The organism is Microcystis sp. 49638_E5, from assembly GCF_021300285.1.
In the GTDB taxonomy this organism is placed as follows: Bacteria; Cyanobacteriota; Cyanobacteriia; order Cyanobacteriales; family Microcystaceae; genus Microcystis; species Microcystis aeruginosa_C.
In genome coordinates, this window is the sequence record NZ_JAJTDH010000008.1 from 13375 (window position 1) to 71045 (window position 57671).

Annotated in this window: 44 protein-coding genes and 4 pseudogenes; 21 read left to right on the forward strand and 27 right to left on the reverse strand. The window is 42.9% G+C overall.

Going from position 1 to position 57671, the window contains the following annotated elements:
• Positions 1-603: 603 nt before the first annotated feature.
• From gvpC to LW728_RS03160, 4 genes and pseudogenes are all read right to left on the reverse strand, one after another.
• Entirely contained in the window at positions 604-1242 is a 639-nt protein-coding gene (gene gvpC, locus LW728_RS03145) for a gas vesicle protein GvpC (protein ID WP_002803850.1), read from the reverse strand.
• A 1575-nt stretch (positions 1243-2817) separates the two neighbouring features.
• Positions 2818-3104 (reverse strand): annotated as a pseudogene (locus LW728_RS03150) (ISNCY family transposase); the annotation flags it as partial.
• Positions 3105-3420: 316 nt separating this feature from the next.
• A pseudogene (locus LW728_RS03155) lies at positions 3421-4128 on the reverse strand (IS1/IS1595 family N-terminal zinc-binding domain-containing protein).
• Between the two features lie 460 nt (positions 4129-4588).
• Positions 4589-4876, reverse strand: coding sequence for a hypothetical protein (locus tag LW728_RS03160; protein WP_002803853.1), 288 nt, complete (start codon positions 4874-4876; stop codon positions 4589-4591).
• Between the two features lie 362 nt (positions 4877-5238).
• On the opposite strand from LW728_RS03160, the gene LW728_RS03165 reads away from it, so the two are divergent.
• Together LW728_RS03165 and LW728_RS03170 are read left to right on the forward strand one after the other, a co-directional pair.
• A complete protein-coding gene (locus LW728_RS03165) occupies positions 5239-6576 on the forward strand; it encodes a helix-hairpin-helix domain-containing protein (protein WP_002803855.1) in 1338 nt (445 codons plus the stop codon).
• Between the two features lie 114 nt (positions 6577-6690).
• On the forward strand, positions 6691-7725 hold the full coding sequence (locus LW728_RS03170) for a M42 family metallopeptidase (protein WP_287765145.1): 1035 nt from the start codon (positions 6691-6693) through the stop codon (positions 7723-7725).
• Here the strand turns inward: LW728_RS03170 and LW728_RS03175 are convergent.
• Together LW728_RS03175 and LW728_RS03180 are read right to left on the reverse strand one after the other, a co-directional pair.
• Positions 7722-8213: a hypothetical protein gene (locus LW728_RS03175; protein WP_002803860.1), complete on the reverse strand. Its 492-nt coding sequence runs from the start codon at positions 8211-8213 to the stop codon at positions 7722-7724. The two genes, LW728_RS03170 and LW728_RS03175, sit on opposite strands and share 4 nt — an antisense overlap.
• 153 nt (positions 8214-8366) lie before the next feature.
• Positions 8367-8615 (reverse strand): hypothetical protein, encoded by a 249-nt coding sequence (locus tag LW728_RS03180; RefSeq protein ID WP_002803863.1) that lies wholly within the window; start codon positions 8613-8615, stop codon positions 8367-8369.
• A 215-nt stretch (positions 8616-8830) separates the two neighbouring features.
• Between LW728_RS03180 and LW728_RS03185 the strand changes: the two are divergent.
• Both LW728_RS03185 and LW728_RS03190 read left to right on the forward strand, forming a co-directional pair.
• A pseudogene (locus LW728_RS03185) lies at positions 8831-10409 on the forward strand (hypothetical protein).
• A 35-nt stretch (positions 10410-10444) separates the two neighbouring features.
• On the forward strand, positions 10445-10597 hold the full coding sequence (locus tag LW728_RS03190; protein WP_287668865.1) for a hypothetical protein: 153 nt from the start codon (positions 10445-10447) through the stop codon (positions 10595-10597).
• A gap of 315 nt (positions 10598-10912) precedes the next feature.
• Here LW728_RS03190 and LW728_RS03195 read toward each other — a convergent pair whose 3' ends face one another.
• Complete coding sequence (locus tag LW728_RS03195; RefSeq protein WP_287765149.1) at positions 10913-11539, reverse strand: transposase; 627 nt, start codon at positions 11537-11539, stop codon at positions 10913-10915.
• A gap of 392 nt (positions 11540-11931) precedes the next feature.
• Complete coding sequence (locus LW728_RS03200) at positions 11932-13275, reverse strand: SUMF1/EgtB/PvdO family nonheme iron enzyme (RefSeq protein WP_287765151.1); 1344 nt, start codon at positions 13273-13275, stop codon at positions 11932-11934.
• A gap of 263 nt (positions 13276-13538) precedes the next feature.
• Between LW728_RS03200 and LW728_RS03205 the strand changes: the two genes are divergently transcribed.
• The 5 genes from LW728_RS03205 to LW728_RS03225 all read left to right on the forward strand — a co-directional run bounded on the left by LW728_RS03205 (position 13539) and on the right by LW728_RS03225 (position 21301).
• On the forward strand, positions 13539-14999 hold the full coding sequence (locus tag LW728_RS03205) for an efflux RND transporter periplasmic adaptor subunit (protein ID WP_287765153.1): 1461 nt from the start codon (positions 13539-13541) through the stop codon (positions 14997-14999).
• Between the two features lie 237 nt (positions 15000-15236).
• Entirely contained in the window at positions 15237-18302 is a 3066-nt protein-coding gene (locus tag LW728_RS03210; RefSeq protein WP_287765155.1) for an efflux RND transporter permease subunit, read from the forward strand.
• Between the two features lie 51 nt (positions 18303-18353).
• Positions 18354-19346 carry an aldo/keto reductase gene (locus LW728_RS03215; protein WP_287765157.1) on the forward strand — a complete coding sequence of 331 codons (993 nt, stop codon included), beginning with the start codon at positions 18354-18356 and terminating at the stop codon, positions 19344-19346.
• A 467-nt stretch (positions 19347-19813) separates the two neighbouring features.
• On the forward strand, positions 19814-20950 hold the full coding sequence (locus LW728_RS03220) for a chymotrypsin family serine protease (RefSeq protein ID WP_287765158.1): 1137 nt from the start codon (positions 19814-19816) through the stop codon (positions 20948-20950).
• A 123-nt stretch (positions 20951-21073) separates the two neighbouring features.
• Entirely contained in the window at positions 21074-21301 is a 228-nt protein-coding gene (locus LW728_RS03225; RefSeq protein WP_002803885.1) for a hypothetical protein, read from the forward strand.
• A gap of 37 nt (positions 21302-21338) precedes the next feature.
• On the opposite strand, the gene LW728_RS03230 is transcribed toward LW728_RS03225, so the two are convergent.
• The 4 genes from LW728_RS03230 to LW728_RS03245 are packed head-to-tail and all read right to left on the reverse strand — an operon-like array spanning position 21339 to position 23953.
• Complete coding sequence (locus tag LW728_RS03230) at positions 21339-22187, reverse strand: ADP-ribosylglycohydrolase family protein (protein WP_287665078.1); 849 nt, start codon at positions 22185-22187, stop codon at positions 21339-21341.
• A gap of 8 nt (positions 22188-22195) precedes the next feature.
• On the reverse strand, positions 22196-22957 hold the full coding sequence (locus LW728_RS03235; protein WP_287665081.1) for a helix-turn-helix domain-containing protein: 762 nt from the start codon (positions 22955-22957) through the stop codon (positions 22196-22198).
• 25 nt (positions 22958-22982) lie between these two features.
• Positions 22983-23729, reverse strand: a complete 747-nt coding sequence (locus tag LW728_RS03240; protein WP_002803891.1) for a pseudouridine synthase — start codon at positions 23727-23729, stop codon at positions 22983-22985.
• A gap of 44 nt (positions 23730-23773) precedes the next feature.
• A complete protein-coding gene (locus LW728_RS03245) occupies positions 23774-23953 on the reverse strand; it encodes a hypothetical protein (RefSeq protein ID WP_287688652.1) in 180 nt (59 codons plus the stop codon).
• 567 nt (positions 23954-24520) lie between these two features.
• Between LW728_RS03245 and LW728_RS03250 the strand changes: the two genes are divergently transcribed.
• From LW728_RS03250 to LW728_RS03275, 6 genes are all read left to right on the forward strand, one after another.
• The gene (locus tag LW728_RS03250; RefSeq protein WP_287765161.1) at positions 24521-28108 is read left to right on the forward strand and encodes a HEAT repeat domain-containing protein; all 3588 of its coding nucleotides are present in this window, start codon (positions 24521-24523) and stop codon (positions 28106-28108) included.
• A gap of 132 nt (positions 28109-28240) precedes the next feature.
• On the forward strand, positions 28241-28504 hold the full coding sequence (locus LW728_RS03255; protein ID WP_002750215.1) for a type II toxin-antitoxin system Phd/YefM family antitoxin: 264 nt from the start codon (positions 28241-28243) through the stop codon (positions 28502-28504).
• Positions 28504-28812, forward strand: a complete 309-nt coding sequence (locus LW728_RS03260; RefSeq protein WP_002750216.1) for a type II toxin-antitoxin system RelE family toxin — start codon at positions 28504-28506, stop codon at positions 28810-28812. The genes LW728_RS03255 and LW728_RS03260 overlap by 1 nt, the downstream gene beginning before the upstream one ends.
• Positions 28813-28860: 48 nt before the next feature.
• On the forward strand, positions 28861-29070 hold the full coding sequence (locus LW728_RS03265; RefSeq protein WP_287765165.1) for a hypothetical protein: 210 nt from the start codon (positions 28861-28863) through the stop codon (positions 29068-29070).
• 1 nt (position 29071) lies between these two features.
• Entirely contained in the window at positions 29072-29581 is a 510-nt protein-coding gene (locus tag LW728_RS03270) for a HEAT repeat domain-containing protein (protein WP_002803901.1), read from the forward strand.
• A 239-nt stretch (positions 29582-29820) separates the two neighbouring features.
• Positions 29821-30177: a hypothetical protein gene (locus LW728_RS03275; RefSeq protein WP_043998132.1), complete on the forward strand. Its 357-nt coding sequence runs from the start codon at positions 29821-29823 to the stop codon at positions 30175-30177.
• Positions 30178-30196: 19 nt separating this feature from the next.
• Here LW728_RS03275 and LW728_RS03280 read toward each other — a convergent pair whose 3' ends face one another.
• The 9 genes and pseudogenes from LW728_RS03280 to LW728_RS03320 all read right to left on the reverse strand — a co-directional run bounded on the left by LW728_RS03280 (position 30197) and on the right by LW728_RS03320 (position 43191).
• Complete coding sequence (locus LW728_RS03280; protein ID WP_080602295.1) at positions 30197-30304, reverse strand: putative toxin-antitoxin system toxin component, PIN family; 108 nt, start codon at positions 30302-30304, stop codon at positions 30197-30199.
• 156 nt (positions 30305-30460) lie between these two features.
• Positions 30461-33247, reverse strand: coding sequence for a cation-translocating P-type ATPase (locus LW728_RS03285; RefSeq protein ID WP_287765170.1), 2787 nt, complete (start codon positions 33245-33247; stop codon positions 30461-30463).
• Positions 33248-33544: 297 nt separating this feature from the next.
• A complete protein-coding gene (locus LW728_RS03290; RefSeq protein ID WP_287665103.1) occupies positions 33545-34651 on the reverse strand; it encodes a hybrid sensor histidine kinase/response regulator in 1107 nt (368 codons plus the stop codon).
• A 104-nt stretch (positions 34652-34755) separates the two neighbouring features.
• On the reverse strand, positions 34756-35193 hold the full coding sequence (locus tag LW728_RS03295) for a pentapeptide repeat-containing protein (RefSeq protein ID WP_002803909.1): 438 nt from the start codon (positions 35191-35193) through the stop codon (positions 34756-34758).
• Positions 35194-35307: 114 nt separating this feature from the next.
• Positions 35308-36780: a BCD family MFS transporter gene (locus LW728_RS03300; RefSeq protein ID WP_002803912.1), complete on the reverse strand. Its 1473-nt coding sequence runs from the start codon at positions 36778-36780 to the stop codon at positions 35308-35310.
• 70 nt (positions 36781-36850) lie between these two features.
• Positions 36851-37243, reverse strand: a pseudogene (locus LW728_RS03305) (DUF4351 domain-containing protein); the annotation flags it as partial.
• Positions 37244-39346: a hypothetical protein gene (locus LW728_RS03310; RefSeq protein WP_287765172.1), complete on the reverse strand. Its 2103-nt coding sequence runs from the start codon at positions 39344-39346 to the stop codon at positions 37244-37246.
• Positions 39347-39640: 294 nt separating this feature from the next.
• Positions 39641-40891 carry an RNA polymerase sigma factor RpoD gene (gene rpoD, locus LW728_RS03315; protein ID WP_409770802.1) on the reverse strand — a complete coding sequence of 417 codons (1251 nt, stop codon included), beginning with the start codon at positions 40889-40891 and terminating at the stop codon, positions 39641-39643.
• Between the two features lie 698 nt (positions 40892-41589).
• Positions 41590-43191, reverse strand: a complete 1602-nt coding sequence (locus tag LW728_RS03320; protein ID WP_287765175.1) for a 2-isopropylmalate synthase — start codon at positions 43189-43191, stop codon at positions 41590-41592.
• Positions 43192-43366: 175 nt separating this feature from the next.
• Between LW728_RS03320 and LW728_RS03325 the strand changes: the two genes are divergently transcribed.
• A complete protein-coding gene (locus tag LW728_RS03325; RefSeq protein ID WP_043998133.1) occupies positions 43367-43702 on the forward strand; it encodes a hypothetical protein in 336 nt (111 codons plus the stop codon).
• A 52-nt stretch (positions 43703-43754) separates the two neighbouring features.
• Positions 43755-45302 (forward strand): FAD-dependent oxidoreductase, encoded by a 1548-nt coding sequence (locus LW728_RS03330; protein ID WP_287765177.1) that lies wholly within the window; start codon positions 43755-43757, stop codon positions 45300-45302.
• Positions 45303-45529: 227 nt separating this feature from the next.
• On the opposite strand, the gene LW728_RS03335 is transcribed toward LW728_RS03330, so the two are convergent.
• Positions 45530-47038, reverse strand: coding sequence for a helicase C-terminal domain-containing protein (locus LW728_RS03335; protein WP_287665120.1), 1509 nt, complete (start codon positions 47036-47038; stop codon positions 45530-45532).
• A gap of 200 nt (positions 47039-47238) precedes the next feature.
• On the opposite strand from LW728_RS03335, the gene psb28 reads away from it, so the two are divergent.
• Positions 47239-47577 carry a photosystem II reaction center protein Psb28 gene (gene psb28, locus LW728_RS03340; protein WP_104396760.1) on the forward strand — a complete coding sequence of 113 codons (339 nt, stop codon included), beginning with the start codon at positions 47239-47241 and terminating at the stop codon, positions 47575-47577.
• 83 nt (positions 47578-47660) lie between these two features.
• Here the strand turns inward: psb28 and LW728_RS03345 are convergent, their stop codons facing one another.
• From LW728_RS03345 to LW728_RS03365, 5 genes are read right to left on the reverse strand one after another with little or no spacing between them, the layout of a single operon-like run.
• Positions 47661-48179, reverse strand: a complete 519-nt coding sequence (locus LW728_RS03345; protein ID WP_002803929.1) for an FKBP-type peptidyl-prolyl cis-trans isomerase — start codon at positions 48177-48179, stop codon at positions 47661-47663.
• A 6-nt stretch (positions 48180-48185) separates the two neighbouring features.
• Positions 48186-48509 (reverse strand): phasin family protein, encoded by a 324-nt coding sequence (locus tag LW728_RS03350; protein WP_002737682.1) that lies wholly within the window; start codon positions 48507-48509, stop codon positions 48186-48188.
• A gap of 14 nt (positions 48510-48523) precedes the next feature.
• Positions 48524-50347 (reverse strand): phosphodiester glycosidase family protein, encoded by a 1824-nt coding sequence (locus LW728_RS03355; RefSeq protein WP_287765180.1) that lies wholly within the window; start codon positions 50345-50347, stop codon positions 48524-48526.
• 10 nt (positions 50348-50357) lie between these two features.
• A complete protein-coding gene (locus LW728_RS03360) occupies positions 50358-50858 on the reverse strand; it encodes a type II toxin-antitoxin system VapC family toxin (protein ID WP_002803933.1) in 501 nt (166 codons plus the stop codon).
• A complete protein-coding gene (locus LW728_RS03365) occupies positions 50843-52390 on the reverse strand; it encodes a bifunctional pantoate--beta-alanine ligase/(d)CMP kinase (RefSeq protein WP_287765182.1) in 1548 nt (515 codons plus the stop codon). Before LW728_RS03365 ends, LW728_RS03360 begins: the two co-directional genes overlap by 16 nt.
• Positions 52391-53176: 786 nt before the next feature.
• Here LW728_RS03365 and LW728_RS03370 point away from each other — a divergent pair.
• The 3 genes from LW728_RS03370 to LW728_RS03380 all read left to right on the forward strand — a co-directional run bounded on the left by LW728_RS03370 (position 53177) and on the right by LW728_RS03380 (position 57656).
• A complete protein-coding gene (locus tag LW728_RS03370) occupies positions 53177-53482 on the forward strand; it encodes a CU044_2847 family protein (protein ID WP_002762380.1) in 306 nt (101 codons plus the stop codon).
• A 9-nt stretch (positions 53483-53491) separates the two neighbouring features.
• Positions 53492-54787, forward strand: coding sequence for a S1 family peptidase (locus LW728_RS03375; protein ID WP_287765184.1), 1296 nt, complete (start codon positions 53492-53494; stop codon positions 54785-54787).
• A gap of 271 nt (positions 54788-55058) precedes the next feature.
• Entirely contained in the window at positions 55059-57656 is a 2598-nt protein-coding gene (locus LW728_RS03380; RefSeq protein ID WP_287765186.1) for an AAA family ATPase, read from the forward strand.
• Positions 57657-57671 lie beyond the last annotated feature (15 nt).

Consider the following 57671-nt stretch of genomic DNA (forward strand, 5'->3'; position numbering starts at 1 on the left):
AAGCCGAGTTTTCAAGGTGCTGCGCCGTCCACTTGGTTTTCGAGACTGGCCTTTTAATTCTAACGTAAAGCCAACCTAGAACGGCGGGGTTTCAGACCCAAAATTTCCGATGAAGGTATTTTTAGGATATTCATTAGTCAAGGGTCTAAGGGTCGAAAATTATTGTCTAGATTACTTTTCAAGACTTAAACAATAACAATCTCCAAGCAGATGCAGTCCTTTTCACTTACCTCCTTTGTCAATATAGCGCTTTTCACGTTACTGAGGTATCGACAAGTTTTGCCAACAAAGGGTTTAAGCCTCTTGCCCATGCCTCATTCTGATGAAAACTGCTATAAAATACTACTAATGACAACATTAACTATAAACTAAGTGAAGTTTTATATACTTCTTAATTTACCAGAGACCTAGAGCGGACTAAATAGGAACCCAGCACTTCTAGGTTGAGTCTAGAAACTTAGAAAAACAGGACCAGCATAGTAGGTTGAAAACCAAAAGCTTATTGTTGTATTCTCAGATAGTCCTCTAGTTTAGCTAGGAAAAGGGACTAGAGGTTTTTTACTCTAGCCCTAGGGTTAAGTGGGTTGGAATTAACCTAGAGATTTATTTGCCAAAAACGTAGATAGACAAATCTTGACGAAATTGACGCAATTCGTCTTTTAGCTGTTTCGCTTCAGCTAAACGTCTTTCTTGAAATTGACTTAAATCATCCTTCACCTGTTTAGCTCGATCTAGATGAAGTTGGCGTAAGTCGTCCTCTAGCTGCTTCGCTGCCGCTAAACGCTGTTCTTGGAATTGACTTAAATCCTCTTTCAGCTGTTTAGCTCGATCTAGATGCTGTTGACGTAAGTCGTTCTCCAGCTGTTTTGCTGCTGCTAAACGTTGTTCTTGGAATTGACTTAAATCGTCCTTTAGCTGTTTGGCTCGGTCTAGACGCTGTTGACGTAAGTCATCATCTAACCGTTTCGCTTCAGCTAAACGTTGTTCTTGAAATTGACGTAAATCCTCTTTTTGCTTTTCCGCCTGAGCTAAACGCTGTTTTTGGGTAGCTGTTAAGAACAAGTGGCTTTCCTGTTGAACTTTTTGGAAAGATTGGCGCAAAGCAGTTGCCTGTTCTTGCGCTTGTTTTTGTCTTTCAGTTTTGACATCCAACAGAAAAGATTGTACTTCTCGCGAGAGTTTAGCTACTTCTTCAGCAATCGATAAACGATCCTGGCGGAACTGTTCCATGAGAGCAGGCATGGGGTTGTCCTCAATTACTAAATACTATGGAATGGATTTGACCCAATCACCCGTTAGAAAAACCTTCACGGAGACTGGGGGGAGAGACAGCAGATTTCGACTTTTCTTATCATCCCAAAGTTGAGGTAGGGGACTACCCCAGACTGAGGGGCGCAACATCCCACCCCCAAAATGGCTTTCTACTCAGAAAAATAGTCAGCCTTACATTCTGGCGATAGACAGTAAACCTAGCTACAAAGGTCAAAATCACGGTTACAAAAATAACTTGTATAGGCCTAGCTTTGTTTTTGCTATCCGTTGCCGTGCCAACCTTGTCAATCATAGACCATTGCGCCCCAAGAGAGGGGTAACTAGACTCAATAGGGATTTAAAGAAAAGCCGAGGATCTGGAAAACCCAGTCGGGTTTTCACTCAGCAGATAGGAGAATCTGGGATCAACCCTTAAGCAGGAACCGCTGCAGATTGAGTCAGACCAACAGCTTCAGCATATTTGAGGTAGGTTTCAACAGAAGCGATAACTACACGAGCTTCAATCGCTAATAATTCGATGCCCCTTTTTGTTGTTTGTATAGAAAGTGTACAGTGCTGATCCCAAAATTTATCTATCGAACTACCGCATCTCAGGGGGCGCATCTTCCACACCAAAAATGACTTTCTATTCCGAAAAATAGTTAGTCCCACACTCTGGTGGTAGGGGGTAAACCTAGCTACAAAGGACAAAATCACGTTTACAAAAATAATTTGTATGGATCTAGCTTTGTTTCGCTATCCGTTGCCGTGCCAAACTGTCGATTATAGACTATTGCGCCCCAAGAGAGAGGTAACTAAACTCAATAGGGATCAAAGAAAAGCTAAGAATCTGGAAAACCCAGTAGGGTTTTAACTCAGCAGATGGGAGAATCTGGAATCAGTCCTTAAGCAGGAACCGCTGCAGATTGAGTCAGACCAACAGCTTCAGCATATTTGAGGTAGGTTTCAACAGAAGCGATAACTACACGAGCTTCAATCGCTAATAATTCGATGCCCGTTTGTACAATGCTGAGGTCATGGAGGATTCAGAAACTTATTTGGGGTTTCTGCCTTCATCACTTCCGCACTTTTAAAGATAACACCCTGTATTTGTCGTTGTCAATACCTAAGTTAGCTGTTTTTCGTTAAGAAGTATGTAGTAATTCTCAGTTTTTTTCGTTAAGAAGTGTGTAGTGATTTCTCAGATAAGTCCGATACATTAGACCTATTGCATAATTTTTTTATGGTATGATGGGCGGTTTTGCTTTTTTCTCGATTTTTAGATTAAAGTTGACAAGAGAATAAAATGTGATCTGAGGTCAGGAAATCATCTATACAGGGTAAGCTCATCTAAATTTGGTACAATTTTTACTTGACAAAAATTTCTGGTTGTGGTTCTGTAGTAGTGATGGAGGCTTAATGCTTTGCCTTGCTGTGCATTGTAGTCATGGATAAAATACCAAGCAGCGCCAAGGTGATTCTCCGTTTTTTTAGAGAAAGATAGATTCTCTCTCGCCAACAGAGAAATCCTTGGTCGAAAGGTGTTATTAAGTCTTTACAATGGGATTAGTTTGACCAGTTTCTTTTCCTAGCACTCGATGACGTTTACTCGGAATTACTGTCTTATATAACTCTCAAAAATCAGTGTAAGTAACAGCACATTGTCGGTAAACACCGGGTAAACTGGGCCGAAAGTTTTTTGGCTGCTTGGCGACTGCTATCTCCTAAATAGCCGCCAATAATTTCCCTTGTCTTTCTATCAATTGCCAGCCAAATGTAAACCTTTATCGTCTTAAAAAAACCAATGACTACATTTCATCACACTCTATGGATAATTTACCTTTTGATTTTTCTGGGTGGTGATTCGGTGGTGGTGAGGCTCTTCTGGTTTCTGTGTGGAAACGAGATCTATACTGATAGTTTCTTCAGCAAAATAGCAATAAAAGTCTTGCCTGATAAGTATTTCACGATTCCATAAGCAAAAATTATCACACAAAGTCGAGAAGAGCCGTGGTGATGGAGCCTTAATGCTTGGCTTTGCTGTGCATTGTAGTCATGGATAAAATACCAAAAGGCTCCCCAAGGTGATTCTCCATTTTTTTATAGAATCTCTCTCACCAACCGAGAAATCCTTGGTCGAAAGGTCTTATCAAGTCTTCCAAGGTGAGATTAGTTTGACCAGGTTCTTGGCTGTACCTCTCGATGACGTTTACTCGGAACTATTGTCTTATAGGACTCCCAAAAATGAGTGTAAGTAACAGCACATTGTCGGTAAACACTGGGTAAACTTGGCAAAAGTTTTTTAGCTGATTGGCGGCTCCTATATCCTAAATAGCCACCAATAAGTTCCCTTGTCTTTCTATCAATTACCAGCCAAATATAGACCTTTATCGTCTTAGAAAAAACAAAAGGACACATCTCATCACATTCTATGAGCAATTTACCTTTTGGTTTGTCCGAAACCTTGAGTTGACAGGGAACAGTCGACAGTTTATTGTTGACCTTTCGGCTTCGCTCAGGGTCAACGTCGAGGGAAGTCGAGACGTTGACATAATTTCGTAACCATGACCAACTTACCCCTGCTACTCTGGCAATTCCTCGTCAGGAAATTAGTTCGAGTAAGAGTTGATCGATTAATTGTTTGGTATCGGGATATCTGGTTTTATTAGTGGGATTGATCACAAACGGTTGACCACATTCTTCACAGTGAAGTTTGGATTTCCCATTATGAATATAACCGTTCTTGATAGTATGGTGAGAACCACAACTAGGACAAGTAAATACAGGCAAACTAGTGGGGGGATTTTGCTCCGTGCTAGGCTGATATTTGAGTAGGCCCTCCACGAGCCACAAAGAGATACTTATCAGAAAAGTCATGATCAAGGTAGAGGTTTAAGGACTGATTTGAGCCAATTATTTTTATTAATAAGTATTTTACACAGTTGATACCGAATAAGCAACATGGTAAGGTAAACACATCTTAACAACCCTTGACAAAATTAACCTCGTGTGAGTTGCTTGTCCAGAGAGCGATTCAGGCATATTTGAGTATAATTTCTCATCTCAACTGTTAAACAAAAATCGACTAAATGTTAAGAGTTCGTAACTATTTTGATTGATTGGTATCACTTGAAATGCCCACACGGATCACAAAATTGGCCGATTGTCAATAGCGTTTGATATGCGTTCCCCCCCCTCACCCACCCGAATTCGGGTGGGCAAGGGGGGGGGAGTAGGATGCCTGCCAGGACTATTGAAAATTGGTATTAGCTATTTCTTCGTGGACTGTAGCCACTATTTTCAGAGATTGCTGTAATGCGGATTTGTTGACATCCGTTTAGGTGGATTGACTGGCCAGAAATTGTCTTTGATAGTCTAAAAACTGGCCATGCCATTCCGCAAAACGCCGCTCCCCATCTTTGACTAAAAATTGGCGGTAGGCTTCCGAGGAAATCCAAGGCTTTGTTGGACGTTGTTGGTTTGTTGGGTGTTGTTGGGCAGAACGAGCTTGGTATTCAGCCGTTGATTGACGGCATTGGTTGTGATAATTTTGGTGCCATTCGCGATAGCGCCGTTCTCCATCCCGCACGAGGGCTTGGCGATAGGCTTCTGAAGATAGACTCATGGTGTTACTCCTTTTCAAATCCCTTGACGGCTTGGCCATAATTATAACACAATCCGTGAACTACCCAGTGCTGACCTCTCGTCAAGGTACGATACAGGCCTTTGCCCTCAGGGGCAAGGTTTTTTGGCTCTCTTAGGTTTGGTGGGTAAAATGTATTCTAAGATACAGTCTTGCTGGCGAGCTAGTGGAAAGAACCACAAAGACACAAAGGACACAAAGATTGATCGCTCTTATATAAGTTAAACTTATGACACAAAGAATAAGAGAGCCATTTTTTTGCTCTTGTGAGCCTGATTTGGCAAAGAAATGCCATATTTCTATTAGCACCGTTGTAAAAATCTCTGGAGAGTTGAGTTACTAATATGGTTAAAATTATCGGTCGTCAATCCCTGGGAAGGAAACCCGTTTACGATATTGGTGTGGAGAAAGATCATAATTTTTTGCTGGGCAACGGGTTAATTGCCTCCAATTGTTTTAATAAATCTCACTCCACTGCCTATGCTTACGTCACCTATCAAACTGCTTATTTAAAAGCTAATTATCCTGTGGAATATATGACAGCGTTACTAACTGCTAGTAGCGATAATCAGGATAAGGTGGAAAAGTATCGAGAAAACTGTCAGAAAATGAATATCGATGTCGAACCTCCCGACATCAATCGATCGCAAAAACATTTTACCCCGATTGGGCGCAAAATTCTCTTTGGTTTGTCCGCAGTTAGAAATCTGGGCGAAAATGCGATCGAGGCTATTTTAAAAGCCCGGGAAGCTGCGGGAGGAAAGTTTACTTCTTTAGGGGATTTTTGCGAGCGTGTTGATTTGCGAGTGATCAACAAAAGAGCTTTAGAAACGCTAATTTATTGTGGTGCTTTTGATAAAATTCAACCTAATCGCCATCAATTAATTGAAGATTTAGAATTAGTAGTTGCTTGGGCGCAAAAACGCACCAAAGAGAAAGAAAGTGGTCAAATGAATATTTTTGATATGCTAGGAGGGAGCATAGAAAATAAACAAGAATCCGAGTTTGAACAGTCTCCCAGTGCCACCGCAGTGGAAGATTTTTCCCTACAGGAAAAGTTAAAACTGGAAAAAGAACATTTAGGTTTTTATGTTTCCGAACATCCTTTAAAAGCTTTACAAAGAGCCGCTCAAGTCCTATCTCCTATCAATTTAGCTGACTTAGAAGAACACAAAACCAGAAAAAAAGTCAGTGCCATTGTCCTCTTAAATGCTGTCAAGAAAATTATGACCAAAAAGGGGACTCCCATGGCATTTTTAACCCTAGAAGATGCCTCGGGACAGTCGGAAGCGGTGGTTTTTTCCGATAGCTACGAACGTCTGCAAAAATTATTAGTGGAGGAAGCAACTTTAATGGTGTGGGGAAAAGTTGATCGCCGAGATGATCGGGTACAATTAATTATCGAAGATGCGGAACCGATCGAAACCATTAAAATGGTGATGGTTAATTTATCGATGCAAGATGTCGTCAACCAAAATCGTCAAAATCTTCTTAAAAGTATTCTGCAATCGGGAGACAAACAAAAGGCAAAAGTTCCCGTTATTGCCACCATTGGTGCGGGAACTCAGCGTCAATTTGTACGTTTAGGACAAAACTATTGGGTAGAGGATGACAATTCGGTGCTAGAGTCTCTAAAAGTTGCGGGTTTTCTGGCTAATTCTGCACCTCTGATTAATCATTAAATGCTAACTGGCAATTACCCAAGAGCCATGGCTGCGCCAAGATTGTTCCTGCAAAACCTTCTCGATTTCCTGTTTCGATAATAATTCTCTTTCGACCCACAAATCAAGACAAATATGGATTTTGATCACCTCTTTGACACTATTGCCACTCTTGTCCTCCATCATTCTCCTAGTGGGATGGAAACGGAAATCGATCGCTTTTTACTAGAACGCTTTCAAGAGTTAGGATTAGAAACATGGCAAGATCAAGCGGGAAATGTCATCGGCAAAATTAGAGGACGAGATTCGACCAAAAAAATTGCTATTACTGGTCATAAAGACGAAATTGGTGCTATTATCAAAGCAATTAATCCCGATGGTACTCTGCAAATTCGCCAACTTGGGGGAGCTTTTCCTTGGATTTACGGAGAGGGAGTGGTGGATATTATCGGTGATAAAGAAACCAAATCGGGGATTCTCTCCTTTGGTTCCCGTCATATTTCCCATCAATCCCCGCAAAAAGTGCAGCAGGAAAACACTCCCGTCACCTGGGAATCCGCATGGATAGAGACGAAATTGACTCCGGAAGAATTAGACGCTTGTGGGGTGCGCGTCGGTAGTCGAGTCGTGGTGGGAAAACACCGAAAACAACCCTTTCGACTAAAAGACTACATTGCCAGTTATACCCTCGATAATAAAGCTTCCGTGGCGATTCTTTTGGAATTAGCGGCCAGAGTAATTAACCCGGCAGTGGATATATATCTGGTTGCCTCAGCAAAGGAGGAGGTAGGAGCCTTAGGGGCCTTGTTTTTTACGGCAAATAACCGCTTAGATGCTTTAATTGCCTTAGAAATCTGTCCCCTCGCTCCTGAATATCCGATTAAGGATGGCAGCAGTCCTGTGTTATTGTCTCAGGATGGTTACGGTATCTATGATGAGCAATTAAATCAAGAATTAAGAATAGCGGCCGAAAAGGCCGGAATACCCCTGCAATTAGCTATTATTAGTGGTTTTGGTAGCGATGCCTCCATCGCCATGAAATTCGGTCATATAGCTAAGGCCGCTTGCTTAGGTTTTCCCACCCAAAACACCCACGGTTATGAAATCGCCCATTTAGGAGCCATAGCCAACTGCACTAGCATATTAGAAGTTTATTGTCAAGTAATTTAGCCATTTTTAGCAAAAAACCAGAGCATTAACAGAATAATAGCGATCGCCAGTCCGATAAAAACAGTATTTTTATGCTGCTCTAACTGCATGGGTGCGGGGGGTTCTTCTTTTTTCTGTTTATTTGTTCCCTTTTTAAATTGCGCTGTGCTATCGGGAAGTTTCTCTAAATCGGGAATCTTCGTCATCCACTCATCCGGGCGTTTGAGACGGGGAGCTTCGATAATATAAAGTAGACGCTTGGCCTGTTCGCGAATTTGATAGATAGGATGGGTAATAAGTTGCTTACAGATTTCACTGGCTTTCTCCCCCTCTCCCAACCCCTGATAGGCAGAAATTAACCAAATTTGTATCTCACCCCCTGCTCGGGATCCTAAGGAAATTAAGGCTAAAGCCGCATTTAATTGCTCGATACTAAGACGATATTGTCCACGCTCAAAGGCACTGATGCCAGCTTGATAAAGGTCTTGAAAAGAAAGATTTTCGGCCACGGAGTCAAGATCGAGATAAATGAAATTTTACATAAGTATAGCAACAGGTAAGAAGCAAAAGGAAACTTTCGGCTATCAGCCTTTTAGCTATCAGCTATCAGCCATCAGGCACCAGCTTTTTTCTCCCTGCTCCCAGCCTCCACGATTTAGGACTCATCGTTCGCCCATTTTTGGGGGCAAGATGGGGTCATCCGTTGCTTCTTTTTCTGCGATTGACCATCCCGTTATTCCTCCTAGGCTTCTTTGATGTTCACAGACCCATTTTTCTAGACAACAGATTTTATGATCTTCTTCACTTACTATATAAGTCAATAATAATACCCCTAGTTCCCCATAACTTAATCCTTGACGATTTCCATGAGGGGATGCTAGATTATTGTCTATGATTGACGCAATCCTCATTTGTTTTAGCCAATATATAATTACAGGGATATCATCTATTCTTTCTGACTGTGTTTGTGACGTAATTGAGCGACTCTTTGTTCGCCAACACTTGACTAGACAAAGATTTTAGCCTTTTTTGCACACCTTACCTCTTCAATTTAAGCGAACAGTGAGTTGAGAATCTCGGCAAAAATCTGCTACACTTTCTGCTAAACCTGTTAAAGCTGTACGGCATGAAAGAGAGGAACTATCTCTTACTAAATATACTAGCGATCTCTACCATAATAATTAGTCTAGTTTTAGGGATTTTACTTGACAAAAAAGCCGCCTTATTGGGAATTTTGGCAGTTCCCGCCATGGTTGCTTCTTTTATCCATCCCCGTCTGGGATTATTAGCCCTAATCATCTATCTTCCCCTGAGTAGTACCGTCACTTTTGCTGTGGCGAGAGTTTTTCAGATAAAAGGCAACTTCATTGGCGAAGAGCCATCCTATGCTCTCTACAAAATCGCCAAGGATGCCTTTTATTTCCCAGCTTTAGCGGCAATTTTAATTAAAACCAAAACTTTTAAGCAATTAATCCCCAAAATCAAGCCTTTTCTCATCACAGCTTTGATTTTACTTGCCAGCAGCTTGATAACTTTTCTTTCTATCAATCTACCCCAAGGAGCAATTGAAGTGGGAATTGTGGGATTAAAAACCCTCCTCGGTTATATTCCCCTAGTTCTCTGTGGCTACTATTTAATCAAGGAAAAACGGGATTTATTCGTGGTTAATCGGCTTTTAATCGCGATGATCTTAGTCTGTTGCTTTTTAGCTCTAATTCAATACTTCTTACTCGTCCAAGGCATCTGTCCCGATAGTGAATTCCTCAATCAACTAGAAGTTACTGCCCCGAAATCCGACACCCAATTTTATCCAGATATTAGCGAAAAAGCCAGCTTGAAAGCTCAATGTTTTGTTGGGGGTTCGGTGTTGTATAATCCCGATCGAGGCTTAATTCGTCTCCCCGGCACATTTTCCGATCCTTGGCAATGGGGTTGGTTTTTAGTATCTAGTAGCGTCATCAGTTACGCAGCCAGTTTTAGTGATCCGCAAAAAAGATGGCGCGTCGCTGGTTGGGTGGCAATGGTTTTAGTCTTCCTTGCGACTCTGGTTTCTGGACAAAGATTACCTTTATTGCTAGTACCTTTGTTTTATTTAGTTCTTTTTATTGCTACTAGCAAAAATAAACGAAAGTTACCATTAAAATTGGGAATCTTGGGGTTGCTTTCCCTGCTCGCGGTGACGTTAATTCCCTTTATTCGGGAAAGAGGACTAAATTTTATCGGTCGCTGGTTATATTCGTCTCCCATTGACTTTGTAGTCGATCAAATGCAGTGGGTCTTCAAATATGCACAGCTTTTTGGTCTTGGTTTAGGCACGGCCAGCAGTGGCGCTCGTCATATAGTGGGAGAAGAGGGGATAAGACTAATTGAAACCTACTACGCTAAACTCCTCTACGAAGTCGGTATCGTCGGTTTTATCGCTTTTATGGTACTGGTGACAATTCTCTGTATTTTCACCTTTAAAGCCTATTTAAAAGTAAAAAATGCTGCTTTAAAGCATTGGGGTCTCTGTATCTGGATTTTTATACTTTTTATTAGCTATAATCCCTACTATTATCCTCTCTCCGTCGATCCAGTTTCTGTTTACTATTGGTTATTCGCTGGAATATTGCTAAAACTGCCAGAAATCAGCGATAAATGGGAAGATGAGGCGATATTTCCCGAAAAAAAATGAAGTGGAGAATAAAGGAGATTTTTATCGATAATTACATTATCTCTCCACTGATAGGAGTTAACCGTAATGACAGCAGAAGCCGTTACCTATTCCCTCGAATCTGTCCTCAAGGAAATTAAAGATAGTATTCAAAGTGTTGATCGAAAGCTAGACACCTTCCAGAAAGATGTTGATCAAAGGAAATTAAAGATAGTATTCAAAGTGTTGATCGAAAGCTAGACACCTTCCAGAAAGATGTTGATCAAAAGCTAGATAATCTCGAAAAAGATTTCGATCAAAAGCTAGAAACCTTACACAAATTGGTGGTGGGTTAATAATTGGGGGTGGGCGAACGCGGTTCGCCCCTACAGATAAACAAAATTGAATTTTTTGATTAATTCGATATTGGTGGTGGGTTAATAATTGGGGGTGGGCGAACGCGGTTCGCCCCTACAGATAAACAAAATTGAATTTTTTGATTAATTCGATATTGGTGGTGGGCTAATTATTGGCTCTGGGCGAACGCGGTTCGCCCCTACTGTTTTATATTCTCACTTAAAACAACAAATCTAAATATAATTCTTGTGATTGTTGATCGATTGGCAGATAATCTCGATCATTTGGCCAGTTTTTGGGATTGTTAATAATATATTCTCGAACAACTGCTAGATACTTTTCATCTCGAAGAATTGATTCATAATAATTGCGTTGCCAGATAGGAGTATCTGTGTTCTGTCGAAGCAAATTAATTCGTTTAGTAACCGCCGATTTAAACCCCGCAATACATGACGATAAAGAATTCGGTTTCTGCTGTAGGGGCGCATCGCGTGCGCCCAAATCTAGGGGCGCATCGCGTGCGCCCAAATCTAGAGGCGCATCGCGTGCGCCCAAACTCTGATCGTCGCCAGAATAATCATTAATTATAACAATTCCATGAAAATGATTGGGCATAATAACCCATTCATCCAATTTAAAATTAGGTCGAATTTTGCAGGTTTTTAGCCATTCATCAGCGACAATTTTTCCTAATTGATTAAGGTATATTTGCCCATTTTTGATTTCTCCAAACCAGGATTGTTTTTGGTAGGTACAAATAGTGACAAAATATGCTCCGGGTTGGGAATAATCATAATTTCTGAGGCGAATAGAACGACGATGATGTTTTTCAGGATCAAAGGTCATATATATTCCCGCAATACTAACAAAACCTCTTATCAATTCCCATCATAAGCGATCGCAATTCACACCGACGTATTTTTCCTGAAACCCCCAAAAAACCCAACCCCCCCAAAACCCGTAGGGGCGCGTGCGCCCAACCCCCACCAAAAAACCCCAAAAAACCCAACCCCCCCAAAACCCGTAGGGGCGCACCGCGTGCGCCCAACCCCCACCAAAAAACCCCAAAAAAACCAAATCCCGTGATTAACCCGATTATTGCCGGTGGACGAACGCAGTTCGATAAACTCACTGACCACAGTTCGCCCCTACAAAATCGACCCGCCTAAGGGCGGGAAAGAAAAGAAAAAAGAAAAAATAGGAAATAAGGGTAAAAAGGGAAAAAAAGGGGAAAAGGGTTACAGAGTCCTCCCAGCACCGCACACCACCCGAAAACCGTTGTTGTTGCCGATGCCGCGGCGGTAGTAGTTGAAGCGGTAAGCGGAACGGCATTTATTCGGAAAGTAGTACCAAGAACCGCCCCGCAGAGGAGAACGATTATCATCCCCATTTTTTATCCAGGCACTGCCATCCGTCGGCGCACCGTCATAGTTATCGTGCCAAGTATCGGCGCACCATTCCCAGACATTGCCGTGCATATCGTAGAGTCCGAAGGCGTTTGGGGGAAACTGTCCCACGGGAGTCGTTTCTTCTCGATATTCTCCCTTCGCTTCCCCGGCGTAGGTTTCGCTGGCACGGTAGTTGGCCAATTCCCCCGTAATGGTTTCCCCAAAGTAGAATGGGGTAGTGGTTCCAGCACGACAAGCATATTCCCATTCCGCTTCACTCGGTAGTCGGTATTCCCTTCCGGTCAGCTTCGATAATCTTGCACAAAATTCGATCGCATCGTACCAGTTGACTTGTTCCACGGGACGGCGATCGCTATCGGGACGGTCTTTAAAATAGGCTGGGTTGAGATCAAGGTTGACCCTGAGCGGAGCCGAAGGGTCAACTTTTAAGTCGGTACGGGAGGCGATCGCTCTCCACTGTTCCTGGGTGATGGGATATTTACCTATAAAAAAGGGGGGGACGTTAACCTCATGTTGAGGACGTTCATCACCAAAACTATCTTTCTCGTCTTGCGGTGAACCCATCAGGAAAGTTCCCCCCGGGATGGCAAGCATTTCTAAGGTGATGCCGTTGCCCAAATCTTCGCTGAAATATTGGGACTGTTTCGACTCTTTTTTGATTTGCTCACCCTTCGCATTTACTCCCACGATCTGAAAGTTAAATACTGATAACAGTTGTTTTGGCTCTTCCGGTTCAGGATTGAATTGATGGGTAATTGCTCTTTCTAGTTGCTCAAATCCGTCTTCTTCCCAATAATCAAGCCGGTGAATATCTCGCAGATTCAACCCAACTTCTGCAAGTCGCAGATCAGGAATTTCGCATTCTTCTAACCTCATGGGGATAAAAAAAATTGTCCCCGGTAGCATCTCTCCCAAGGTATCAAGTGCAATCCTCAACTCCCGTTGGATATATCCCTGTTTATTAGCCGATTTCCCTGACAGACAGGCCAGAAAAATCTGACTAGCTTTAATCGCTTTCGGAATTTCATCTCGCCAAATTTGACCCGGAATCAGGTCTTTTTTATCCAACCAAGGTTTATATCCCGCTTGCTTAAGGCGGTTATACAGTGCCAAAACTGCTGGTTTGTCCTCACTGGCATGGGCCAAGAAAATTTGGATCTCTGACTTTTTCATAACTTTTTCTTATGACCACAAGTAGGGGAGAGCCAGATTAACTGGCTGAAAATCTCTAAATAAACCATTTAATTGATTATTACTCATTCTTAATTCTCCTGTCTCGGAGTCTCCTAACTACTGATTCCTCACCAACCAGGACAATTTGGGATTTTTACAGCAAGTCCACTTTCTCACTTTCCCCACCCGCGACCTTTTTCCGTTAGATTATAAATGGATACAAAACTTAACATTTTATCCAGAATCTACCGAGAGGGCAGACCGTGCGGCCAGATACCCTAGAAAATAACCAGCATTCAGCCGATAATTCGCTAGTTCCCGAAATTATCGCACTTAATCCTGAAATTGAGCCAGAGAAAACCGAATACTCGCCAAAACCGACAAAAACCAACTCTTGGCTATCGGGAGGAAAGGGTTTATTTATCGGTGTGGGATTGGGGGTTTTATTGACCCTAGGGGCGACTCGTTTCGCTAATCGACCCCAAACAGCCCAAAACCCCAATACTCAGCCCGTAGCGGCAAAAAATGAAGCACCAGCACAAACAGTAACCACCACTAGGGTAGAATCCACTCCCGTGGCCCGCACCCTGAAAGCGACTGGAAGCGTGGCAGCCGATGAATTAATCCCGATTCTTTCCCAAGCGACAGGACTACAAATCAAAGAAATCTTTGTCGATGAGGGTGATATCGTTAGCCAAGGTCAAATTCTCGCTCGTCTCGATGATACCGTCCTACAAGCGCAATTAACCCAAGCACAGGCAAATGTCGCCCAATCCCGGGCGCGTTTGGCAGAATTGCAAGCGGGGAGCCGTAAAGAGGAGATCGCTGGAGCTAAACAAACTATTCAACGCATAAAAGCCGAAATTAGTCAAGCTCGATCGGATTGGGATTTGGCTAAAAAACGGGTCCAGAGAAACCAAAGTTTAGAAGCGGAAGGAGCGATCGCCCGGGATCGTCTCGATGAAGTCCTCAACGAAGAAAGAAACAAAGCGGCGATCGTACAACAGACCCAATCTCGTTTAGGAGAAGCAGAGCAGCAACTGGCACAATTGCAAGCGGGCAATCGTCCTGAAGTGATCGCCCAAGCTACAGCCCAATTAGCGGAAGCTCAAAGCCGTTTAGCCATTGTTAACGCCCAATTAAACGAGACGCGCCTGATTTCTCCAGTTAGTGGCAAAATTGCCGAAAGAAATGGCCGCATCGGGGACACCACCAACGGTCAAAATGCTCTCTTTAAAATCATCGAAAATGGGCGTTTAGAGCTAAGATTGCGGGTTCCTGAGAATCAATTGCCCTTAATCCGCGTCGGAGCGCCCGTTACTATCACTTCCGATGCTAATAGCAGTTTAAAATTATCGGGACAGGTGCGGGAAATTAATCCCATCGTCGATGAGGCATCCCGTCAGGCAACGGTTAAAGTCGATTTAACCGACAATACAGGGTTAAAACCGGGGATGTTTTTACGAGGTGCGATCGTGACAAATATTAGCAATAGTTTAACCGTCCCCATGACCGCGGTTTTACCTCAAAAAGATAATCAAGCTCTAGTTTATTTAGTGGAACCTGATAACACTGTCACGGCCAAAACTGTGCAATTAGGTCAAATTATGCCCAATAACCGCGTGGAAATTCTCACCGGTTTACAAGCGGGCGATCGCATTGTGGTCAAAGGGGCAGCCTATCTCGGTGATGGCGACAAAATTACGGCAATCAGCGATCAGTAATCAGTAATCAGTGATCAGTAAACAGTAATCAGTAATCAGTGATCAGTGATCGGTGAAAAGACAGTAGCAAACTGCCATTTGATCAGGCTCACTTAATATATACTGCTCACTCAAAACTTAAAACTTAAAACTCAAATCTGATAACTGATAACTGATAACCGGTAACTGAAAACTCACATCTGGTAACTGATAACTTACCCACTGATAACTGATAACTGATAACTGATAACTGAAATTATGGCTTTTAATATTTCTAATTGGTCTATCAAAAATCCCATTCCGACGATCCTGATCTCCCTGGTTATGGCCCTAATGGGATACATTGCCTTTCTAGGATTAGGGATCGATCGCTCTCCTAATATTGACATTCCGGCCGTGATTATCACCGTTAATCAACCCGGCGCCGGTCCTGAGGAATTGGAAACCCAAGTCACCAAAAAAGTCGAGGATGCGGTGGCTGCTTTGGGTAATATCGATCAAATTACTTCTACCGTTAACGAAGGCAGCAGCACCACCACCGTTAACTTTATCCTCGGCACTAACAGCGATCGCGCTACAAATGATGTACGCAATGCCATAGCGCAAATTCGGCAGGATTTACCCCAAGATACTAATGATCCAATTGTCCAACGTTTAGAATTTGCCGGGGGTGCGGTGATGAACTACACCATCTCCTCCCCGAAAAGATCGATCGCCGAATTAAGTGATCTAGTTGATCGTCAAATTGGCCGCGCTTTAACGGGAGTGCCGGGGGTAGCACGAGTCGATCGCGTTGGGGGAGTCGATCGAGAAGTGCGTGTAGATTTAGATCCTGGCCGTCTGATCGCCTACGGTATCACGGCCACGGCAGTTAATGACCAAATTCGCAGTTTTAATATTAATTTACCCGGAGGGCGCTCGGAAATCGCCGGCAGTGAACAAACTGTCCGCACCCTCGGCAGCGCTGAAACGATCGAAGATTTAAGAAATTATCAAATCTCTTTACCTAACGGTGATAGCGTCCCCTTAAGCAATTTAGGGACAGTTAGCGATAGTTCCAGTGATCCTCGACAAATGGCCCTCTTAGATGGGCAGCCAGTGGTGGGTTTTTCGATTCTACGGGGGACTGGCAGCACCTTGGTGACGGTAGAAACAGCAGTGCGCCAAGAAATCGAGAATTTAAAGAAAAAACTCCCCGAAGATATTAAATTTCAATTAATTTTTACCCGTGCCGACTCAATTCGTGCTAGTTACGAAAGTCTTCTGAGCGATCTCCTGATTGGTTGTATGATGACGGTGATCACGGTGGGTCTATTTTTAGGCAATTGGCGCGCCACGATTATCACGGGTTTGGCCCTGCCTTTGTCCATTTTCCCGACTTTTTGGGTGATGCAGTCCCTGAATTATACCCTTAACGGCATGACCCTACTGGCGTTAGCTTTAGCTTTGGGTAATCTGGTGGATGATGCGGTGTGTATGGTGGAGGACATCGATCAACATTTAGCTATGGGTAAAAAACCCCTGCAAGCGGCCTTTGATGCCTCAAAAGAGATTGGATTAGCCGTTTTAGCCAGTGCAGCGGCAATTATGGCGGTATTCCTGCCGGTTGCTTTTATGGGCGGTGTGCCGGGGCAATTCTTTCAACCTTTCGGCGTTACGGTGGCGGTTTCTACCCTATTCTCCAGTTTGATCGCTGTCACCGTCACCCCGATGTTAAGTGCCTATATTTTACAGCCGAAAAAGCTGAAAACCGGTGATAGTAATCCCTCCTCGCGCCCCCGTTTTCGTCCCTACAAAAGTTTGTTAACTTGGGCTTTACGTCATCGAATCCTGACTTTATTGGCGGCTTTGGCCTTTTTTATCGGTAGTTTACAGTTAGTTCCCTTGATTCCAAAAGGGTTATTTAGTTCCGGGGATACTGGATTAAGTACCATAAGCCTAGAATTGCCTCCCGGTGCGACTTTGAATGATACTGTTGCCGTGGCCAATCAGGTGAATAGTTTACTGCAAAAAAATCCCGCCGTCGCTAATGTTTTGGCTATTCCGGGAGATTCGGGACGGGTAAACACGGGGTTAATATATGTTAATTTAGTTCCTAAGGAACAGCGATCGCTAACTCAACGGCAATTTGAGGAACAAACCCGTCGGGATTTCCAGAAGATACCGGGGGCAAGAGTGACTTTTCGGGCGCAGGGGGGAGCAGGAAGCACTAAGGATGTCGCTATTATTTTAAAAAGTGAAAATGGCGATATTTTAACCCAAACTGCCCAAAAATTAGAGCGAGAAATGCGGGCTTTACCCGGTTTTGTCGAGGTCAGTTCCGGGGTAAGTTTAGTTAAACCGGAGATTATTATTCAACCGGATCCTGTCCGGGCTGCTGATCAGGGAGTCTCGGTCAGAGCGATCGCCCGTACTGCATCTTTAGCTTTAATCGGCGATAATGAGTTTAATTTAGCTAAATTTAACCTTGCTGACCGACAAATTCCCATCCGGGTAAAAATTGCCAACGATGGACGCAGTGAGATAGAAACTCTGCAAAATTTGCGCGTTCCTAGCAGTAATGGGACGTTAGTACCGCTTAACTCGGTGGCGACAATTAGCTTAGGTAGTGGACCTGCGGAAATTCAACGCTTTAACCGTCAACGTCAGGTTAATATTGGAGCTAATTTAGAGGGAGTTTCTTTGGGAAGTGCGGTGACACAAATTCGCGCTTTACCAATCATGAAAAACCTACCCCCAGAGGTGACAGAAGAACCCTTTGGTGATGCTCGCATTATGCGCGATATCTTTGCTCGTTTTTTGGGGGCGTTAAGTTTAGCAATTATTTCTATCTATGGGATTCTGGTCTTGTTGTATAACAATTTTCTCTATCCCCTAGCGATTTTAACTTCCCTTCCTTTATCGATTGGGGGTACTTTAATCGCTCTTTTAATTACCCAAAAAGAGTTAGGTTTATACGCTTTAATTGGCATAGTTTTACTGATGGGGTTAGTCACTAAAAATGCGATTCTGTTAGTAGATTTTGCCCTGAGTGGCATTGAGTCAGGGAAACCGCAGTTTAAGGCGATGATTGATTCGGGAGTCTCTCGTTTACGACCAATTATTATGACCTCCGTTTCCACAGTTGCCGGGATGTTACCGATTGCTTTAGCTTTAGGTGCAGATGGGGAAATTCGCGCACCGATGGCGATTGCTGTTATTGGTGGTTTTACCACTTCCACCCTATTAACTTTGGTGGTTGTGCCGGTAATCTTTACTTACATCGATAGTTTTTACTATTGGTTGCGGGGATTATTTGTTAAACAAAAACCCACATCGATTTAGTAGTAGAATATCTCTCTGAAAGCTTGAGAAAAAACCCAGAGAAACTAACCCATGAATCCCTTGACAGTCACACATCAAACTCTATCCCTTCCCCCCATGGGCTGCGGTACTTGGGCCTGGGGAAATCGTCTTCTCTGGGGTTACGATGAGAGTATGGATAGCCAGTTACAAGCGGTTTTTAATCTCTGCGTCGAGCGGGGTGTCACCCTATTTGATACGGGAGACTCCTACGGCACAGGCAAACTCAACGGACAGAGTGAGAAGCTATTAGGACGCTTTACAGGGGAATATACCGGTTATAACGCTGATCATATCCGTATTGCCACCAAACTCGCCCCTTATCCTTGGCGTTTAACCCGTCATGCCATGGTGAAAGCTTGTCAAGCTTCGGCAACCAGACTAGGCCGCCCGGTGGATTTAGTGCAAATGCACTGGTCAACGGGCAATTATGCGCCATGGCAGGAGGGAGGATTATTAGACGGATTGGGGGATTGTCTGGAAAAGGGGTTAGTTAAAGGGGTTGGTTTATCTAATTTTGGACCGAAAAGATTGAAGTCTGCCTATCAAAAGTTTGCCAGTCGCGGCATTCCTATTACCAGTTTACAGGTACAGTATTCTCTCCTTTCTACCTATCCTCTCACTGACTTAGGATTAAAGGAACTATGTGATCAATTGGGCATTAAAATTATTGCCTATAGTCCCCTAGCTTTGGGGTTATTAACGGGGAAATATCGAGATAATAAAAACTTACCCCCTGGATTACGTCGCTTCCTTTTTGGTCAATTAATTCCCGCTATTTCGCCTCTGATAAATTGCCTAGAAGTTATTGCCCAAGCTAAAAATAAAACTATTAGCCAAGTTGCCTTAAATTGGTGTATCTGTAAGGGAACAATTCCCATCCCCGGAGCTAAAAATGTTCGACAAGCTGAGGATAATTTAGGCGCTTTAGGATGGAGTTTAGACAGTGGGGAAATAGCAGAATTAGATAAAATTGCCGCAGGTTTGGATAAAAAAATGGTGCAAAATATCTTTCAAACTAAGTAGGGTTGGCTGAAAAAGCTTGTTGGTGGGGTGTGGAACGAACCACAAAGACACAAAGGACACAAAGATTGATCGCTTATAAGTTAAACTGATCACACAAAGAATAAGAGGGACAATTTCCCCCCGATAAGTCCAAAGACCAGTACTTTTTGATGTCAAAAAAGCCTAAAGATATTATCCAACAAGGTTTCTAGATTTATTCAACAAACCCTATATAACCATTAAGATAACTGCTATAATTGAGTTCGCTCGAACAACAAGAGATAATAAAGATCTAAAAAGTTTTACAAATAAATATTTCACAATCTTGGTTACAGGTGTCAATGCTTAGGAGGTATAGATAGCATATAGCTAGGGTTTGTTCCAGTTAAGAGAAATAAATTGTTGAGGGGTCAATTGGTTATGTTCGGTTCTCTTACTTTGGGAATAATAACCCCAGTAAAAAACTTGTGAACAAGGCGGTTTTAACAATGACTCAACCTTATGAAATGCCCGATGAGCGGGAGGGTTCTACTATGGAATCGTCAACGAATAAAGATGTGATCGAATTTGATCCCAATGCGCCTTTGGGAAGCGAAAATCAAGCCTTAGAAGTAATGGAAGCCTCCGAGTCTATCGATACGATCGGTATCACTCAAGATTGGTTTTCAGCCCAAGAAGAATTAGAACAGCGCCTCGGAGGCAGTGAAACCTTTACCGCCTCCCTATCCGAGTCGATTGCGGACTATGACACCGGAGGGGAACGCATTCTCGGCACTGGCATCGGTTTTCGTAGCGTCGGTGGACTGCTTACCCCCGATGTGACTCTGAAAGTTTACGTCAGCGAAAAAGTGGCTGGGACAATTGCCGCTAGTGCTTTTGCCGCCGTACCCACCTCGATCGGGGGTATGCCTGTGGAAATAGAAGAAGTGGGCGAGATCGTCACCCAGTTATATAATCGTCGTTATGCGCGCCCAGTTCGTTGTGGTGTCTCCATCGGTCATCCGCAAGTAACCGCGGGGACTCTTGGCTGTCTGGTAGTGCTACGCAATAATAAGCTGTGCCTGTTGAGTAATAACCACGTCATCGCCAATTCCAACAACGCCCGTATCGGCGATCCGATTATCCAGCCCGGACGGGTTGATGGTGGGGTTGTCCCCGGCGATCGAATCGCCCTCTTGGAAAATTTTGTCCGGGTCAACTGTCCGGGCCCTAACTTGGTAGATGCGGCCGTTGCTTGGACAGCTTTTAGTTTTGTCGATCCGCGTCATGTCAACTACACCCTCAATCCTACACCGATCGCCGCCCGCCTAGGTATGACGGTGAAGAAAAATGGTCGGACAACCCAAGCAACTATCGGCACGATTACCGATATTAACGTCAACATCTCCGTCGGCGGCTACTCCTGCGGTGCCGCCCAATTCCGCAATCAGATCGGCATCCGTGGCATCGGCGGCAATCCTTTTAGTCGCGGTGGGGACTCTGGTTCACTGATCGTGACGGCAAACAGCAATCAACCGGTCGCCCTCCTCTTTGCGGGACGAACAGACAACAGTATCACCTTTGCTAACCCGATCGGAGCCGTGATCTCGCAACTTTCCATTCAGAGATTTGTCAACAGTCGCTAATTCCCCCTCAAGTTTTCCTCTGGCCAATCTCCACACCTGATCGCCGAATCCTAGAGGCGATCGGGTGTTGTTTCAGCTAAAATTTATTTGTCGCCGACCATCGATTTAATAGAGGTAACACCAATGAAAAATTATACTCAGGAACAGTTGTTGGCTTTGCGTGACAGCCAAGAAGCTTGGTTGATGGCTCAACCCGGTGTAACTGGCACCGGAATCGGTCTAGATGCCAGAGGGCAGCTGGTGTTACGCATCTTCACCAAAGGCATTTCTGCCAGCACACGCCAGTCTATTGCCGGGCAACTCCCCCATGTTCCCCTTGACTGGGAAGAAGGAGATGTAATCGCTTATTAAAGCCAGCGAGTGCCTGATGGCAAAATAACAGCGATCTTCAACTGTCTTGAGAGACCAATTTTAAGCTAGGACGGGGTTGGATTGTTCCCCCGTAAGCGACGGCAGTGTGAGGAGATAGGACAAGATGAGGAGATACACCCAGGGAAATTCGATAGATTTCCCCAGCTTTATCCATTAATTGCTGTTTAACTGGCTCTTTCGGCAAATTGTGCCGCCAAGCTAGGGGAATCCCCCCGATACCGTTGTACAATCCCGCCCAAATTCCCGCTAAAGTGCTAGTTAATTGCCGTTGATAGGGACTAGAATTAGCGCGACGCACGCTCACGGCGAAATCCTCGCTCGTTTGCAGAAAGGTATAGAGAGAAGCTGCGATCGCAATTCCTAAAGGTGAGATATCTTTCGCCCAAGCCGATAAAATGGACTCTAAGGGATGATTTTGCCCTAAAGCTGACTGAATCTGCTCTAATAGCTTATTCTTGGGGTTAATAGTTAGTAATTGCCCCATTAACTGATTTAAAGGCCTTTTTCCCTGTAATAACAGACCCACTGCCTCTCCCCAAATTATCGCTTCTTGTCGGGTTAACTCGGAAATTAAGCCCTTTTTTAGCCAAAAATTTAATCTAGCTTGCCAACGTTCCCCATGGTCAGGCCAGGTTAAAATCTCCGGCAACAGCACAAATAATAACGCCGATTCCGACTGCTGCTTGGCTGCGATCGCAAGGGAAAAATCCTCCTGAGATTGCAGAGCTTGCAAAAGCAGGGTCGTCCTCGGTGTAGCCTCATAGTTAAAGGCTGGTATTAGGGGTTGATTATGCAAGGATTCCCCAATATATGCCCCGATTAACCCTCCCTGAAGGCGATCGAGGGGTGAAAAGACCTTTTGCATAAATTAGCTCAATTTGCCCGGTAGGTGACTTCCCCGACTTTGCCCGGTTGCCCTAGTTGTTTAGCATTGGCGTTATTAACAGCAACGTAAACCCCGCCGGCATTACCCGCTCTCACGGTTAATTCTCGGTTTGCTTGCCAAGTGCGATGGGTTCCCTGGGGCAGCACACCCTCAAATTCTGTCTTCCCATCCACCACCACCCGCAGCCAGCAGTCATCCTCCAGTTTTACCCCCACCACCAGCTGCTGATTATTACTGGTTTTGTTGGCTACCGGTTGAAGGGGATTGCTTTTCCGTTGGACAATTTGCTGTTGTGGCAAGGAAGGCGGCGGTAAGCGATTCGATTGCAGTACCGATTTTTGCAGGACGTGGGATAGGGTTTGTACGGAACCAATAACTAAGATTAAATAGAGAAAATAGAGATGAATCGGGCGAATTTGAAGACTTGGCAGCGATAAAGACGGTTTTGTTCCCCTAAAAAAGTTATTGACCTTGGTGGGAAAACGTCGGCTAATCGTCTCACCATCCAGGGACAGACTATCGGCAAATTGTTTGATTAACCAACGAATATAAATCGGTTCGGGCAATGCCTCCAAATCCCCCGCTTCCAACGCTTCTAGGCGATGGCGCGGGATTAGGGTTTTCTGGGCAATTTCCTCGAGAGAAAGGGACTGTTCTAGGCGATTTTTTTGCAAATAAACGCCGATTTCCAGTAATTTGGTTCGCTGTTTACGCTGGGGGTCGAGTTGTGATTGGAGAAGGCGAAACATATCGCTATTAGGGCTGACTTTCAGCTTAGTTAATCTGGTTCTTTAAATATTTCAGTTCATCAAGGGTTAAAAAACGGTAATCACCCAAGGGTAAGGGGGAATTATTACCAGAGTTTAGTTGAATACGACCGATGGCACTGCGATGAAGTTTCAGGACGCGATAGCCTAACTCTTCGGCTACAGAGCGAATCTGCCGATTTCTTCCCTCCACTAAAATAACTTCTAGTAGGGTTTTTTGGTCGGTTTGCTTGAGTATCTCAACCTGTGCGGGTAAGGTTTTTTTTCCCTCTAAGAGGATACCTTCTCGCCAACGCTGGAGAGCAAGTCTATCAATCGCACCATCTAGCCAAACCCGATAGGTTTTGGGCAAATGATAACGGGGATGGGTGAGGGTGAGGGTCAGTTGACCGTCGTTGGTGAGGAGTAAAGCCCCAGTGGTGTTGATGTCCAACCTGCCTACGGGATGTAACCCTGTCTCGCTGGCGAGGGAGTCGGGCAAAAGGTCGATTACCGTCGGCCGGTTTTGTGGATCCTTACAGGTAGAAACCACACCAATGGGTTTGTTGATCAGTATATACAATCTTTTGGGACGATTGGCCGGTTCAATTTTTTTTCCGTCTATCTCTAGGTGATCTTTTTCGGGGTCGGCTTTTTCTCCTAACTGCACGATTTTGCCATTCCGTCTCACCCGGCCGGCTACGATCATCTCCTCCGCCCTTCTTCGGGAGGCAATTCCCCACTGGGCAAGGATTTTCTGGACTCTCTCCGCCATTTTTTTTTAGTTTTTAACCCTTTCTATCTCCTATTATAGGCATCCTAAAAGGGTTTTTTCGCCCAAATAGTGAAGAAAAACCGAATATCTCCGGCTGCCTCTTTGATTTTTTTTCTTTGAAAACTTCTCAAAAAAAAGAGGAGTAATCCCTTGACTTGGGCGGCGGCTTCGGTTATACTTTTCTTATAATGGAAATCTGTGCGTTTTTTAGTGAACTCTGCCACTCCATTATATATAAAGTCTTATAAAAATATTATTGCAAAAAGCCGTGAAAAAAGCAAGCAAAATTTTGCCGACAATTGTTAAAAAAGTCGGGCTAATTTTTTTTACGGGGGGATATGACTTTAAACGGGTTATTTCTCGGTTATCCAAGCGGTTGAGAGAAGAAAGAGATCGGCAATTGATGGAAGTGCGATCTCCAATCTTGTAGGGTGCGTGTTTGCGGCGATAATCTCTGACAAAAAAACAAATTAATAATCCGCAACCCACGCAGCAACTTAATTATTAAATGGGTGCGTTAGCCAAAGCGTAACGCACCCTACGATTGATGTTTATGTTTGTGGCTAAATTGACAAAAGTGGCTCAAAATATAACCTTAACAAGATAAATCGGCCTATTCCTAGTTAAGCTGAGGTGAGGATAAGCCGAAACCCTAATTTTACCGTAGCTGGTTAGCTCTATTCTTTCGTGGAAGTCATGGCAAAATCTCCTTAGTCCGAACTAACTTAGCCTACAATTAAAATATTAGAAAGTTTAATCCGGGTTCCTTCTCGAACTAACAGACAGCATCAATGATTGACTGGACTCCCTATCTCAAATCAATCTCGGACTCGGAAAAGTACGCCCAATGGGAGACATTTTACACCCTCACGGACGTAGAGGGAAAAACACGCCCGTCGAAAACTGCACCTTTGCTAAGGGATTTGTGGGTACAGACGATTGAAAAAGAACCACAAAACCGACAAGAAAGACCAGAAAGACCAGAAAAAACCGAAAGATTCACGGTTTTAGATGGTTTACGCAAGTATGCAACTAATCACGTTCTTTTAAAAGGTCGTCCCGGTTCAGGAAAATCGACCGCTTTAGCCAGATTATTATTAGAAGAATCCGTAGAAGCCCAAAGCTTGCGCCTAAATCAACAAAATCAAGCTAAAATCATTCAAATTCCCATTCTCATCGAATTACGCTTGTATGAAACCTCAATTCTTGATTTAATTTTACAATTCCTGAAACGCCATAAATTAATTATTGATAGTAATACCCTAGAAAGTTGGCTGTTAGAAAATCAGAATTTTAGACCATTATTATTATTTGATGGTATCAATGAATTGCCCTCGGAAGCTGCGCGACAGAATTTAAAAAACTTTCGCCAGCAGTATGCAGAAATTTCGATGATTTTCACGACAAGGGATTTAGGCAGCGACGACTTAGATATTGAAAAAAAGCTGGAAATGCTTCCCCTGACTGAACCACAGATGCAGGATTTTGTCAAGGCCTATTTGCCTGAAAAAGGCGAAGAAATGCTTAAACAGTTGGGAAATCGTCTCAAGGAATTGGCAGAAACTCCTCTGCTTTTGTGGATGCTTTGTTCAGTTTTTGATGATAATCAGAACAAAATTCCTGCTAATTTAGGCTTAGTTTTCCAGATTTTTACAGGAATTTATGACAAGAAATTAAAAGCAGATGTTCCTACTTACCAAGAATCGCGGGATTGGTGGCGAGAATTGCTGCAAGTGTTAGCTTGGAAAATGACCCAAGGGGAGTCAAAAACTGAGATTCAGGTGGCTATTTCCCGAACAGAAGCAGAGGAAGAATTAAGCAAATTTATCAAAAATAAAGGATTCCCAGAATATTACAGTAAGCAGTGGTTAGAAGATTTATTGAAATATCATCTAATTCACCTAGAAGGTAATGATAAAATTGCTTTTCGCCACCAACTGATTCAAGAATATTACACGGCTGAGGAATTAAAGAAAAAGTTACCCCATCTCAGGGATGAGCAGTTACAGTGGGACTATTTGAATTATCTCAAATGGACGGAACCTATGGCGTTGCTGTTGGGGTTATTGGATAATGAAACCCAAGCAAAACGGGTGGTTAAATTAGGGTTAGAGATTGATTTAAAATTAGGAGCGAGGTTCGCAGGAGAAGTCAACTTTAAGTTTCAAAAGCAGACAGTGGGGTTAGTGCTTGGGTTGGATGTACCGAAACGGTTTAAGGTGGAGTTATTGGGATTAACAAAGTCTAATCAAGTTGTTAATGAGTTACTCAAGGCTTTAGAAGACTCTGATGAGGATGTTCGTGGGAACGCAGTCGAGGCTTTGGCTAATATTGGCTCAGAAACAGCCATTCCGGGATTACTCAAGGCTTTAGAAGACTCTCATGAGTATGTTCGTAGGAAGGCAGCCGAGGTTTTGGCTGAGATTGGCTCAGAAACAGCCATTGCGGGATTACTCAAGGCTTTAGAAGACTCTCATGAGTATGTTCGTGGGAAGGCAGCCTTCGCTTTGGGTAACATTGGCACAGAAACAGCCATTCCGGGATTACTCAAGGCTTTAGAAGACTCTGATAGGTATGTTCGTTGGAACGCATCCGAGGCTTTAGCTAAAATTGGCTCGGAAACAGCCATTGCGGGATTACTCAAGGCTTTAGAAGACTCTGATAGGTTTGTTCGTAGTAGGTATGTTCGTAGGAGAGCCGCCGCGGCTTTGGGTAAAATTGGCACAGAAACAGCCATTGCGGGATTAATCAAGGCTTTAGAACACTCTGATGGGGATGTTCGTTTCGAGGCAGCCTTCGCTTTGGGTAAGATTGGCTCAGAAACAGCTATTCCGGAGTTACTCAAGGCTTTAAAAGACTCTGATGGGGATTTTTTTCGTTGCAAGGCAGTCGAGGCTTTGGGTGAAATTGGCTCAGAAACAGCCATTCCGGGGTTACTCAAGGCTTTAGAAGACTCTGATGAGTATGTTCGTATGTCCGCAGCCGAGGCTTTGGGTAAGATTGGCTCAGAAACAGCGATTGCGTGGTTACTCAAGGCTTTAGAAGACTCTGATGAGTTTGTTCGTTTCCAGGCAGCCTTCGCTTTGGGTAAGATTGGCTCAGAAACAGCTATTCCGGAGTTACTCAAGGCTTTAGAAGACTATAATAATAAAGATGTTCGTAGTCACGCAGCCGCATCCTTGGGTGAAATTGGCACAGAAACAGCCATTCCGGGATTACTCAAGGCTTTAGAAGACTCTGATGATGATGTTCGTAGGAAGGCAGCCGAGGCTTTGGCTGAGATTGGCACAGAAACAGCCATTCCGGGGTTACTCAAGGCTTTAGAACACTCTAAGGAGTATGTTCGTGGGTACGCAGCCTTCGCTTTGGGTAATATTGGCACAGAAACAGCCATTCCGGAGTTACTCAAGGCTTTAAAAGACTCTTATTGGTCTGTTAGTTGGTACGCAGCCGAGGCTTTGGGTAATATTGGCACAGAAACAGCCATTGCAGGTTTACTCAAGGCTTTAGAAGACTCTGATGATGATGTTCGTAGGAACGCAGCCTTCGCTTTGGGTAATATTGCCACAGAAACAGCCATTCCGGGATTACTCAAGGCTTTAGAAGACTCTGATGATGATGTTCGTAGGAACGCAGCCTTCGCTTTGGGTAATATTGGCTCAGAAACAGCGATGACTGAACTTATCAAATGCCTGAAAAATCCTGATTTTGTCACATTAAATAATGGCGATACTCTCTCTCAAGCTAGAGAAGCACTAGACATAATTCAAAACAAACTTAAATACTATCACCCCCTCTCCCAACCCATGAATCAACAAGTTTACATCTCTTACAACTGGCAAGAAGACAGCAACGAAATGGCTAATCAACTCGTCCAAGCTTTTGACGCTAAAGGAATTGAGATTATTCGGGATAAAACCCACACCACCTATAAAGACTCCATCAAAAACTTTATGCGGCAAATTGGACAGGGGAAATGTGTCGTCGCCGTCATCAGCGATAGATACTTAAAATCAGAAAACTGTATGTTTGAATTAGTAGAAATTGCCAGAAATGGTGACTTTTATAAAAGAATATTCCCGATTATTTTACCAGATGCCAGAATTTATAAAGACTTCGAGCGCATAGACTACCTGAAATATTGGGAAGACGAAAAAGCAAAACTACAAGCAAAATACAAACAACTTGATTTAGTTAACACTAATAGTATCATGGCGACATTAAACTTGTATGATGAAATCAGGGGCAATATTGATAATCTAACCAACATTCTTAAAGATATGAATACTCTCAATATCGACTTACACCGGCAATCGGAATTTGCAGCTATGATTCAAAAAGTAGAAACTAAACTTGCAGAGGATAGTCAAAATATTTAACTAAATCCCAGAATGATTGTTTTAAAAGATAAAGCCTAAAGGTGCTATTGCTGACTATACCCAATTTGTTCTCTGTAACTCATTTGACCGATAACTGCTATAATCATTAGTTGATAACTGTTAATTGCTGACATGACTAAATATCTAAACATTACTGAAACAGGACAAAAGCTGGTTGAATGGTCTGAGCAAATGACTGACGAACCTATTATTATTACCAAAGAAGGTCAACCCATTATGGTTGCCCTGAATTACGCTCAAATTGAATCTTGGTTAGAAACTCTTGATATTTTACAAGACAAAGAGTTTGCCGAAATCCTATCTGAAGCAATTCAACAGGATCAATCAGGACAAAGAATTACTTGGGAAGATGCTAAAAAACAACTGGGTTGGTAATGGAATATCAAATACAATTAATTCCTCTTGCTTTAAGCTTTTTATCTAAAATTACCGATAAACGCATTCAGCAAGAAATTCGCAAACGGATTGAAAAGCTAAAAATTGAACCAGATAAACAAGGTAAAGCCCTTTCAGGTAAACTTAAAGGATATCGTAGCGTTAGGGCAGTTGGTCAAAGATATCGGATTGTCTATCGTGTTGAAGAAGCTCAAATTATTGTTATTGTTATTGGAGTTGGAATTCGTAAACAAGGTGATAAGAAAGATATTTATGCCCTTCTTGAAAAATTAATTAATAATGAATAAAATATGGGTTATGACAGAACTGCTAAATCAATAGGTTCTTGCTGAATCGTGAGATATACACCTATTACTTTTTCAGAGATAGCCAGTTTTGGAGAGGATAGTCAAAATATTCCTGCTTCTTCTGAAAAAAACGCATCCCTATCATCTATTACCTATGATTTAAGAGGAGCTACCATTGGCAATTTAGCTCATAATGTGCAAGGAAGCCAACAGAATTATCCCCAGCAACCTAATAACAATAACCCAGAGGAAAAATAACATGGTTCAGCAACTTAATAACACCCAAATCGCCATCAATACTTTATTGAATAAACTCAACGATTCTCTCCCCCAGATCCGCGCTAAAGCTGCCGAAGCTTTGGGCAAAATTGGCAATAGCAGCCTTGCTGACACCTTAGTATCCCATTTAATAGGAGAAAATGATCTTAATGTTCGCCTAAATCTGATTCGAGCTTTAGGAGAAATTGGCAATGAATCCGCAATTCCTTATCTAGCTTCCTACTTATCTGATACTAATCCCGATATTCGGATAATCACGGCGGAATCTCTCGGAAAAATTGGTAGTGAAAAAGCAATATCCTATCTCATTCAATCCCTACAAGATACGGAAGTAAAAGTTCGTGTCACAGCCACAATTGCTTTAGGTGAAATTGGACTAGAAGATGTTATTCCTGATCTAGTAAATGTTTGTTACGATGAAGATGATAGCGTTCGTTTCAGTGCTGTTGATGCCCTCGGTAAAATTGGCTCTCGTTATGCAGTAAACTGATATGAAATTGAGTACAGAATCCCTCGATTTAATTATCAGAACTCTTGCCAAAAGACTATTCACAGACAAGAATCCAAGTATTCGGATTAAAGCCGCTCAATCCTTATTTTGATCCCCCTAAATCCCTCTTTCTAAGGGGGACTTGAATTCGACGTATCGCTTTCATTCAGAGAAATGGTGTCAGTTTTGCCATTATGGATGCTATAATTATCATCAGTAATCTTCAATCTTTTAATCCTATGTCAGAAACTCCTAAATATGACCTTCGTGGAGCAAATATTGCTAACTTTGCCGATACGGTGCAAGGAGATCAAAAAGCAGTTCAACATAATTACGCCACACCCCAAAATTTAGCCGAAGCCGCTCAAGAAATCCAACAACTTATCAGCCAAATCACCCAAACTTATCCCACTAATACCGAAATTGAAAAACAAACTTTTGTCGCACAAGTTGACGCAGAAATCAAGAAAAATTCTCGTCTAAGAAGCATTTTAATCACGGGAGGAATTGAATTAATTAAAGTCCTCTGTCCTCCCCTCGGTATTCCCATTGAAATGGGTAAAAAATGGCTAGAAACTGATAATTTAAGTGAGTGAACCTAGAATATCAATCCTGTTAGTTAGAAACGATTAGATCGGAATCGCCGCTTACAATACAAGTCGCTTGACTATCGATCTCTGATCCTAAATACTGATTATCTTTATCATCTCTGCAAACCTTGATTTTCTCTAGAAGGTATCGATAATAATACTAAATCTGGTTATTAAAAACTGATTATTTATTCTCCCTTTTGCCTGTCCTCGTAAGTCACCTATGCTCAAGGGATTTAGTATCAGTTTACTGTTTACTGTTTACTGAACAATGAAAAAAACTCCCTGATTATCGCCGATGATACCAACGGGTAAATAATTTTTCTAACTCCACCCAAACGAATAACAAGGTACTAAATCCCAAACAGATTAATAATTCTTCTTTAGTCAAAAATTGAGTACCGAAAAAATCCCGCAGGGCAGGAACATAGATTAACATCAGTTGAAAAATTGTCGTCAGGGTTACTGCTACCCAGAGATAGGGATTAGTCAAAGGATTCATTTCTATGGTAAGATGATCGCTCGATCGCACGGAAATGGCATGACCCATCTGAGCTAAACAGAGAGTAGTAAAAACCATAGTTTTCCATGAACCAGTATTACCAAAAAGTGGATCCAAGCGCACAGCGATTAACATTTGAGTGATATTAATAATCGAAAAAATAATCCCAATTCTCACAATATAACTGCCCAAACCGCGAGCAAAAATACTTTCTTGGGGACTAAAAGGAGGGCGACGCATAATATTAGGAGAAGCTGGTTCCACTGCCAAAGCTAAAGCAGGTAAACCATCAGTAACTAAATTCATCCAGAGAATTTGTAGGGGAGTGAGAGGAGTAACTAAACCCAAAAGAGGCGAAGCGGCGATAGTAATCACTTCCCCGATATTACTGCCGAGAATATATTTAATAAAACTGCGAATATTGTTATAAACCACTCGCCCTTCTTCCGTGGCAGCGACGATGGTGGCAAAATTATCATCAAGGAGAATCATATCACTAGCCTCTTTGGTGACATCGGTGCCGGAGATTCCCATGGCAATGCCGATATCTGCTTGTTTCAGGGCCGGAGCATCATTCACCCCATCTCCGGTCATAGCAACAAATTTACCCTTTTTTTGCAAAGCGCGGACAATAGTTAATTTATGTTCGGGGGAGACACGGGCATAGATGTTAGTTTTGTCAATGATGTTTTCTAGCTGAATTGGTGATAATTTATCTAATTCTCGCCCTGAGATGACTAAAGCTCCCGCTTGGGCAATACCAAGACTTTTAGCCACCGCTAGAGCGGTTAATTGATGATCGCCGGTGATCATAATCGGACGGATTCCCGCTTCTCGACACCTAGCCACGGCGATTTGTACCTCTGGTCGCGGTGCGTCGATCATACCGACCATTCCTAACCAAATTAGCTCATCTTCGCTGATTTCAGTTGATTCTGGCGGATAAATTAGTGTTTTATAGGCTAATCCTAAGACTCGTAAACCCCTGTTAGCCATAGCATTGTTAGCGACTAAGACTTTTTCTTTTTGCCTATCCCCAAAAGGAAGACTTTCTAATCCCGATTGGTAGGAGAGACACTGTTCAAGGATTAATTCCGGGGAACCTTTGGTAAATAGTACGCGATTGACTCCTTGACAAATGACCGACATTCGCTTTCTTTGGGAAGAAAAAGGGATTTCAGCGATTCTAGGGAACTCTTGCTTGGTTAGGGATAAATTTAAGCCCGCTTTCGCCCCTAAAACTAATAAGGCTCCTTCCGTGGGATCGCCTAAAATGCTATCGTGACCGTTATCGAGGTCTAAACTGGCATCGTTGCAGAGGATACTGGCAATTAAAAGATGATGTAATTCTAGATCGGTTTTGGGATCGATCGCCCGTTGCTCGGAGTCTAAAAATTGTCCTTTTGGGCTATATCCTTCCCCAGTAACTAAAAAATTGCGATTAACTGTCTCTATCTCGCGTACAATCATTTTATTTTCCGTTAGCGTCCCAGTTTTGTCGGAACAGATCACATTAACGGAACCAAGGGTTTCTACTGCCGGCAGTTTGCGAATCAAGGCCTGACGTTTGACCATGCGTTGGGTACCTAGGGCGAGAGTTAGGGTGATAACTGCGGGTAATCCTTCGGGAACGACGGCTACTGCCATACTAAGGGAAACTTCGACTAATTCCTCTAGGGCCGACCAACCGGCATTGATCAGGCCGATGGTAATAGTCAGGGCCACTAGAATGAGAGAACCAGCAACAAGGACATTGCCCAAGTGAGTCATTCTTTTTTGGAGAGGAGTGGGTTCATTGCCGACTGTTGCTAACATTTGAGCGATTTTGCCTAATTCCGTTGTCATCCCCGTACTGGTAACGATGACCTTGGCCCGGCCTTGCAGTACCTCTGTTCCAGTAAAGACAAAATTTAAGCGATCGCCAAGGGGAGTATCCCTGTCTAAGGGGTCAATGGAGGCGGATTTATTAACACTATTTGCCTCTCCTGTCAAGGCCGATTCGCGAATTTGCAGGTTAAAAGCTTCGATAATTTGGCCGTCGGCGCTGATTTGGGTTCCCGCTTCAATCAGCATGATGTCCCCGGGGACGAGATTAACCGCATCTATTTCTGTGCGTTGACCCTCGCGAATAACATTAACTTGGGGAGAGGAAAGTTTTTTTAAAGCGGCCAGAGCTTTTTCGGCGCGACTTTCTTGCAGATAGCCGAGGATGCCATTGAGGATGACAATTGTTAAGATAGCGATCGTATCTTTGAAGGGAACACCAATTTTAGCCAGATGACCGCGCTGCAATTCCAGTAAATCCAGTCCTCCGGAAATTATGGCCACGGCAATTAAGAGGAGGAGCATAATATTGGTAAACTGATCTAGGAGAATTTGCCAATTACTGCGCCCTGGACGTTCTTTTAGTTCATTTTTGCCATAATATTTAATTCTTTGGGCGATTTGCTCCCTATTGAGGCCATTAACAGCCGAACTACCGAGGATAGATAGGGTTGTTTCCACCGGATAGGTATGCCAAGGTTGTTGCAAGTTAAGGCTAGAATGGGCAGAATAGTCGGCATTAGCGGCCATGGCAAGTGAAGATAGTTGATCTAAATAGATCTTAGCCGTTTCTTTCCCTGGTAACAGGAAAAAACAAATGTTTAAACTGGCTCTTCCTGCTCATAGACAGTCTTAACGAGTAATGTAGATAAGTAGCTGGTTATAATTAAATTGAAGATAGATCCCCCCTTAATCCCCCCTTGATAAGGGGGGTGCCGATCCCCCCTTAATCCCCCCTTGATAAGGGGGGTGCCGATCCCCCCTTAATCCCCCCTTGATAAGGGTGGTGTCTGAAAGTTTTTAACATCTACCTACTTAGTCAACAGCTTAGTAGGGCAAAGTAAACCAAAATTGTGAACCTTTTTCGTCATTATTCATAATGCCAATTTCCCCTCCGTGAGCATGGATAATTTGACGACATAGATATAAACCTAGTCCTAAACTAATCTGATTATTATTATTGCCTCGTTGATAGCGATCAAATAATTGTTTTCTCTGGGTTTCGCTAATTCCCACCCCATTATCGGCAATGCTACACCGGAGATAATTGCCCTCTAGTCTAGCCGAGAAAGTGATAATTATCCCCTGGGGATTGTGTTTAAGGGCATTGGCTAATAAATTCTCAAAAACTCGCCAGAGATGGTGAGCATCGGCATTAACTAAGGGTAAATCGGGGGAAAAATTATTAATTAAAGTTGCTTGATTTTCCTTTAATCTTAACTCCCATTCCTGACCGATCTGTTGACCAATTTCGTAGAGAGATAAAGGATTTAGTTCTAGGGAAACTCCCCAAAGATCATTTTGTCGGGTTTCGACAAGAGAATCAATTAAAGTTAATTGTCGATCGCAACTGTCGGCCATCTGTTGTAAAATCTTCCGGGATACTTCTTTAGTTTCTCCCTGAGAATTTTTAATTAAATTATTTAAGATCATTAACATCCCGATCACGGGATTGCGGAGATCGTGAGAGACAGCATGAAGATAAATTTCTAAAGTTTCCTCAGTTTTTTGACGTTCTTTAATTTCGTTTTGTAGTTGTTTTTTTTGACGGCAAATAGTTAATTGATTTTCAATGCGGGCCATGACTTCTTCCCCTTGAAAAGGTTTAGAAATATAATCAACACCTCCCACTTGAAAAGCTTTGACTTTATCGAAGACATCATCAAGAGCGCTGATAAAAATCACGGGAATTTCTCTGGTTTTTTCATCAGCTTTTAACTGTTCACAAACTTGATAACCATTGAGATCGGGCATATTAATATCAAGGAGAATCAGATCGGGAATTAGCGATCGCACTGTATTCAGGGCCATCTGTCCATTAATCGCTTTCCGTACCTGATATCCCTTCTCGGTGAGCATAATCGACAATAGCCGCACATTATTGGGCAAATCATCGACAATTAAGACACTAGGGCGCGGTGTGAGTTGAGTCATGCCTGTTATTTTATAACTCAAACTATTTAGTAAAAGTGTATAAAAAAACAGACGCGACACTCGCATCTGTTACAAAATTAACTATATTTTGAGGACAAGAACATCTAAGGACTTTCACCACCCACAGCGATACCAGTACCATAAATCTGAGCATTTGTCAAGTTAATTCTCTCCATTGATGCACCCGTCACATCAGCATCATAAATCACCGCGCTGGTGAAATTGACTCCATCGAGATCAGCTTGATTCAAACTGGCATTAGTCAGAAAAGCTGCGGTTAAATTTGCGCCTTCTAGGTTAGCATCGGTCAAATCTGCGCCCTCTAAGTTAGCTTCCTCCAGATTAGCTCCCTGTAAATTCGCTTTTCTCAAATCGGCACCGATTAGATGCGCCCCTCTTAAATCTGCACCACGGAGATCACAGCCCGGACATTCCCGCGTATTCAATAACTCTTGTACCTGTTGGGGATTTTCCGCACCGACGGGGTTAATCAGCAGTAAGGAGGCTAGGGAACCTAGAACAATCATTAAAGTCCTTTTCATCTTTTTCGCCTCCTCTTTCGTTTTCCTCTCTACTTTTAGGATAGGAAAAAAGCTGCTAACCAACTTCCCCCGATCGGGCTAATTCTCCTGTTATCTCACTTTTGCTTGCTTTTGCTAGTCGATCTCTCCTTTCATTACCGTTGCGATCGCTGCTCGGGCATTTTCCTTAAATTCCTTGACATCGACGCGACTTAATAACCAAACTGCTAGGATCATTCCCAGTGCTTGCACAAGGAAAACTAAGCCATAGGCTAAAACCGGGCTAGAAAAGACAACTTTACCGATATTTAAAATCGTACCGCCTAAAACCGTGGCTAATCCCCGGGCGATCGCTTGGGATAATCCCCAAGCGCCGATAAAAGTTCCTGCGGTTTCGGCTGCGGTTAAATCTAACATTAAACTGGTAGCCCCGGCGGTAATCATTCCCGAAGCTAAACCGAAAAAGAGCAAGCTTGATTTTAATAAACTTTGATTAGCAGAAAAGCCGGCAAAAATCAAGAGAATAAAACAAATTGTTGCAAAAATACAGCCATATTTAGTGGTTTTTTGTTTACCGATGCGGGGAATGAGCATAAATCCCGTGGCGGCAATACCAAAAAGGGTTCCGGTTCCCCAAAAAGCGTTTAATTGGGTGGTTTGGGCGATACACATCCCAAAAACCTCGCCCCCAAACGGTTCCATAATTGCATCCTGCATAAATAAACTCAAAGTCATCATCAGCAGAAAGGTGAAAAATAAACCGGTTTGCCGACTAGCGGTGAGAACCTGTAACGCATCTTTAAAGGTAATTTGATCCTCTCTTTGCACGAGAGTGGACCGACTACTAAAACGAGAATATTTTTTTTCTACGCCAAAAGTCGCTAAAATACAAAGACCAAAAACGATAGCGGGCATAATCGTGAACACGGGGTTAATTGTCGCCTGTAGTTGCGGAATATTGGCTATAGGGGCTGATTGAGTCGGATCATAGGTCAAAATATTTGTACCGCAGATATTGGGAGTATCCAGCAAACGAGAACTAACGATCGCCCCGACGACAATTCCCACCATCAGCATTGACCAAACTATAGCAACTAATTGCGATCGATTATCTTCATCGGACACATCCACCAAGAGGGCAGCAAAAGGGGTGGAACTGGCGCTTAAAGCGAGTCCGTAGAGGGCGAAAATTAAGGCTAAGAGGGCAATCCAAGCGTAGGAAATGGTATTCCATCCCGAAGTTTGAATACTAAGTCCCAATTGCCAGACTACCTGCAAAGCAATAAAAGCTAAAGCGGTAAAAACTGCCGCCCCAATCCAGACATAACCGCTGCGATGATGACCTAAAATAGTTTTACCGTCGGATCTTTGCCCAAACCAGATGCGTGCTGGACTAACAAACTGGTGCATAGCGATCGCAGCTGCGGCGAGAAAGGGTAAAACTTTTAACTCATCGATCATAATCCGATTGAGAACCCCCAAAGTCAGCAGAGACATAATACCTAGTCCCATCTGAAAGAGTCCTAAGCGAAACATGGTGAAAAGTCCCAGTTTTGGCAGGGGTTTTGGGGATGAGTGAGTAGAATGGGGAATATCGCTGGTAGCCATGGTTAAATCAATACAAAAAAAGCCAGTATTTAAAAATTTAACGCAGGACGAGCAGACATCTTCTGGGGATTTAATTTTCTATCTCCAATAACCAAGTGGTCAGATCTGTCAAGCTGGTAAAATCGAGCAGCGCTTCTCCTAAAGTTTCTAATTGTTCTAGAGATAGTTCTCGGATTTGTTGGCCTAAAGTCGACGATATTTCACCTAAACGACGGTTAAGTAGCCGTAGAATCAAAGAAACCGCTTCTTCTCGTCTTCCTTCCTCTCTTCCTTGTGCTTTTCCACTTTCCCGGATATCCTGATAAATAACTGATTCGCGCATAATTTCTTCCCTTAATAAGCTTCCGATGATTTCCTTACTTAATACTAACCCCGCCAGAATTGCTGTAGCGGCGGCTAAATTGCTTTTTTCAGTTCTACCCCCGATATTATCAATTTTTGCGGCTACTTGTCGTAGAATTTCCTATTGTATTATCCATTTTCTGAATTTATCCATATCATTATTGACTACTGCTTCAAATGCCACGTTAGCATCAATTATCGTCCTTGTAAAATAAGTATCTATCGGCTGTATTTCAGTATCACTCTCGGTTTTAAATAAATGTTTTCTGATTTCTAAAATAAGTCTTAAGCTGTATTCCTTATTTCTTTTTGAATAATATTCTAAAAGCTTACTTTTTGTGTTACTACTATGAACTAGCATATTTCTAATGCGATAGATATTATACACATCATTTTTGACATCGATTATTGCTTGTTTTATTTTATTCAAGCAAGTTGTGTGATCAATAAAACGACCACGAATCTCACTTATATATTTATCGAATTGACTATTTTTCTGCTCAAAATCATCAAAAATTAATTGAAAGTTTTCAACAAACTTACTTAGGTTCATCTCAATACATCCGTTATCTTTTTTACTAATAAAAAATATATTTAAAATTTCATCAGATACGGAGAATCTATCCCCTGGAAAGCCTTTTCTCGCTAAATTATCCGCAAAAGTAATTAGGAGATCAAAAAGATGGGATTTAATGGTAACAATAGCGAGCAATAATTGTAGGACTGAGATATTGTTCGCATTGTACCATTCTTCAAAAACAGGTTTATCAAATTCCCTCGGAAGCCTCACAGTAATTTTTTCCGATTTATTGATAAAAGGCTCAAGGGAATACCAAGAATATAGAAGCACGTCGGAACTTTGTACTGACTCAACAGATTTACGATATTGTTTAAAGGCATTTAACCATGTTTCAACGCTTTTATTAAGTGAGTTTTTAGAAGAAAGCCAATGACCAATTCTGTCAGTATAAATATTATTAGGACTATCAAATCCTTTATTCGATATATAAGAATGCTCAAAAAAAGCACCCTCACCTAGATCGTTACAGATAATGTAATTATTTGATATTATTTGTATTTCGTTGTTATTTGTCTTTTTCATGAGAGTATCCTTTTTTAGGAAGACATACACAGCCATCTCTACTGTTCTTATCGCTTGATCCGCTTGATCCTTCATTGAATAAAAATCATTTCCTTCTATGTCAACAGCAACATAATAAATACTCTCGGACATCACTTCAAATTCCTGTATTCTTTTTTCAAACTGAACAAGATCAGAACTTTCATCTCTGTATCTGTATCTGTCGTCTTGAATTGTTATTTTTCCATGAATTTTCGGAATATAAAAATAAACGTTACCTATTTTTAATGATTGAGAATTGGCTAGAGCAAAATTAGAAAGTTTAAAAATAACCTTATACTTTTTAGGTGGTTCGACATAAATTTTTTTCATCAGAAAAATCCTATCTTTAAGCCCCAAAGAGTCATAATATTGCTTGAGGGCAATTTTATAGTCTTCGTTTTCAGAATAAACTTCCTCGTTATATTTGGGTGATCCATATATGAGTCCACCGTATAAATACAATCCATCTGTACTTGTACTTATACGGTTCCAATGATCTTGAAACAAAGATAATTGTTTATGTAATAAATATTCTAGAGTTTTAACATAGTATCCTCGCTCAATAAACATTATTATAATAGTGTTAACGATAAATTTTAATTCCTCTCGATTCATTTCTTCTTTGAGGATTTCTGTAATAAGTAAATTAAGTAAACCTTCAAGACTTTCTACTGAAATTATCTCTCTTTGTATTATTTCAACAAAATATAATATGTCTTTTAATTCAAATTTTTTAGAATCTGATGCTGAATTTAAAGCTTCTAAAATAAATTTCAACTGAGTAGATATTGGTTTTGCCCATAAACTCTTAGCCGATGGCTCCCCAGCAGATTTTTTTGTGCCTTCTAAATATTGTTTAATCTGTGTAGTAAAATAATTTTTGGCAAATTGATTTTTTGAAAATATTTCTCGATTTTCTAAAATTTCTTCTTCTAAATCTGTTATGATCAAAATCAGGTGTTTGTTGTAATCATTGTCTTTTAATTCTTTAATTGCCTTACAGCTGTCTGTCCATATAAGTGTTACGACAATGAGGTTTTGACGAATAAACTCTGGAATATCTTCGATTTTAGAATCGCAAGCATCGCAATTGTGATCCATTTCTATTCTCTCAGTGAACTATAAATATAGTATAGCAGTTATCCTGCTGGTTTTACCCTCGTCAATCCCGCTATCGAATATCTTACCAACGAATACGGGACTTTCTATCGAGTTGAGGGGGAATTAATCGGCAGTAATCAAGTTCACCTATCCGTGCTAGTGGCGCATCGCGTGCGCCCAAAATATAATATGGATATTTCGACCAAATTGAGGTGCAGCCGTCGAGGTAGGTGTAGATAACAATAAAACTGAGCCTCAAGGAGACTCAGTTTCCAGTTTTTTAAGGACGGGAAATTAACGAATGTACTCTTTGAGGATACTATTACGGTTAGGGTGACGCAGTTTCCGCAGGGCCTTGGCTTCTATTTGACGAATGCGCTCGCGAGTGACGTTGAAAATCTGGCCGATTTCTTCGAGTGTTTTCATCCGGCCGTCATCTAAACCGTAGCGCAGCCGCAGCACATCGCGTTCGCGAGGACTAAGGGTATCGAGGACGTTTTCTAAATCCTCGCGTAATAAATTTTTAGAAACTTCATCTTCTGGGGTTTCCCCATCCGCTTCGATAAAGTCTCCTAAACGGGAATCTTCTTCTTTACCGATAGGAGTCTCCAGAGAAATCGGTAATTGGGCGGATTTGGCAATAAAACGGAGTTTTTCGATGGTCATCTCCATCTTGGTGGCGATTTCTTCCTCGGTGGGTTTGCGACGCATTTCCTGAGAAAGAATCTTGGTGGTTTTTTTGATCCGGGAGATGGTTTCGTAGAGGTGGACGGGAAGACGAATGGTGCGGGATTGATCGGCGATCGCACGGGTGATGGCTTGACGAATCCACCAAGTGGCATAGGTGGAGAATTTATAACCCTTTTCGTGGTCGAATTTTTCGGCGGCGCGGATCAAACCGAGGGAACCTTCTTGAATTAAATCTTGAAAGGAAAGACCGCGATTCATGTATTTCTTGGCGATCGAAACCACTAAACGCAGGTTCGATTGTACCATTTTTTCCTTAGCGCGACGACCATGGTACAATCGACGCTTAAAGGCCGATAAGTATTCCTTTGATTTCGCCAGCCATTCTTCTACCATGGGAGCCGTTAGCTCCGTCTTCCCTAAATAAGCCTTAATATCCGATAATTTCGGTTCTTTTTCCGATTTTTCGGCGATAATTCTTTCGATGCGCTCGAACAGGAAAACCTGTTTTCCCCATTCAGCATCGCTATAGAGGCAAAAATCTTCGCGAATGCGTTCTAATTTCAGTAGATCGGCGATTTTTCTCGCTAATTCGATCTCCTCCTCCGCTCTCAATAACCGAATCCTGCCAATCTCTTGCAGATAAATCCGAATCGAATCTTCCGTATAGGGTTTTTTTCTGGCCGCGTCGCGACGACGAGCGCTGGCAAGGCGGCGGTTTTTTTTGCCATCGTTGCTATCGCTGGTTTCTTCTAGCTCTAACTCGATATCCTCATCATCGAAGTCTTCGTCTAGGTCAATCAAATCTAAATCCAATTGCGGCTCGGTAAGGGTTAGTACATCGTGGGCCTGCGTCATGCCGTTTTCCTCTTGCTCCTTCTGTGCAAAACTAGAAGATCGAATCTCAATCTAGGTGATACTGAACGAATTTGTGTCTCAAATCCGAGACGGGGAAAGACTTTTCCGATTGTAGCTTTAATTACAACAAATGGGAGAAGATCTTTGCTTAAATTCTCTTGTGTCGATGCGATTTTAGCGACACGGAATGCTGTTTTAGCTCGGTCAACTCATAATCTGGCTCCTGCAAAAATTGGGTAAATGGCTGGAGGACTGGCATCCGATCGCCGGTTTGTCTGCGGTGTTGACCAGATAGCTAACAATCAAAGGAATTATTGGACGGGTTAACTGTTCCCAATGGCAAGGGGAACATAATCCCTATTGGCCCTTGGCTAATTCCTTTAGTCTTTAGCTATTGTATTTAATTTGATCGGATTCTTACGGATAAATTTCATCCCTCATTGCTTTTACGCGAATCTGTTTTTGGTACATTAGCACCATGATTAATCAGAGCGCAAGCTCATAATATTAACTTAGCAACATTTTAGAAATTTGCGAGACAAATTTAAGATTTTCTCCAACAGCACCATGGGAATTATGAATTATGAAGTGGGGTGGTCACTGCGTGCGCGTTGCGGGGGGAAGTGGGGAAGTGGGGTGATGGGGTAGTGGGGGAATTTCAAGTAACACCCTAACACCCTAACACCCTAACACCCTATCTAGACTTGTAGCATTTCGGGGGTTTTTTCCTTCTGCTGCAGTGCGACATGGAGACGGTTTAAGGCACTGACGTAGGCGCGAGCGGAGGCGACAATAATATCGGTATCGGCCGCGCGAGCAGAGTAGGTGCGTCCTTCGTAACGGAGACGGATAGTCACTTCTCCTAAAGCATCGATTCCCTCGGTCACTTCCCGCACCGAGAAAGAGATTAATTCGTTAGGAATCTGCACCACTCGATCGATCGCTTTGCAGAGAGCATCCACTGGCCCTGTACCAATGGCCGCATCGGATAACTCGCTACCGTCGGGAGTGCGAATTGTTACCGTGGCCGTGGGTCTGGCACTATTTCCACAGGACACTTGTACTAATTCAAGGCGGAAGTGATCGGGAACCGTATCGATTTCATCGTTAACAATCGCTTCTAGATCGCGATCGGTGATTTCCTTTTTGCGATCAGCCATTTCCTTAAACTGGATGAAAGCGTTATTAAGTTCCGTTTCCGAAAGCTCAAAACCCAATTCCTGTAAACGAGAGCGAAAAGCGTTGCGGCCAGAGAGTTTACCGAGGACGATCTGATTATGGGTCAAACCGATCGATTCTGCGTCCATAATCTCATAGGTGAGTTTATGTTTTAACACCCCGTCCTGATGGATTCCCGACTCGTGTGCGAAAGCGTTAGCACCGACGATCGCCTTATTCGGTTGCACGATCATGCCGGTAAGATTAGAAACTAGGCGAGAAGTGCGATAGATTTCCTTGGTGTTGATCTTGGTTAAAGGTTCCGTGGACTCTGCTGGACGACCGAGGAAAGGATTAAAATAGGAGCGCCGGACATGAAGGGCCATCACCAATTCTTCTAGGGAAGCATTACCGGCACGCTCACCGATACCATTAATAGTACATTCCAACTGTCGAGCGCCATTTTTAACTGCTTCGAGGAAATTAGCCACCGCTAACCCTAGATCGTCGTGACCATGGACGGAGATAATCGCTTGGTCGATATTGGGGACATTTTCCTTAATTCCCCGGATTAAAGCCCCAAATTCGCTAGGGGTGGTATAACCGACGGTATCGGGAATATTAACGGTGGTGGCTCCTGCGGCGATCGCTCTTTCGAGGACTTGGTAGAGGAATTCCGGATCGCTGCGGCCGGCATCTTCGGGGGAAAATTCCACATCATTAAGAAAGGATTTGGCATAGGCCACCATTTCCGGCACAATCTCAAGAACTTCCTGACGAGTCTTCTTAAGTTTGTATTGGAGGTGTATATCAGATGTGGCTAGGAAGGTGTGAATTCTGGGCTTGGCGGCGGGTCTGAGCGCATCGGCGGCAGATTTGATATCTTTTTGGGTAGTGCGGGCTAATCCGCAAATAATCGGGCTATCAGCTTCGCCGCCGACGCTGGCGGCAATTTTCTGCACCGCATCAAAGTCTCCCGGACTAGCGTGGGGAAAACCTGCTTCAATGACATCAACTCCCAGTCGTGCCAGTGCGCGTGCTATGGTTAGCTTCTCATCCACATTTAAAGCGGCACCCGGGGACTGTTCCCCATCTCGAAGGGTGGTATCGAAGATAATCACACGGTCTGGACTGGTATTCATAGTTTTTTTGTACCGTTAACGAACTTGGGAGTTGTTCCTCTGATTATAGCAGCCGAGGCCGAGGGGGTTATAAGGAAAATTGCCCTGAGAATTTCTCGACCTGCTCGCGCTTTTCCGGCTTGCCCTTTTTTTGGCTACCATAGAGGATATGGATAAATTGGCGAGGGAGTTAAAAATGTTTGGCAAACCAGGGAAGGAACCGAACCCACCGGAGGTAAAAGACCTACAGGAGGTGATGTTTTCGATTAAGCAAAATCTCGAACCAGATCAGGATAAAACCGATATTAATCTTGTTGAGACTCCTACTCCAGAGGTGGTTACTGTAGTTGAAAATATTAGTAAAATTCTCTCTCCCTATTTTATCGTTTTGGTGGGTTTATTTCTCTATGATCGGAATAGTTTTATCGGTTTTTTGTTAGTCTTTACGGGAGTTTTAGCGATTTTTGGGGTTTCTCTCAAGGATATTAATAAACTCGTTGAAGAAGGGAAAAAGTTTTTCCAATCTAAGTAGTTTTCTCCTCTGGATATGGTGATAACTGATAACTGATAACTGATATAAGATTATGTCTTTAGTTGCATCTTTACTCGATCGAGTATCTCCTCAGAGTTTACAACAATTGCGAGCCAGTGATCGAGCTTGGCAAGCTTTGCGTTTAGAAAATCCGCTTATTCCCACGGTAATTAATCAAAGTCAAGAATCTTTAGGAGATACGGATTTTGATCTAGTTATTGCCGGGGGAACTTTGGGAATTTTCATCGGGGCTGCTTTACAAACCAGGGGCTGGCGTGTGGCATTATTAGAAAGAGGTATTCTGCGCGGTCGTGAGCAGGAGTGGAATATTTCCCGTTTAGAATTAAGCAGTTTTTTAGAGTTAGATTTATTGACCGAAGCTGAATTAAATCAAGCGATAGCGACAGAATATAATCCTGCTAGGGTGGGATTTTATCAAGGTTATGAGCTTTGGGTCAGAGATATTTTAAATATCGGTGTTAATCCGGTTTATTTGCTAGAGACTTTAAAAACTAAGTTTTTAGAAGCGGGAGGGAAGTTATTAGAAAATTCGGGGTTTAGTGGGGGGATTATTCATCCCGATGGAGTAATGGTTAAAACGGGAGAAATGACTTTAAAAACCCGTTTATTAATCGATGCCATGGGTCATTTTTCAGCAATTGCAAAACAGGCAAGAAAAGGAGAAAAACCCGATGGAGTTTGTTTAGTGGTGGGTAGTTGCGGTCAGGGTTTTCCCAGTAATGAAACTGGTGATTTGATTTATTCTTTTACCCCAATCTTGCACCAATGTCAATACTTTTGGGAAGCATTTCCCGCTAGGGATGGTCGGACAACTTATTTATTTACCTATCTTGATACCCATCCCGATCGCTTTAGTTTAGAATTTTTGATGGAGGAGTATTTAAGATTACTGCCGGAGTATCAAAAGGTAGATTTAGAAGCGGTAAAATTTCAGCGTTTTCTAGCGGGTTTTTTCCCGGCCTATCGTCAAAGTCCTTTAAAAATGCCTTGGTCAAGAATTCTAGCAGTGGGAGATAGTAGCGGTAGTCAATCTCCGGTCAGTTTTGGTGGTTTTGGGGCAATGGTTAGGCATTTAAAAAGGCTAACTTTTGCCATCGAGGAAGCTTTACAAATCGATGCTTTAAACCGAGAAGATTTAGCCCTTTTACAACCCTATCAACCCAATATATCGGTAACGTGGCTATTTCAAAAAACTATGAGTGTTGCCATGTCTGCTAACCCTAATCCCAATCAAATTAATGACTTAATGAGTGGAGTTTTTCGGGTAATGGATAAGTTGGGAGATGAGGTCTTAAAACCGTTTTTACAGGATGTGGTGCAGTTTTCTTCCCTCTCAAAAACTTTGCCTTTGGTTAATCCTCAATTAGTTTTACCGATGATTCCACAAGTGGGTATCAGTCCTTTTATCGATTGGACGGGACATTATTTGAATTTAGCTTTGTATAGTGGTTTATATCCCTTGGCAGCCACCTTAAAACCTGTTTTAGAAAAGTTACCCGACAAGCAAAAATATCTTTATCATCGTTATTTGGATAGTTGGAAATATGGCTCTGGGGGAGATTTTATCAGTAATCAGTGATCAGTAAACAGTGATCAGTGAACTGATTACTGATAGGGTGCATCTCTTATTGGTGACATTCTCTCACATATTGGTGAGCAGCAGAAGTTATTCCAAGAGGGCGAATGCAATTCGCCCCTACAATAATATTATCGCGTCAATGGTAGGGGCGCACTGCGTGCGCCCAAATGTAATATAGATATTTCTACAAAATTGAGATGCACCCCATCTGATAACTGATAACTGATTTAATCTTTATCTTGAAAAAATTGTTGATCGAGATAATTAACTTTAGCATAGGGTTCTAAAGCGGAGAGAATTTGTCGGCCATAACTGCGGGCATTGACACGATTATCGAGGACAGCCACACAACCTTGACACTCCCGGAGAGACTGGACAGATTGCTGAATTTCCCTTACTGCTGTGGGTAAAAGATAGGCACGAAACCAGTCGAGATGTTGTCGTTTATAGTAGGCAATTTTGCCAGCAACGAGAGGATTTTCGGGGGAGGGTAAGGGTAAAGTAGCGATAATTAATAAACTGGGAGTCGGAAATTTTTCTTGATGGGTTTGCCAGAATTGCCAACCACAAACGAGAATAGTATTACTATTAATCTCAGTTTTTTCCACTTGCACTCGCGAACCGTAATCGGCTGCCATTTGGGTGGCAATTTGTGCCTTGAGGGGAACATCTTCAATCAGGATTACTATCGGTTGTTCACTGGTATGATTAGCACTAACTAATTCCCGCACTTGCTTTAATAACATCGGTTGAAATTCGGGGGTATTGGGGGCGCTGATGCGATCGGGTAGATATAAATGAATATATTCACTTTCGCGATCGGCTGCAAACTTTAAAGTTAAAATTTCTCCGATACCCTGATTTTGACGGTATAAATTAGCGGATTTTTCGCTATCTAAAAAACTGCCGATTAAAACAAAGGGTTGCTGCTGCCAAATCGGTTTGAAAAAACTAGCCACCTCCAAAGGACTGATTTTTAGGGTAAATTCTTCTCGATCTCGATCTACTGATGTCCAGAGGAGATAATTATGCTCGGGGATTTTTGCCGCTAAAAGTTGCCAAGCAGAATTAGTGACTAAGTCTTGATCCAAGCGTTGCAGGAGAGCAATTATATATTCTTTTTCCTTGGCATCAATAAGATAGCAATTATAGGGATTAATTGGATGACCAAGAATACTTTGGCTAAGTTGTGCTTTAATTAAGTCTATAACCTCTTTATGCTGGGGATATGCTGACCCTAAAGCGAACCATTGTTCGGGAGTAATGGTGACGGTGAGATAATCTACTAGACAAGTTTCTAAATCTTCGGCCCGATCGATTATTGTGGGGATATTCTGGGGAAAATGACCGAGATTGCCCAATTTATCCTCTAACCATTGTTGGGGTGTGGTGAGGAGTAAACCGGTAAAATTAGCGGGAAAGCGATCGCTTTTGAGGATATCTCGCTGAGTTTGTAACCATGCTTGCAGATGGGGGATTTCCACTTCTAACAGTAGGTTTAGTTCTGACTCTGGGGCAACAATCAGAACAGGTGTATCACCCAAAAGAGCCGGGGTGAGATAACTGAGACAATAACGGGATAGAGTAGTTCCAGTTTGTATGAGAGAGGAACGTTTTAAGCGTAAAGCTCTAGCCACCAGTCGCCCCATAGTGAGATGATGAGACCAGTAAAAGCGTCCTTGTTCGCGTAAAAAAGCGCGTAGGGAAGAATGAACCGCTGCTTCTAATAAAACCATCTCATCTCAGTTATTGGTTATCAGTGATCGGTTATCAGTGGGAAGGGAGAGGTTTACAAGTGATCTTTCATCAGTCAAACCTACTCCCACGAGTTGACCGTGGATATTTTAAGTTTATGCTGTTGCATCTGCTTTTTACTTGCGACTTGGTGTGAGATGATCTAGAAATGTCTATTTTATGAGAAGGATAAAGAAAAGTAATGGCAGAAATTCAGTTTTCCAGGGGGTTAAAAGAACCGATTGTTCCCGATATCCGCTTAAGTCGCACTAAAACGGGAGAGAAGGGATCGGCAAAATTTTATTTTGATCAACCGACTATCCTCGGAGATCAACAAACCGAGGAAATCACGGGGATGTATCTCGTCGATGAGGAAGGGGAAATCGTCACCAGGGAAGTAAAAGGCAAATTCATCAACGGTAAACCTACGGCGATCGAAGCTACGGTTATTTTTAATTCTCCCGCAGAGTGGGATCGTTTTATGCGTTTTATGGAGCGTTACGGCAGCGAAAACGGTCTAGAATTTACTAAATCCTCCTGATTTTGCCCTTAGCTTCCAGCAATCTGTCAAAAAACCCGCATTCAGGATAGATGCGGGTAGAAGTGAAAAATCAGAGGAAAAACCTATTTAACTCCCAACAATTCCACATCGAAAAGTAAAGTCGCGTTGGGAGGAATTACCCCACCGGCACCCCGCGCACCATAACCCAATTCTGGGGGGATAATTAAGGTACGCTGTCCACCGACTTTCATCGATGCGACTCCTTCATCCCATCCTTTGATCACTTGACCCACTCCAATGGTAAAGGTAAAAGGTTGATTGCGATCCTTGGAACTATCGAATTTTTTGCCGTCTGTGAGGGTTCCCGTGTAGTGAACAGTCACTTTTTGACCTTTTTGGGGACTTTCTCCAGTTCCTTCCACGATATCGATGTATTTTAGTCCCGAATCGGTGGTAACTGCTTGATCTAAATCCATGGAGATGATTTCCTTATTAATAGTTTGAGTGATAGCGGGTGGATCTATTTCTGCGGCGATCGCATTGGTTTTTTCCCCTCCACCAAAGAGGGAAGCAACGATTAAAAATAAGCCACAAACCGCAATAATAGCAAAACTGAGCAAGATTTCGCGCATTGATTTCATAGTTCCCTAACGCCAGAGTTTATTCTCTAAGTCTCTCACCTGCCGTTCTAATCTATCAATCCTTCCCCGCAGTTCGTCCATTTCCGATTGTCGGGGAACCCCTAAATCCCGCAAGATCTGGCGAATATAGCGTTCTAAGTTATTCTCGAAGTTTCCCTGTTCGGACTTCATCTGTGTCATCAGATCATCGACAAAGTTTTTAGCCTGATCGGAATTGATTTTACCGTCTTTTACTAATTCATCGCTCACTTCTTTGATCTTTTCTGCCACCATGGAAGTAGTGCCAATACCCATCAGCAGCAATTGTTTAATCCAGTCGCTATTATCCATTGTTTTCACACTTTTCAAGGAGACGGGGATAAAAATATCCCTATTCCATTATGGACTTTTGCGGCGGTAACGGCAGAGCGATCGAGCAGATAACCCCCTAAGGTTATTCCAGTGGAACTACCCCCATCTAGGTTTAAACCGTCTGTTGCCGCCATTAACAGCAAAATTCGAGCTAATTCGCCTAAAGTTGCCCCCCTTCCCCCGACGCGATTATGGATAGCAACTAGCAGAATTTTTCCTTCTCGGCTAACTGCGATCGCACTGCGAGAAGCTTGTTGATTTTGGAATGCCGGACTAAATTTTTCGGCATTTCCATCCAAAACTATGCGCCCATTCTGCAATAATAGGGGGCCAGCACCTAAAATCTGAGGATAATTGGCAAAATCCCTCGGTAGGGTGACGCTATCGAGGTTGACTGTCTCACCAATATTTAAATTAATATCTGTCTTTCGGCAGATGACTAAATAGCCATTTTCTGGTATTTCTATACTATCCTGTGGCAAAAGATTATTTAATTTCTCCGTCACGCGATCGCCTTGGACGACTAACCCAGTTTCCCGCTCGGTGAGGGGATGATAATTACTTCCCCAATCGCGAGTATAACGACTGCAGCCGGCTGCCACAAAGGCACTATTTAACTGGGTTAGGGGAAAACGTTGTCCGGTGGCAGTAATGAGAGTTTCCTCTAAACTCAGGCGATCGATCCTGATTTTACCACGATTATCCCATGCGATCGCTCCTCGGTTTAAAATTGGTCCAGATAACCATTTGCCATCCACACGAATTGCTCCCAAAGGTAACTGATTATTACGATTAAAAAAGCCGCCATTAATCATCGCTACTGCGTTACTTTCGCTATTAATCGTGATCAGGGGATTAGTGCCGCGCATTGAGGTGGAATTAGCGGTAATTGGTTTAATAGTTATCTGAGGATTTCTAGGATCGATTTCTAACCAAGTCACGGGAAACCAATCTTTGTCTAACTGGATATATTTTTGATTCCAGATTAACCCTGGTTGCCAAACAATGCGCTTTTCATCCATAGCATCGGGACGAGAATCAATGATAATTCGGGGAGGATTATCCACACTGCTGATCTGTAATCCGTAGGCAGTGGGAAGGTTAATTTTTAAACGACTGATCACCCCATTATTTTCTAAGGAAGTGATCTGAGTGGCTAAGTTATTATTAGAGTTACCTAGATCATCTTCATCGTTATTTTGATTACTGTTGCTGATATTTTGGGGTTGAAACCTAGAGACGAGCGATTGCTGGGCATTTCCTTCTAGGGTAATCACTGCTTGATTTTTTGCCTGACTAACTTGCCAAAAGGTCGGGCGATCAAGTTGAATAATAATCCTTTGTACTGCTCCATAATTTTCTAGCTGAATATCTTGAATCTGGGGAGCAGGAAAGTTAATAGTTAAACTATCACCATTAATAGTGGTTGTTGCCCCCATTTTTAGTAAAATATCCGTAACATCCAGCCAGCGATCGGAATCGAGCAAATTAGCTGATAAAGTTTGTAAATTAAACCAGCTTATCGGTTGCTTTTTTGGATCATTTGTGCTAAGAAAATCCATGCCAAATAATTGTCTTGCTCCCGTGTCACCCATGGCGATTCTGGTACTATTTGCTGTTGTCCACTGTCGCCAAGAAACGGGCAAAGAACGACCATTAAGAATAATTTTTTTTCCCTGTTGCTGGGTTGATAAATCCCTAGCAGCTAAAGTTATTGGTGATCTGTGATCGGCTAAAGATATAGCTGGACTGCCAAGAATTATCAAGGAAGTTACCGTTAAACAGATAGATGATAAATTCAGATAATTTAACTTCATAAATATCTCCCTAAATCACCTTGTTTAAGGGGAAATTTGAGGATTTATATCCTTGGCAAGAGAGGCTAGAAGGGACTATATTTTTTTGATCGATAACCTCTAATAATTCTTCAGGTGTTACTACCATCGGTTTAGAGTTATATAGATAACTAGAGGCTTTTTTAAGTTTTTGATCATAGGTAACTAAATAATCACAATTAGCGGCACTACTTAAAATTAAAACATCATTCGAGTGTACCAAAATATTGCGAATATCTCTAGCATTTTGCCAATATTGATCAAGTTTTACTAAATCAAAATCCAAGATAGTCACCTTTTCTTGAATCCGATCGACTATTTCAGGATGATTACGAACTTCTGCCAAAAATAATAACTCTTGTAAAACGATCGCATTAATAGCAAGACAAACGCGATCGAGTATTTCTCGATCAAATAAATGCACACTGGCAAGATCTCCTCGTAGATAAGAAATCAAAACATCAGTATCTAAAAAAACTAGAGGCTTCTCCATTGATTTTCTTCTCCTTGATGATAAAGAGCAATGATTTTTTCCGTGACTTCTGTAATAGTGAGATGATCGGTATTAACTTCGATCGCATCTGTGGCTTTTCGCAGGGGTGCTAGGGAGCGATTACTATCCAAATAATCCCTTTTTTCAATCTCTTGGGTTAATTCTGCGAGACTAATACCTCCATTTCCCTGCGCTTCTAAGTCTTTTAATCTCCTTCTGGCTCTTTCTTCGGGTGTCGCTGTCAAGAAAATCTTTAATTCCGCTTCTGGGAAAACATTAGTACCAATATCCCGACCTTCCACAACTATTCCCCCCGATATTCCCATCTGTCTTTGCAGGGTGACTAACTGCTGTCGCACCGCTTTTTGAGCGGCAATTCTGGACACTTGCGAGGTAATTGCGGGAGAGCGAATCTCTAAAGTCACATCCTGCCCGTTAATCTTCACTATAGTCACATTTTCGGGACTATCGGCCGGGATTATTTCTATCTTCGCTAAAGATAATAACTCGGCGATGGCCGCTTCTGCGGACAAATCCAGACCGGAATTCACCACTAACCATGTCACCGCGCGATACATCGCACCGGTATCGAGATAGGTTAACCCCAATTTTTCGGCTACTAAGCGCGTTACCGTCGATTTTCCTGCTCCAGCAGGTCCATCAATAGCGATAACTGCCCGACGTTGACGCAAGATAATATTATCAATTAAACGGGTTTGACCGATCAATCCAGCGATCGCTAACAGTCCCCCTGTCTCGATCTGCTCGATCGGTTGTAAACTCTGGGGATGGACTAAATCCAGATACTGAGGGCGAAATTCTGGTACTCTGTCGAGATTTTTTTGCACAATAGCCAGTAGTTTTTCCCTTTGTCTTTCCCCTAAACGAAAACTTTCGAGGGCTAATTGCAAACTTTGGGCGATAATTGTCGCTTTTTCCCTTTCTGTGGCCGATAGATACTGATTGCGAGAACTAACTGCTAATCCCGATGTTTCTCGCACTGTAGCACAAGCGCGAATCTCGATCGCTAAATTTAAATCCCTGACTAATTGTCGGATAATCGCTAACTGTTGGGCATCCTTTTCGCCAAAATAGGCGATCGTCGGTGCAATTATATTAAACAACCGCGTGACAATTGTGGCTACTCCCTGAAAATGCCCCGGACGAAAAGCACTACATAACCCGCTAGTCAGAGAAATCGGGGGAACAACTGCGGTTATCTCCTCAGAATTACCAATTCCTAAAGTTTCCGCACTGGGAGCAAAAATAGCAGCAACTCCCAAAGATTCACACAATTGGCGATCGCTGTCAAGGCTGCGGGGATAGCGAGAAAAATCCTCTGTGGGGCCAAATTGTAGAGGATTAACAAAAATACTGACCACAGTTACCTCCGCTTCCGTCACTGCGCGTCGAATTAGACTAGCATGACCTTTATGGAGAGCGCCCATGGTTGGCACGAGGGCAATACTGTGATCATGGCGATAATCAGCCAAAAAAGTGCGTAAACCGGGGATTGTTGTGAATATTTGCACAGGGTTCACTCCTTTAATAGCCTATTCCACTACTATTCGCCAGGGGATGCTGCCCGATGATCAATTCGGCTGCTTCCGGGGAATCGGCTTTAAATAATAACATCCCATCGCCTCTTTCTGTCCAATAACTCGTTTTTGTCTCCTGTCGGCTCTCTTGGGTTTGGTGGGTAAAATGTATTTTATAAGATATATTCCCGCCAGCGAGCGACTGGAACGAACCACAAAGACACAAAGGACACAAAGATTGATCGGTTCTATATAAGTTAAACTGATCACACAAAGAATAAGAGAGGCTCCTGTGCTGTCTCGGTTGACCGCTGCATATATGCTTGTTTAACAAACCGGGGCATAATTTTTTTCAGGACAATGACTGGTGAGCAGCCCGACAATTATATAGGTAGGTGTTAAAAAAGATCAGTTCCCCCCTTATCAAGGCAGATCCCCCCGCCTATCGGCACCCCCCTTATCAAGGGAGATCCCCCCGCCTATCGGCACCCCCCTTATCACGGCACCCCCCTTATCAAGGGAGATCCCCCCGCCTATCGGCACCCCCCTTATCAAGGGGGGCAGGGGGGATCGAACCTAAAATCTATCTTTAATTTAATTAAAACGAGCTAATTATATAGATTAATGGCAAAAAAGACTTGACAAAATCCCTCGATTTGACCTATACTTTTTAGTATAATGGGAATCCGTGCCGAAATATATATAAGCCTTTTTGCTTCCGCTATAAGTTTGTCCGAGAAGCAATCGAGAAAACCATAAACGGGTCATTCGAGGAGCCTTATGCCAGAATCTAGATCTGAGATTATTTCAGTTAAAGTTAAAGAAAATGTCACCATGTTAGTGGAAGCGAGAAGTTTCGGTGGTGAACGGGAAGTATCCGATCAAATATTTGACTTTCAAAGTGTGGCTGATACAATTGAGGCAGTTACTGAATCGATCGCTGCTACGATAAGTAAAGTGCAGCCCAAAAAGGCCACCGTAGAATTTGGGGTAGAAGTCAGGGTAAAATCCGGTAAACTAACCGCTTTAATTGTGGAAGGTGAAGGAAAGGGAAATTTAAAAATTACCCTAGAATGGGGAGGATAAATTGATTAAATGCTTACCCCGGAATCTCTACCCCCGTACACTGTCAGGTTAAAGTTAATCGATGCATCAGGAACAGGCTTTTTTGTGGGACAAGGGTTAATTTTGACCTGTCTTCATGTGGTAAAAGATGCGCGGGATAATCGCGAGACTATCGAGATAATTTGGCAAGGTCAAATTTCTGGGGCTAAAATTATCCACTTACCGAATCTAGACGGGATCGATCTGGCTCTTTTACAATTAAACTCGTCTTTAGATCACAAATATGTCGATTTTGATCACGATTTACAATTAACAGATAAATTATACACTTTTGGCTATACCAACGATTATCCGAACGGTGATCCTAGTGACTTTGAGTATATAGGTTTAACGGGGGATGAAAACCCCTTAATCAAGTTTAAATTAGGGCAAGTACAACCCGGTTTTAGTGGTTCACCTCTGTTAAATTTACGCACGGGGAAAGTGTGCGGAGTGGTGAATAAAACCAGAGATGAGTACAGTGATTTAGGAGGAAGAGCGATTCCAGTTCAGACTATTTTTAAATATTTTCCGCAATTACAACCCCAAAAAAATGCCCATAATCCTTTTAAACCCACTTCCGGAGGTATTAAAGAAATTCAGCAGATTTTTGGCCGAGAACAAGAAATTAAAGATATTTTTGAGGTTTTAAATTCCGGCAGTAGTGCTGCTATTATCGGGGAAAGGGGAACGGGAAAAACCACCCTGCTTTGGGGAATTTACCATCAAGCAAGGGAGTATTTACTTAGTCATCGACAACCCTTGTATCTAAACTTAGAAGGATTAGCAGGAGATAAGGATTTTTATTATGAATTATGTCATCAGATTGGTATAGCTGCGAATTACGATAAACCGCTCAAAGGAACTAGATTAACTAGGGAATTAGAAAAACATAAAATCCTGTTATTATTGGATGTGGTAGATAATATGACTCAAAAATATTTCAGCTATCAGCTTAGAAGTCAATTAAGAGAGTTGGCCAATCGTCCCGATCCACCTTTAAGATTAGTAGTAGCGGCTAATCGTTCCCTTGATGTTTTATTTCCTGATAACAAAGGAGGTGATTCACCTTTCGAGGGAATTTGTCAACAATTTCCGATTAAATTATGGGATGAAGCTAAAATTAAAGAGTTTATTAGTCATCGTCTAAGTCAAACTGGAGTGACTTTTACTGAGGAGGAAATAAGTTCTCTTGTTAGGCAAAGTCAAGGAAAGCCGCGAGAGGTGATGCAAAATTGTTTTAAACTTTATCAAACCAAAGTCAATAACTCAGCATCCCGAACTTAGGTTATAACTAAACAATAAGTTGATTTAATTTTTGGTTTGATCCTACCTTGATAAGGGGGGTTTGATCCTACCTTGATAAGGGGGGTTTGATCCTACCTTGATAAGGGGGTTTGATCCCCCCTGCCCCCCTTGATAAGGGGGGTTTGATCCTACCTTGATAAGGGGGTTTGATCCCCCCTGCCCCCCTTGATAAGGGGGGTTTGATCCTACCTTGAGTAACACCTAACTACTTAATAAACCATCACCGGGTAAATAGCTAGAGATAAAAATTATGAAGGAAAGCACCGTCCCCAGAATTAATCTCGCTCCTAAACTCAAACGCGATTTATCTTTATGGAATCCCTTTGATTATCTTTTGCTGTTGTACTGGGTGTTTTATTTTCCCCAAGCAGTGCGCTGGTATGTGGAAACGAGAGGCGGCGGCGATAAATTAACAGAACAGAAAACATGGCGCGATAGAATGCAATTTCTCCGCGACCATCCCGTACAATTGCGTCTAGGGATTCAGGGTCTTCTCTTAACTGTAATTACCCCTCTGATTATCTTTAGCATAGCGGCAAATTTAGGACTTTCTGTTAATTGGGTGTTCGTGGGGTCCGGCGTGGTGTTCGGCGTGGTGCACGGCGGGGTGTTAAGCGTGGTGTTGAGCGTGGTGTTGGGCGTGGGGTGGGGCGTGGTGTTGAGCGTGGCGTCGAGCGTGGGGTTGGGCGTGGTGTCCGGCATGGTGTCCGGCGTGGTGTCCGGCGTGGTGTCCGGCGTGGTGTCCGGCGTGGTGTTGGGCGTGGTGTTCGGCGTGGTGTCCGGCGTGGTGTCCGGCGTGGTGTCCGGCGTGGTGTTCTGCGTGGTGTTCAGCGTGTGGTTGGGCGTGCTGTACGGCGTGGTGTTCGGCGTGAGGTCCGGCGTGGTGTGGGGCGGGGTGTTCGGCGTGGGGTTTATATTCGCCTTTTTCCGTCCTGATAATTGGCTAATCGGGCTTTTGGCCGGTCCCCAAGGGCGACTTTTTCCCCGTATTACCCTTCTACCGCTGCCGGGGTTAACCTCAACTCTACAACAATGGTTACAGCAAGACTGGGAAACAGCTATTAATAACCTCAATCAATACCTTCGGTACAGCCACCAGTTTATTCCTGTCCTTGTCGCCGTTAATCGCGTTTTATCGCAATTCCCAGAGGCAGAAATTATCTATCGGGTGTCCCGTCTGGCAGAAAATACCTCCGATTGGCAATTGTTAAAATATGCGTCCGCGAAACTGTTTTCTTTTCCTCCCAGCAAAATCCGTCTAGATACCCCTGCTCGTGCCGCCGCCGCTGGTTTTTGGTATCTTCACCAACGGGACACCGAAAAAGCCGAAAAAGCCTTTGCTGTGGTACGTTCCCTCGCCTACGGGGAAGAAATGTATAGCCTCGCCCAAACTTTACACCGATTTAGTCAGGCAGCAACTCTCCATAGTATCGCTTCCCTGGAGGTTGCCCCCATTGCCGCAGAACCTTCATTACGTCCGCAAACTTGGCAAGCTATCAGCAGTTTAAATCTAGTTATCACAGAAATGGCTTTAGTCCAGAGAAGTTATTCCCAACAGACCAGATCCCTCGCTCTTAATCGGATTATCGGGGAATTAAGGGATATAAACGACCAACAGGCGGCTACTTTACCCCAAGCAGAAAAAGAATTAATCCTTTCTATCGCCGAAAAATGGGCAAAAATTAGCGCATCCATCGCGGGAACGGTGGGAACGGTAACTATTACCCAACCGATTCCTAATCCCTACATTATCGGTGATCCGGTGATCGGTAAACGCTTTGTTGGTCGTGAGGATATCCTGCGGGAACTTCAGTCAATGTGGTCGGGAGATAACCTATCCTCCGTGGTTCTCTATGGTCATCGTCGCATGGGTAAAACTTCGATTCTACGCAATCTGGAGGCATATCTTCCACCAAATGTCTCGGTTATCTACATTAATTTACAGCGCTTGGCCACAGTAACCAGCCTAGCCGAAGTTCTCCTGACTATGGCTGAGGAAATCGCCCAAACTTTGGCAATTGATGCCCCAGAAGAGGAAAAAATCTCCCAACATCCAGAAATGTATTTTAATCGTTATTTAGACCGTCTGATGCGCCAGATTCTGCCGGAAAAAGCTAAAACTGGTTTAATTATTGCCCTCGATGAGTTCGAGATAATTGAGGATTTAATCGAAGCGAATACCCTCCCCCAGAATTTCCTCGGCTATCTGCGTTCCCTTGTCCAGAGTAATCCGCGTCTAGCTTTTGTTTTTGCCGGATTACATACCCTAGAGGAGATGACTGCCGATTATTTTCATCCTTTTTTTGGCAGTGTTTACCCGATTCCAGTTAGTTTCCTCTCTCCTGAATCCACTCGCGTTATCCTCGCTAATCCCGTTGGGGAAGACGAGGATTTTCCCCTAGACTATACCCCATCCGCTTTGGACAAAATTTATCAACTTACCCACGGTCAACCCTATTTAGTACAACTGATCGGCTTTCATCTGGTACGTTTTTATAATAAACAGGTCTTTGAGTTGCAACGTCCCCAAGATATTCGTTTTCAGGTGGAAGATGTGGAAAAAGCCATCGATGCTGAGTTTTTCCAAAGGGGGAATTATTATTTTACGGGTGTCTGGAAACAGGCTAAACAAGATGCGGCCGGACAACAGGAGATTTTAATAGTTCTTTCTCCCCATCTGCAAGGATTAACCCGGGCAGATTTACTGTCCAGCACCGGACTAACTGCCACAACTCTCGACCGGGCCCTAAAAACCCTTGAAAATCATCATGTCATCGAATGCCAAGACTCCCGTTATCGGATTGCTGTGGAATTATTCCGTCGTTGGGTATCGGAAACAATGGCCTAAGGGACTTGCGCTTTA

Bases quoted from the DNA above. Each gene is read 5' to 3' on its own strand.
- LW728_RS03380 (WP_287765186.1), top strand. From the start codon at position 55,059: ATGAAGGAAAGCACCGTCCCCAGAATTAATCTCGCTCCTAAACTCAAA.
- LW728_RS03240 (WP_002803891.1), bottom strand. From the start codon at position 23,729: ATGGCGGAGAGAGTCCAGAAAATCCTTGCCCAGTGGGGAATTGCCTCC.
- LW728_RS03170 (WP_287765145.1), top strand. From the start codon at position 6,691: ATGGATTTTGATCACCTCTTTGACACTATTGCCACTCTTGTCCTCCAT.
- gvpC (WP_002803850.1), bottom strand. From the start codon at position 1,242: ATGCCTGCTCTCATGGAACAGTTCCGCCAGGATCGTTTATCGATTGCT.
- LW728_RS03215 (WP_287765157.1), top strand. From the start codon at position 18,354: ATGAATCCCTTGACAGTCACACATCAAACTCTATCCCTTCCCCCCATG.
- LW728_RS03355 (WP_287765180.1), bottom strand. From the start codon at position 50,347: ATGAAGTTAAATTATCTGAATTTATCATCTATCTGTTTAACGGTAACT.
- LW728_RS03350 (WP_002737682.1), bottom strand. From the start codon at position 48,509: ATGGATAATAGCGACTGGATTAAACAATTGCTGCTGATGGGTATTGGC.
- LW728_RS03375 (WP_287765184.1), top strand. From the start codon at position 53,492: ATGCTTACCCCGGAATCTCTACCCCCGTACACTGTCAGGTTAAAGTTA.
- LW728_RS03360 (WP_002803933.1), bottom strand. From the start codon at position 50,858: ATGGAGAAGCCTCTAGTTTTTTTAGATACTGATGTTTTGATTTCTTAT.
- LW728_RS03325 (WP_043998133.1), top strand. From the start codon at position 43,367: ATGTTTGGCAAACCAGGGAAGGAACCGAACCCACCGGAGGTAAAAGAC.
- LW728_RS03210 (WP_287765155.1), top strand. From the start codon at position 15,237: ATGGCTTTTAATATTTCTAATTGGTCTATCAAAAATCCCATTCCGACG.
- LW728_RS03220 (WP_287765158.1), top strand. From the start codon at position 19,814: ATGACTCAACCTTATGAAATGCCCGATGAGCGGGAGGGTTCTACTATG.
- LW728_RS03165 (WP_002803855.1), top strand. From the start codon at position 5,239: ATGGTTAAAATTATCGGTCGTCAATCCCTGGGAAGGAAACCCGTTTAC.
- LW728_RS03345 (WP_002803929.1), bottom strand. From the start codon at position 48,179: ATGAAATCAATGCGCGAAATCTTGCTCAGTTTTGCTATTATTGCGGTT.
- LW728_RS03310 (WP_287765172.1), bottom strand. From the start codon at position 39,346: ATGGATCACAATTGCGATGCTTGCGATTCTAAAATCGAAGATATTCCA.
- LW728_RS03255 (WP_002750215.1), top strand. From the start codon at position 28,241: ATGACTAAATATCTAAACATTACTGAAACAGGACAAAAGCTGGTTGAA.
- LW728_RS03195 (WP_287765149.1), bottom strand. From the start codon at position 11,539: ATGACCTTTGATCCTGAAAAACATCATCGTCGTTCTATTCGCCTCAGA.
- LW728_RS03160 (WP_002803853.1), bottom strand. From the start codon at position 4,876: ATGAGTCTATCTTCAGAAGCCTATCGCCAAGCCCTCGTGCGGGATGGA.
- LW728_RS03190 (WP_287668865.1), top strand. From the start codon at position 10,445: ATGACAGCAGAAGCCGTTACCTATTCCCTCGAATCTGTCCTCAAGGAA.
- LW728_RS03330 (WP_287765177.1), top strand. From the start codon at position 43,755: ATGTCTTTAGTTGCATCTTTACTCGATCGAGTATCTCCTCAGAGTTTA.
- psb28 (WP_104396760.1), top strand. From the start codon at position 47,239: ATGGCAGAAATTCAGTTTTCCAGGGGGTTAAAAGAACCGATTGTTCCC.
- LW728_RS03290 (WP_287665103.1), bottom strand. From the start codon at position 34,651: ATGACTCAACTCACACCGCGCCCTAGTGTCTTAATTGTCGATGATTTG.
- LW728_RS03285 (WP_287765170.1), bottom strand. From the start codon at position 33,247: ATGGCCGCTAATGCCGACTATTCTGCCCATTCTAGCCTTAACTTGCAA.
- LW728_RS03295 (WP_002803909.1), bottom strand. From the start codon at position 35,193: ATGAAAAGGACTTTAATGATTGTTCTAGGTTCCCTAGCCTCCTTACTG.
- LW728_RS03300 (WP_002803912.1), bottom strand. From the start codon at position 36,780: ATGGCTACCAGCGATATTCCCCATTCTACTCACTCATCCCCAAAACCC.
- rpoD (WP_409770802.1), bottom strand. From the start codon at position 40,891: ATGACGCAGGCCCACGATGTACTAACCCTTACCGAGCCGCAATTGGAT.
- LW728_RS03260 (WP_002750216.1), top strand. From the start codon at position 28,504: ATGGAATATCAAATACAATTAATTCCTCTTGCTTTAAGCTTTTTATCT.
- LW728_RS03225 (WP_002803885.1), top strand. From the start codon at position 21,074: ATGAAAAATTATACTCAGGAACAGTTGTTGGCTTTGCGTGACAGCCAA.
- LW728_RS03335 (WP_287665120.1), bottom strand. From the start codon at position 47,038: ATGGTTTTATTAGAAGCAGCGGTTCATTCTTCCCTACGCGCTTTTTTA.
- LW728_RS03275 (WP_043998132.1), top strand. From the start codon at position 29,821: ATGTCAGAAACTCCTAAATATGACCTTCGTGGAGCAAATATTGCTAAC.
- LW728_RS03230 (WP_287665078.1), bottom strand. From the start codon at position 22,187: ATGCAAAAGGTCTTTTCACCCCTCGATCGCCTTCAGGGAGGGTTAATC.
- LW728_RS03180 (WP_002803863.1), bottom strand. From the start codon at position 8,615: ATGAGGATTGCGTCAATCATAGACAATAATCTAGCATCCCCTCATGGA.
- LW728_RS03250 (WP_287765161.1), top strand. From the start codon at position 24,521: ATGATTGACTGGACTCCCTATCTCAAATCAATCTCGGACTCGGAAAAG.
- LW728_RS03200 (WP_287765151.1), bottom strand. From the start codon at position 13,275: ATGAAAAAGTCAGAGATCCAAATTTTCTTGGCCCATGCCAGTGAGGAC.
- LW728_RS03235 (WP_287665081.1), bottom strand. From the start codon at position 22,957: ATGTTTCGCCTTCTCCAATCACAACTCGACCCCCAGCGTAAACAGCGA.
- LW728_RS03270 (WP_002803901.1), top strand. From the start codon at position 29,072: ATGGTTCAGCAACTTAATAACACCCAAATCGCCATCAATACTTTATTG.
- LW728_RS03320 (WP_287765175.1), bottom strand. From the start codon at position 43,191: ATGAATACCAGTCCAGACCGTGTGATTATCTTCGATACCACCCTTCGA.
- LW728_RS03370 (WP_002762380.1), top strand. From the start codon at position 53,177: ATGCCAGAATCTAGATCTGAGATTATTTCAGTTAAAGTTAAAGAAAAT.